Annotated in this window: 35 protein-coding genes; 17 read left to right on the top strand and 18 right to left on the bottom strand. The window is 44.6% G+C overall.

Going from position 1 to position 45,998, the window contains the following annotated elements:
• Positions 1-561: T9SS type A sorting domain-containing protein (locus tag CLV59_RS27875; protein ID WP_146616341.1), on the top strand; the 561-nt coding region annotated here is incomplete at its 5' end.
• 61 nt (positions 562-622) lie between these two features.
• On the opposite strand, the gene CLV59_RS27870 is transcribed toward CLV59_RS27875, so the two are convergent.
• Positions 623-1,330: a LytR/AlgR family response regulator transcription factor gene (locus CLV59_RS27870; protein ID WP_111595388.1), complete on the bottom strand. Its 708-nt coding sequence runs from the start codon at positions 1,328-1,330 to the stop codon at positions 623-625.
• Complete coding sequence (locus CLV59_RS27865; protein ID WP_170137947.1) at positions 1,327-2,421, bottom strand: sensor histidine kinase; 1,095 nt, start codon at positions 2,419-2,421, stop codon at positions 1,327-1,329. The genes CLV59_RS27870 and CLV59_RS27865 overlap by 4 nt, the downstream gene beginning before the upstream one ends.
• 208 nt (positions 2,422-2,629) lie before the next feature.
• Here CLV59_RS27865 and CLV59_RS27860 point away from each other — a divergent pair, with 208 nt between their 5' ends.
• Positions 2,630-5,002, top strand: coding sequence for an outer membrane beta-barrel family protein (locus tag CLV59_RS27860; protein ID WP_111595386.1), 2,373 nt, complete (start codon positions 2,630-2,632; stop codon positions 5,000-5,002).
• A gap of 36 nt (positions 5,003-5,038) precedes the next feature.
• On the opposite strand, the gene CLV59_RS27855 is transcribed toward CLV59_RS27860, so the two are convergent.
• Both CLV59_RS27855 and CLV59_RS27850 read right to left on the bottom strand, forming a co-directional pair.
• On the bottom strand, positions 5,039-7,312 hold the full coding sequence (locus CLV59_RS27855; RefSeq protein WP_111595385.1) for an ATP-binding cassette domain-containing protein: 2,274 nt from the start codon (positions 7,310-7,312) through the stop codon (positions 5,039-5,041).
• Between the two features lie 108 nt (positions 7,313-7,420).
• Entirely contained in the window at positions 7,421-8,314 is an 894-nt protein-coding gene (locus tag CLV59_RS27850) for an SH3 domain-containing protein (protein WP_111595384.1), read from the bottom strand.
• A 167-nt stretch (positions 8,315-8,481) separates the two neighbouring features.
• On the opposite strand from CLV59_RS27850, the gene CLV59_RS27845 reads away from it, so the two are divergent.
• Positions 8,482-10,848 (top strand): TonB-dependent receptor, encoded by a 2,367-nt coding sequence (locus CLV59_RS27845; RefSeq protein ID WP_211324042.1) that lies wholly within the window; start codon positions 8,482-8,484, stop codon positions 10,846-10,848.
• Positions 10,849-11,051: 203 nt separating this feature from the next.
• Here the strand turns inward: CLV59_RS27845 and CLV59_RS27840 are convergent, their stop codons facing one another.
• From CLV59_RS27840 to CLV59_RS27830, 3 genes are all read right to left on the bottom strand, one after another.
• Positions 11,052-11,267, bottom strand: a complete 216-nt coding sequence (locus tag CLV59_RS27840) for a hypothetical protein (RefSeq protein ID WP_111595383.1) — start codon at positions 11,265-11,267, stop codon at positions 11,052-11,054.
• A gap of 6 nt (positions 11,268-11,273) precedes the next feature.
• Entirely contained in the window at positions 11,274-11,996 is a 723-nt protein-coding gene (locus tag CLV59_RS27835; protein WP_111595382.1) for a hypothetical protein, read from the bottom strand.
• A 117-nt stretch (positions 11,997-12,113) separates the two neighbouring features.
• Positions 12,114-12,680 (bottom strand): hypothetical protein, encoded by a 567-nt coding sequence (locus CLV59_RS27830; RefSeq protein ID WP_111595381.1) that lies wholly within the window; start codon positions 12,678-12,680, stop codon positions 12,114-12,116.
• Positions 12,681-13,001: 321 nt separating this feature from the next.
• On the opposite strand from CLV59_RS27830, the gene CLV59_RS27825 reads away from it, so the two are divergent.
• Complete coding sequence (locus tag CLV59_RS27825) at positions 13,002-14,348, top strand: outer membrane beta-barrel protein (RefSeq protein WP_111595380.1); 1,347 nt, start codon at positions 13,002-13,004, stop codon at positions 14,346-14,348.
• A gap of 48 nt (positions 14,349-14,396) precedes the next feature.
• Here CLV59_RS27825 and CLV59_RS27820 read toward each other — a convergent pair whose 3' ends face one another.
• Both CLV59_RS27820 and CLV59_RS27815 read right to left on the bottom strand, forming a co-directional pair.
• Positions 14,397-15,746 carry a sigma-54-dependent transcriptional regulator gene (locus tag CLV59_RS27820; protein WP_111595379.1) on the bottom strand — a complete coding sequence of 450 codons (1,350 nt, stop codon included), beginning with the start codon at positions 15,744-15,746 and terminating at the stop codon, positions 14,397-14,399.
• 27 nt (positions 15,747-15,773) lie between these two features.
• Positions 15,774-16,850, bottom strand: a complete 1,077-nt coding sequence (locus CLV59_RS27815; RefSeq protein ID WP_111595378.1) for a histidine kinase dimerization/phospho-acceptor domain-containing protein — start codon at positions 16,848-16,850, stop codon at positions 15,774-15,776.
• A 330-nt stretch (positions 16,851-17,180) separates the two neighbouring features.
• On the opposite strand from CLV59_RS27815, the gene CLV59_RS27810 reads away from it, so the two are divergent.
• Positions 17,181-17,546: a DUF4180 domain-containing protein gene (locus tag CLV59_RS27810; protein WP_111595377.1), complete on the top strand. Its 366-nt coding sequence runs from the start codon at positions 17,181-17,183 to the stop codon at positions 17,544-17,546.
• A gap of 18 nt (positions 17,547-17,564) precedes the next feature.
• Positions 17,565-18,383 carry a tetratricopeptide repeat protein gene (locus CLV59_RS27805; RefSeq protein WP_111595376.1) on the top strand — a complete coding sequence of 273 codons (819 nt, stop codon included), beginning with the start codon at positions 17,565-17,567 and terminating at the stop codon, positions 18,381-18,383.
• Here the strand turns inward: CLV59_RS27805 and CLV59_RS27800 are convergent, their stop codons facing one another.
• The 3 genes from CLV59_RS27800 to CLV59_RS27790 all read right to left on the bottom strand — a co-directional run bounded on the left by CLV59_RS27800 (position 18,384) and on the right by CLV59_RS27790 (position 20,863).
• Positions 18,384-19,103, bottom strand: a complete 720-nt coding sequence (locus CLV59_RS27800; protein WP_111595375.1) for a metallophosphoesterase family protein — start codon at positions 19,101-19,103, stop codon at positions 18,384-18,386.
• Positions 19,104-19,234: 131 nt separating this feature from the next.
• Positions 19,235-20,218, bottom strand: coding sequence for a biotin synthase BioB (gene bioB, locus CLV59_RS27795; protein ID WP_111595374.1), 984 nt, complete (start codon positions 20,216-20,218; stop codon positions 19,235-19,237).
• Positions 20,219-20,251: 33 nt separating this feature from the next.
• Positions 20,252-20,863 carry a hypothetical protein gene (locus tag CLV59_RS27790; RefSeq protein ID WP_111595373.1) on the bottom strand — a complete coding sequence of 204 codons (612 nt, stop codon included), beginning with the start codon at positions 20,861-20,863 and terminating at the stop codon, positions 20,252-20,254.
• A gap of 121 nt (positions 20,864-20,984) precedes the next feature.
• Between CLV59_RS27790 and CLV59_RS27785 the strand changes: the two genes are divergently transcribed.
• From CLV59_RS27785 to CLV59_RS27770, 4 genes are all read left to right on the top strand, one after another.
• Complete coding sequence (locus CLV59_RS27785; RefSeq protein ID WP_111595372.1) at positions 20,985-22,472, top strand: aminotransferase-like domain-containing protein; 1,488 nt, start codon at positions 20,985-20,987, stop codon at positions 22,470-22,472.
• Between the two features lie 94 nt (positions 22,473-22,566).
• A complete protein-coding gene (locus CLV59_RS27780) occupies positions 22,567-23,421 on the top strand; it encodes an alpha/beta fold hydrolase (protein ID WP_111595371.1) in 855 nt (284 codons plus the stop codon).
• Between the two features lie 88 nt (positions 23,422-23,509).
• Positions 23,510-23,935 carry a hypothetical protein gene (locus CLV59_RS27775; RefSeq protein WP_146616340.1) on the top strand — a complete coding sequence of 142 codons (426 nt, stop codon included), beginning with the start codon at positions 23,510-23,512 and terminating at the stop codon, positions 23,933-23,935.
• Positions 23,936-23,978: 43 nt separating this feature from the next.
• Entirely contained in the window at positions 23,979-29,015 is a 5,037-nt protein-coding gene (locus CLV59_RS27770) for a DUF4132 domain-containing protein (RefSeq protein WP_111595369.1), read from the top strand.
• Between the two features lie 94 nt (positions 29,016-29,109).
• Here the strand turns inward: CLV59_RS27770 and CLV59_RS27765 are convergent, their stop codons facing one another.
• The 3 genes from CLV59_RS27765 to CLV59_RS27755 form a co-directional block, all read right to left on the bottom strand.
• A complete protein-coding gene (locus CLV59_RS27765) occupies positions 29,110-29,937 on the bottom strand; it encodes a glycoside hydrolase family 16 protein (RefSeq protein ID WP_245950973.1) in 828 nt (275 codons plus the stop codon).
• A 19-nt stretch (positions 29,938-29,956) separates the two neighbouring features.
• Positions 29,957-30,508, bottom strand: coding sequence for a 2OG-Fe(II) oxygenase (locus tag CLV59_RS27760; RefSeq protein WP_111595397.1), 552 nt, complete (start codon positions 30,506-30,508; stop codon positions 29,957-29,959).
• A gap of 87 nt (positions 30,509-30,595) precedes the next feature.
• Positions 30,596-31,462 (bottom strand): DMT family transporter, encoded by an 867-nt coding sequence (locus tag CLV59_RS27755; RefSeq protein WP_111595396.1) that lies wholly within the window; start codon positions 31,460-31,462, stop codon positions 30,596-30,598.
• A gap of 301 nt (positions 31,463-31,763) precedes the next feature.
• Between CLV59_RS27755 and CLV59_RS27750 the strand changes: the two genes are divergently transcribed.
• The 4 genes from CLV59_RS27750 (at position 31,764) to CLV59_RS27735 (ending at position 40,852) form a co-directional block, all read left to right on the top strand.
• Entirely contained in the window at positions 31,764-35,840 is a 4,077-nt protein-coding gene (locus CLV59_RS27750) for a DEAD/DEAH box helicase (RefSeq protein ID WP_146616339.1), read from the top strand.
• A gap of 174 nt (positions 35,841-36,014) precedes the next feature.
• Positions 36,015-38,801, top strand: coding sequence for an outer membrane beta-barrel protein (locus CLV59_RS27745; protein ID WP_111595367.1), 2,787 nt, complete (start codon positions 36,015-36,017; stop codon positions 38,799-38,801).
• An 8-nt stretch (positions 38,802-38,809) separates the two neighbouring features.
• The gene (locus CLV59_RS27740; protein ID WP_111595366.1) at positions 38,810-39,568 is read left to right on the top strand and encodes a GLPGLI family protein; all 759 of its coding nucleotides are present in this window, start codon (positions 38,810-38,812) and stop codon (positions 39,566-39,568) included.
• Between the two features lie 756 nt (positions 39,569-40,324).
• Complete coding sequence (locus CLV59_RS27735) at positions 40,325-40,852, top strand: hypothetical protein (RefSeq protein WP_146616338.1); 528 nt, start codon at positions 40,325-40,327, stop codon at positions 40,850-40,852.
• A gap of 74 nt (positions 40,853-40,926) precedes the next feature.
• Here CLV59_RS27735 and CLV59_RS27730 read toward each other — a convergent pair whose 3' ends face one another.
• Positions 40,927-41,358 carry an acyl-CoA thioesterase gene (locus CLV59_RS27730; protein ID WP_211324041.1) on the bottom strand — a complete coding sequence of 144 codons (432 nt, stop codon included), beginning with the start codon at positions 41,356-41,358 and terminating at the stop codon, positions 40,927-40,929.
• Positions 41,359-41,448: 90 nt separating this feature from the next.
• Positions 41,449-42,258 carry a helix-turn-helix domain-containing protein gene (locus tag CLV59_RS27725; RefSeq protein ID WP_111595364.1) on the bottom strand — a complete coding sequence of 270 codons (810 nt, stop codon included), beginning with the start codon at positions 42,256-42,258 and terminating at the stop codon, positions 41,449-41,451.
• Positions 42,259-42,545: 287 nt separating this feature from the next.
• Here CLV59_RS27725 and CLV59_RS27720 point away from each other — a divergent pair, with 287 nt between their 5' ends.
• The 3 genes from CLV59_RS27720 to CLV59_RS27710 all read left to right on the top strand — a co-directional run bounded on the left by CLV59_RS27720 (position 42,546) and on the right by CLV59_RS27710 (position 45,391).
• On the top strand, positions 42,546-43,997 hold the full coding sequence (locus CLV59_RS27720) for a M12 family metallopeptidase (RefSeq protein WP_111595363.1): 1,452 nt from the start codon (positions 42,546-42,548) through the stop codon (positions 43,995-43,997).
• Positions 43,998-44,052: 55 nt separating this feature from the next.
• Complete coding sequence (locus CLV59_RS27715; RefSeq protein WP_111595362.1) at positions 44,053-44,784, top strand: helix-turn-helix domain-containing protein; 732 nt, start codon at positions 44,053-44,055, stop codon at positions 44,782-44,784.
• 64 nt (positions 44,785-44,848) lie between these two features.
• The gene (locus tag CLV59_RS27710; RefSeq protein WP_111595361.1) at positions 44,849-45,391 is read left to right on the top strand and encodes a dihydrofolate reductase family protein; all 543 of its coding nucleotides are present in this window, start codon (positions 44,849-44,851) and stop codon (positions 45,389-45,391) included.
• Between the two features lie 42 nt (positions 45,392-45,433).
• Here the strand turns inward: CLV59_RS27710 and CLV59_RS27705 are convergent, their stop codons facing one another.
• The gene (locus CLV59_RS27705; protein ID WP_111595360.1) at positions 45,434-45,979 is read right to left on the bottom strand and encodes a hypothetical protein; all 546 of its coding nucleotides are present in this window, start codon (positions 45,977-45,979) and stop codon (positions 45,434-45,436) included.
• Positions 45,980-45,998: the final 19 nt, after the last annotated feature.

Genomic DNA, 45,998 nt, shown 5'->3' with positions numbered 1-45,998 from the left:
TTGAGCGTACTGAAAGCTGATTTCCTCATGTCTTCCTACAACACCCTTGGCGATACGCTGATCCTGGTGGATATCTCCAAACCTAAGCCACTGGCGCTGGAATGGACCCTGCCTGAAGGCATAAGGGAAGCTGGGGCCAGCGCCGATGGTAGCGTAAGACAACTGCTGTTCAATAAAACAGGAACCTATAATATTCAACTGTTCACGCGACTAGGAGAATGTGCGGATGCAATCACGAAAACGGTGATCGTACTGCCGGAACAAGAGCGAGGAAATGTAGACAGCCTCTTAGGATACCGTGAAAAACTGATCAGAAATATCACCGTATTCCCTAACCCAACTACGGGTCAGTTTAAAGTCAATGTGGAACTCTCCAAAGAAGCGCCTGTAACGATCCGGCTGATTTACTTTAATGACGGTAACCTTATGGAGATGCGTACTTCGCCTAATGCGAAGAATCATGAAGTGCCATTCAGTATAGGCAACTTACCGCAAGGGACTTACCTGATAGGGGTACAAGCGGATAAAGAATATGAGGTCCGGAAAATAATTAAACTATAACGAAACGAAAAAAAGGATTGTCGCAAGACAATCCTTTTTTTCGTTTATACATGGTTGTTAGCTATTTGCCCACACTAAAGCATTTTACCACCGTATCCTTGTAGTTCGGACTTAAAGGAATAATCTCTTGGTTGGCCATCACCAGCTCTGCGGCTTTAATCAGCTTGATCTTTGGAACCGATACAATATAGGATTTATGGGAGCGAACAAATAAATGTCCGGGTAACATAGATTCCAGCTTCTTCATTGTTAGATGAACCAAATGTGATTTACCAGAAAGGACCACCTTTACATAATCCCGGGAACCTTCAATGTACAACACCTCATCATAAGGGATTTTCATCAGTGCTCCTTTTTCTTTTATTATCAGGCAGGCATCATCTGGCTCGGATACATCGGTTTCCGGCTTCCTGGAGGCCAGTTGCTGGCGTACCTTCTCTACAGCCTGACTGAATCTTTCGAAGGAAAATGGTTTCAGTAAATAATCGGAGACATTCAACTCATAGCCTTGTAATGCATATTCTGCATAGGCAGTAGTAAATATGATTTTTGGCGGATGCGGTAAGCTTTTCAGAAAGGTAATACCACTTACCAGCGGCATTTCAATATCCAGGAAAATCAGGTCTATGGCGTTTTGCTCCAACTGGGCAAATGCCTGCATGGCATTCCTGCACTTGGCCACCAATACTAAATCTTCAGATTGCAGGATATACTGTTCCAGTATTTGTTGCGCAATCACTTCATCGTCTGCTATCAGGCATTTAATCATGTCAGTTGTATTTGGAGGTCAACGATATAGGCCAGATCATTGTGTGTAATGTCCAGTTGATATTTCTTTGGGTAATATAATTCCAGTCTTCTCCGCACATTCTCAATGCCCACGCCACCATAAGGCGTAGCTGGGCCGGAAGGCTTTGGCAGTACGCTATTTTCCAGGTGAAAAAATAGTTTATTGTCCTTGAATGAAATGCTTCCCTGGATAATAGACTCGTCCAAAATGCGGTGTGATCCGTGTTTGAAGCAATTCTCCATAAAAGGAATCATTAGTAGCGGCGCAATCTGCACCGGTGGAATAGTGTGTTTATCGATGTTAAACTGTATAGGGGCGGAAGGATAACGGGTCTTCTCCATCTCCAAATAATCCATTAAAAAGGTAATATCTTTTTCCAGTGGCACCTGATCATGTTTGCAATCGTACAACATATATCGCATCATGTCTGATAGTCGTAGAACGAATACGGGGGCCTCTTTGGAGCCGGTGAGGGTCATGCCGTAGATGCTGTTCAGCGTATTGAACAGGAAATGAGGATGCAGTTGCGCTTTCAGCGTTTCCAACTGAAGGGTAAGGTTGGTTTCCTCCAGGGTATGTCTTTTGCGTTCATTCTGCATGGCAAAACGCATGAACATTACTGAAAAGAATGCCAATACATCTGTTAAGAGGAATTCGCTATAAATCTGTCGGGTATGTACCAGCACCTCAAATTTTTTGTACCAGGCATCCAGATAGGGGCCTTCCGGATGGCCTGTCAGCCACTGACGGAAGCAATAAACAACCGGCCAGTTAGCATATTTAGGAATAAAGTAGAAGTAGATGACGGTGATAAAGAACATCCATCCAAACTTTTTCCTATCCAGCAACCAGGGGCCTATTACTCTGTAATAAGGAATGACATACAAAGTGATACATAATGCATATAACATCATCAGCGGAAAGGGGAAGTTCTCATGCCGGCGTGGTAGGAGCGGACTCTCCACAATGACGGCATATTTATATATAACGGCATATAACACCCATACAATTAATTCGTATGTGGAGATCAGTTGGTTGCCATAACCTCGCTGTGGTAAGGGCTTTTTCATAATTGAAGCTAATAAGATCAGTATTGCCAACAGGTCGAATTTCGACAAAACTGGCATTTTTTCGACAAAATAGGCCAACTGTTATTTTGCAGAAAGAACCCCGGCTTATGCAGAAACCAGCTTTATCCACTCGGCTGTTCCTGCTTTCTTTGCTATCACAATCAAAATCACAAACAAAATCAAAATACAAATATCTAACTGATAGTATATGAAAAAGTCAATCCTGTTTATCGCGCTGCTTTCCTTCGTTACTACCCTTTTTGCCCAGCAACAACCCATACTCCTGAAAGGACGGGTGGTAGATAGTCTTACACAGCAGCCCTTACCTTTTGCAGCTATTCAAATCAGCCAACAGTCTAAAGCTTATCCATGTGTGGCCAATGACTCCGGTATGTTCCAAATATCTCTCCCTGATACTGGTAGCTGGACTTTCGCCGCCAATTACATGGGATACAACGGATACGCACAAACGGTAAGTATCCAACAAAAAACAACCACCCTGGATCTGCTCTTATCCCGCCAGGTGAAAAAGCTGAATGGCGTGGAAGTAAAGGCATCTCAACCATATATTGCTGTACAACGGGATAAAATCGTGGTAAATATCGCTCAGAGTCCACTTGCTGCTGGCGATAACGCCTACCAGGCACTGAAACGCGCCCCTGGCGTAATGGATCAGCAGGGACTGAAACTCCGCGGTAAAACAGTGACGGTGTATATCAATGGACGTCCATCGCGACTTTCAGGGCAGGAGCTGGAAAACTATCTCTCCGCAATGCCCGCCAATACTATAGAAAGCCTGGAACTAATGCCCAATCCTTCCGCTAAATACGAGGCTGACGGGGCCGCCGTTATCAATATTGTACTGGCTAAGAATAAAAGTCTTGGTACCAACGGAACCGTGAATATTGGTGCTGGTATGGGAAACCACCTGTTGTATAATGGCGGCGTCAGTCTCAACTACAGAGATAAAGTATTAAATGTCTATGGTAGCTACGATTATATGAATCGTACCACCGATGCCACTAACACGGCTACACGCACTATCAGCAAGAATTATATCATCCAGGATCAGCAATATGCGGAGAATGACTTGCAAAGCCATACTTATAAGTTGGGCTTCGACAGAACCATTGACAAAAGAAGTAGCTTCGGCGCTTTACTCCGTGGTAATATCCGGACAAAAGACCAAACAATGGCCAATACCTCTCATCTCCCTAATGATTCTTCTTCGGTATTAGATAAAGTAAATCATACGAGCTTCCAGACTCCGGCTGTAAACGTATATTTCAAAACCTTACTGGGCAAGCAAAAGAATGAACTGATGCTGAACGGAGATTATTACAGCTATGATAAAAAGGCCAATGATAAACTAACCACCAGTTACTTTGATGCACAAGGTATGGGCTATGGCCAGCCGTCACAAGTGCGTTATCAGTCGCCAGCCAATAACCAGGTATTTTCTTTCAGTGGAGACTATAATTTTAAAGCGTTTAAAACCACTTTCGAATCAGGCGTGAAAAGCATATTCACCAAAACCGATAATAACCTGATCTGGGAAAATTTTGATGCCAGTAACTGGAAAGAAGATGCGCTGCGCAGCAACCACTTTATCTACAAAGAAAATGTCTACGGCGCTTACCTGACCGCCGCCAGAACCTTTCATAAATTCGATATGCAGGCTGGACTGCGTGTAGAGCATACTGATAACTCCGGTAATTCCCTTACGCTCCAACAGGTTCACAATAACGGATATACGAATTTGTTCCCTTCTCTCAGTATCAATTTCAATCAGAGTGAGAAACAACAATTCAGTTTTTCGTATAGCCGTAAGATTGAGCGTTTCGGACTGGATATCGTGAATCCATTTCTAGTATACCAGAGTCAATATCAGTATTCAAAAGGTAACCCTGCCATTAAACCTACTTTATCTGATAACCTGGAGCTGGGCTGGACATACAATAACTCCTGGATGGCGAGTATAGGATATGGACATTTTAGTGATGTATTAGCGGAAGTTTATCATCGGGAAGACAACAGTGCCATCACCATCGGTTCTTACGATAACGTTGCGAGCGGAGATCAGTTGATGCTGGGACTTAGCTACTATAAAGGTTTTCTGAAAGGCAAGATTTATACTGTTACCAGTGTGAACACTTTGTATGCTAAATATAATGCACCGGCCAGCAGTCAGTTAGATAAGAGCGGAATAGGCGCTATGGCCTCTAATAATACCTCTTTTAAGCTGGATGGCAACTGGAAAGCCGAGATCAATACCGCTTATACCAGCCCATTGAAATTTGGGGCATACGATTTCAGGAGTCAGTTTTCTATGGGAGTGGGTATTACCAGGAGCGTATTGCAGAAGAAAGGTAGCCTGACACTGAATGTTTCCGATATTTTCAATACAGAAAAACGTAATTATAGTATCCTGTCTTACGATGTAGCTGCTATATTCCGTAATAGTCCTGAAACCAGGTTTGTGAAATTGGTATTCAATTATCGCTTTGGTAATCAGCAGGTGAAAGCTGCCAGAGCGAGAAGAACCAATATCGACGAGGTAAAGCAGCGCATGCAGGAATAGACGATCACATAGATGATCAGTTAAACGGGTGGTCTGTTACAGATCGCCCGTTTCTTTTAATGTACCAACGTGTTGTTGTAGATAGGTAGCAGTAATAGTCTTGCCATGATTGATGAAGGCAGACACGGTTCCCTCGAATACAATACGGCCACCATATTTGCCCGCTCCAGGCCCAATGTCGATAATCCAATCTGCCTGCGCAATGATATCCATATTGTGTTCAATTACAATCAGGGTATTGCCGGCGTTCACCATCTCATTCATCATATGAAGCAGTCGTGCAGTATCCGCGGGGTGTAGTCCGGTGCTGGGCTCATCCAATACGATGATGGCGTTACGGTTATTCAGTTCCTTCGAAAGTTTTAAGCGTTGTCTTTCGCCGCCGGAGTAGGTGTCTAGTCGCTGTCCCAATGTGATGTAATCCAGTCCCAGCCGGGTAAGCAGCTGGAATTGTTGCTGTATATGCTTATCCGTGAAAAATTGTGCGGCTTCTTCAACGGTCATATTCATGATATCCACGATGTTTTTCCCTTGATAGCGATAGGGCAATACTTCCGGTGAAAATCCGCTGCCATTGCATACATCACAGGGCGTTTCGGTATCATCCATGAAGGCCATGTCTATCTTTAGTACGCCGAGTCCTTTACAGGCGGGGCAGGCGCCTTCGCTATTTCTGCTGAACAATGCGGCGCTTTTATCATTGGCTTGGGCCAGTAATGCCCGGATATGGTCGGAGATGCCCAGGTAAGTAAGGCAGCTGGAACGCACATTCCCCGGGAAGAGCGATTGATCAATTACTTTCACATCCGGATATAATAAGGGGAGTTCGTCGCTGATAAGACTGCTCTTTCCGGAGCCAGCCACACCAGTGACCACCGTCATAACGGAGAGGGGTATACGTACATGGATATGTTGCAGATTGTGAAGACTCGCATCTTTTACTTGCAGAAACTCCTTTGCTGTACGGGGTGCTGCGTTGTACGTCCGTGGATGAGAGAAGTAAAGACCTGTTTTTCCCGAAGAGTTTTTTAACCCCTGAAAATCGCCCTGGTAAACAATTTCACCGCCATGCACGCCGGAACCGGGGCCAATGTCTATCACGTGATCCGCTATACGAATAATATCGGGATCGTGTTCTACAATCATCACTGTATTTCCTTTATCCCTTATCAGACGGATGATACGGATTATTTTATCTACATCTGCAGGGTGTAATCCTACGCTGGGCTCATCAAAAATATACAGTAATTCAGTGAGACTATTGCCGAGATGCCTTACCATTTTGATACGTTGAGATTCGCCGCCAGAGAGGGTATTGGTAATTCTGTCCAGGGTCAGGTATTGGAGTCCGATAGTGACCATATTCCCGAGCTTCCGACATACCTCCTGAAGAACGGCTTCATAAGGAGCAGCATTTATCTCCCGTAAAAAATCCAGTAAATCATCCACAGGCATAGCGGTACAATCAGCAATACTATGCCCGTTAATTTTGCAGGAAAGGATTTTTTCGTTTAGCCGTTGCCCTTTACAGGAGGGGCAAGGCTTTTCTGATACAATACTGGCTACAGACTTACTACGCAGGTCTTGTTCTTTAGAATCTTTTTTCAGAAAAGCCTTTTCTATGCGGGGGATGATACCTTCGTACTGCACCGTTTTTCCCCAGTTGGGACCAGGATGTTCGGGCTTATGAGCGGGAGCGTGCAACAGCAGCTCCCATTCTTTTTTTGTATAATCCTGTAGTTTTTTATTTATGTCAAAATAGCCGGAATTTGCGTACCTGGTCCATCTCCAGCCGCCCGGTTGGAAAGTGGGGAAGCGGATAGCGCCTTCCTGCAATGATTTTGTGCGATCTATTAGTTTGTGTTCATCGATGGATTTTACAAATCCAAGTCCTTCGCAGGTAGGACACATCCCGGAAGGGTGATTCGGAGAGAAAATATTGGAGTAACCCACGAAAGGCTGTCCTATCCTGGAGAACAGCAATCGCAGCGATGCGCTGATATCTGTGGCGGTGCCAACGCTGGAGCGAATATTCCCGCCTAGCCGCTGTTGGTTAATGATGATTGGATAATTGAGATTTTCAATTTTATCTACCTCCGGAAGGCCCAGATGCAGCAGCCTGTTCCTGAGAAAGCTATGTTGCGTTTCATTGATCTGACGTTGTGCTTCTGCGCCAATGGTTTCAAATACGAGAGATGATTTTCCGGAGCCGGATACGCCGGTGAATACGGTGATACAGCCTCTGGGGATCTCCAGCGACAGGTTTTTCAGATTGTTTTGCCTGGCTCCCGTTATGGTGATTGGTTTCATTGGATGAGTATTAACCTGGTTAGTACTTCTAAGTTAAGTATTTTCATCGCGAGGTGAATGGGGTAGGTCCGAAAATAGCAACGGGCGCTAGTGGCGCCCGTTGTGAAGTTATTTCTTTTGTTTGGTGATACGTTTATTCTCTGGGTCCCAGATATAGGTCACTTTTCCTTTTTCTGTGGTTTTCAGGATATACAATCCATCTTTGCCTACCTTATCGGTGGCTTCTTCTGTCTGCATATTCCAGATCACCATATCCGGCTGTCCTCCTTTCTCATTGGGGAATGTGAATTCCTCGGAATGATAGTATGCATCGGCATCGCCGATATTGGTTTTATCCGGGAATCTAACGAGCTGGCTATCTTTCGTAAAAGCAAAATAATAATCATAGGTAGGTATACCACATGCTTCTCCGCTGAAGGTTAACACCACAATCTGTTGTACATTGGTCAGGCCCATACCGCTCATGACTTTCCCGGTGCAATAGCCGGCGCTTTCATCATCTGGTGTGATAACGCTGCTTTTAGCGATAATAGCGCCATTCTGCACCACTTTGAGTCGTATAAAGAAACGAGGGATGGTATCCTTTGCTTTGGATGCATTGATGAAGGTACTGTCGGCACGACGTTCCACGCCATAAATGAACTTGATATCGCCACGACGCATAGGTGTGCAACTGATCAGGCCTTGCCATACGTAACCGGTGCGTTGTTCCCCGTATTTATCATAACTTATTCTCAGCCAGGGGCCAGTGATACCGCGGATGGTCAACTGTTTATCGGTGACGTCCGTAACAGTGATGTTATCGCCTGCGAACAAGGTATCCACTGCCGCTTGTTTGGTACTGGGCATGGCGCGTATAAATGCGGTATCGGAAAAGATATATCGCGCGTAGCTATCTAAACTCAGGCCCCAGACACGCATATCCGGGAAGTAGGGTTCCTGCTGGGCAAAGGCTAGTTTCCCAACGGAGATAAAAAACAATAAGAATAAAAGCTTTTTCATGGCCGCAAATATCTTAAATATGTATGGAAGGACGAAGAAATCGTGTCTGGATATTATTATAAAATTTAGATATACTTTACTGATCGGGAAAAATATCGCTCTGAAAATTTTCCCGAATTGATTAAACCTTCCTTGTGGCGCCACTTACCTTTGCGCAAATTTTTTCTATGTCGGCACTTTACAGGCAACTTATCCTGACCATGATAGTTATCTGCCCTTTCCTAGCTATGGGGCAGTCGGATGAAAACAACAAGAACGAAGGTAGTATAGCAGGACAGGTTCTTTCCAATGCCGGACAACCACTGGAGCTGGTATCTGTGTCTATCCAGCAACTGGATAAAAGTACACTGACAGACAACGAAGGAAAATATCTCCTGGAACATCTTGTTCCGGGTACCTATACCGTACGTATTCAGTTATTAGGCGCTGCAGAGAAGGATTTTCAGGTAACCGTTAGTAAAGGAGCACAAACGGTACTGGATTACCGTCTTGCGAAGGAGAATATTCAATCATTGCAGGAAGTGCGTGTAGTCGGTAACGTTAATAAATATTCCAAGAAAGAAAGTAGTTATATCAGTCGTTTACCGCTGAAAAACCTGGAAAATCCGCAGGTATATAACATTGTGCCGAAAGAGCTGATCCAGGAGCAAATGGCGCTGGATTTGGGTAGTATTTCCAAGAATGTGCCTGGCGCGGGTATTCCTATGCTGGCCAACCAGGGTCGGGTTACTTTCCGTTCCCGTGGATTTGAAACAGAACCTAATGCGCGTAATGGCGTTGCAGGGCAGGCTTTCTCGTCCATTGATCCTGCCAACCTCGAAAGAGTAGAGGCCATCAAAGGACCGTCTGCCACCCTGTTTGGCACCAATGTATCCAGCAGCTATGGCGGTTTGTATAATCGCGTTACAAAGAAACCTTATAATGGCTTTGGTGGGGAAGTGGCTTATTATGGCGGCAGCTGGAATTTCAATCGTTTAACCGTAGACGTTAATACGCCTGTCAATAAAGAAAAAACAATGCTTTTCCGCCTGAATGGGGCTACTACCTATGAGAAAAGCTTCCAGGATATGGGCTATACTAAAAGCATTAGTCTGGCTCCCAGCTTCTCTTACCAGATCACGGACAAGCTTTCTCTCTTACTGGATGTAGAGTTTGGCCAGGCGAAAGGAACCTCTGTAGTGCGTTTCAACCCTTATACCGGAGGAACCAAGAATTTGTCGATTGCCACGATGGGATTCCCTTATAACAGAATGTTCCTCAGCAATGATATGGCCTATAATACCCAGATGATGAACATTTTCGTGCAGGCGAACTACAAAATCTCCGAAAACTGGACATCCCAAACCATTGTTTCCCGTGCCAGATCTACTATTGATGGTTATATCACGGCACTCAACGGTCGTACCGATTCTACGCTGCGAGGAAACGTGATGGTAGGTAATACTGCTTTCATTGCTACGGATATACAACAAAACTTCATCGGAGATTTCAAACTGGGTAAGTTCCGCAATCGCCTGGTAGTAGGGCTCGATTACTACAACAACAGTAATTCTTTTGACAGAATTGCGGTGAACGGACCAACCGTTAATTTCATTAATCCTGGTAAGAATTATAAAGTATCCCGTTATCAAATAGATTCTCTGTTGCCTACGGGTACGCCGCGTACAGAAAACAACGGGGACGATAGCTATGCAGCATATGCTTCCGATGTATTTAATATAACAGACCGCCTGATGGCTATGATGAGTCTGCGTGTGGATTTCTATAATAACAGAGGCGTGTATAATATATCCACTGGCGTTAGAACAGGTACCTACAGTCAGACGGCTCTCTCGCCAAAATTAGGACTGGTATACCAGGTGGTGAAAGATCACGTTTCCCTGTTTGGTAGCTATATGAATGGCTTTTTCAACAAGAATGGTTCTGATTTGGAAGGCAACAGCTTTAAGCCTGAAAGAGGAAACCAGTTAGAATACGGTGTGAAGGCGGATGTGCTGAATCATCGCCTGGTGGGAACGGTGAGTTATTATGATATTGAAATCAGTAATGTGTTAAGAATAGATCCTCGTGATGTCAATTATTCTATCCAGGATGGTACGCAGCGCAGCAAAGGGATTGAAGCGGAGATTACGGCCAATCCGGTACAGGGACTCAATATCGTAGCGGGTTATGCTTATAACGACAGTAAATACCTGAAGGCTGATTCTACGGTAATAGGTCTTCGTCCTGCATTATCTGGCCCTGCTAATATGCTGAATTTCTGGGTAAGCTATAATCTGACAAAAGGCAAGCTGAAAGGCTTAGGCGTTGGCTTCGGCGGAAATGCGGGCAGCTCCTCTTTCCAAACCAATACGCAGAAAGTAAAGATTACGATTCCTTCCTATGTAATGCTGGATGCATCCATTTTTTACGATCAACCTAAGTTTCGTGTAGGCGTGAAAGTGGATAATCTGACTAGCGAGAAAGCTTGGTCTGTGCGACTCACACCACAAGCGCCGGCAAGATTTACTGGTAGTTTTGCACTGAAGTTCTAATTTTAGGGAGGGGGATCAAATGTGTAGGATACCCCCTCCTGGAATGTCGTTCCTGCGCGGATCTATTCGTCAGGGGAGGCTATTGAAGGTGATGGTAATAAAATACTCTCTGGCTCTCAAATTGAGCAAAAGTATCAAACGGTAGGGCATCCACTAAATACTTGTATTTTTATAGTAGGGTGAGAATGTAGGTAGACACGTGTCTACCTACTTAAATATTTTACTATATCTATCACATTTTTCAGCCGGTCTCTATCTGCTCCATCTAAGGTGATCATATTTTTATCTACTCCCTGATACTGAAAAATTACCTGGCCTTTTTTCTTGATCATGCCAAAATAGAGCGTAATATGAAAAGCGCCCGTATCGCAGTACTTTAGATACCCGCCATGTTCTGAGGATTCCAGTTTCTTTTCCAAGTATATTTATTTCACATCCAAACATAAATTACACCTGTATCTTATCGAGGTGAATCCTACTTTGTTATATTCTCCTGGCATTTTATCATACCAGTCGAAACGAATGATGTATAATCCTTTACGTTTTGGGAAAAATTCCGCTTTACCAAGACTATCAGTCTCCAGTTGTTTTTCCCAGTTATCGGGATTGAATATACGTAACTTGATGCCAGCTGGAACAACTTTACCATTCTGATAAACCGTGACAGCGGTCATGTCGTTATGGGTGTTGTGAAGGATATCCATATCCTGCTGGGATGGGGAAAGGAGCGTAGGTTTACCTACGGTATAAGCGCCATAAAGGTATTCAATGGGGCGAATGTTTTGCTTGCCGGGGCCAGAGCGTTCAACGACAGGTAGTTTATGACTTTCGGCAAATATCCTGTAGGAGCCATTGACAGTAGGTAGGAAGACTGCCTTCCATCCGTCTGGCTCGGCGCTCACTTTTAATGGCGTGCGAACACCTTTAGGGTCAATCACAAAAATATTGAATTCATTCCCTGCAGGCGGCGTCTCAAATTTTTCCCGCTGCCGTACGCCATGACTGTCTATTTCTCCAAAAAATATATGTATGGTGACTGCTGCTCCCACTTTTCCATTTCCGCTGATATCCAGCCAGTATCCATGTGCAAAGGTCAAAACAGGAGTTACCAGCAACAGTAGTATCCAAAAAATATGTTTCCATTTCATCCCCTAAAGGTAATCAATATAATTCGCGCCTTTGCCCTTCCTTTGCGCCTTTGCGAGAAAAAAAAGCACCTGTGAAAACAGGCGCCCATCGTTTGACTCTATATAAAAAAAGCAATTTTAACGCAACAGCCATTCCAGCTTATACATATGATGATAGCTGTCGTACGTCATTAGTTCGTTATCCTGTTTGAAATTGGTATCGATTAAATCGGCCCAGTCCTGTTTTGCAGGAAAAGCCTGTTTCAGGTTCCAGCTGGTCAGCGGGCGTATAACGCCATCGGCTGTACTAAAAAAGTAACTGAAACGATCATTGCGAAATTCCCTATTGGAAGATAAGGTCCGCTTCCGGAATAACAGCAGTTGAGGGTTCTTATTCATGATCTGGTAAGTGTCGCCGCCATGAACACAGAACACATTTCCTTCCTTCGTAGTGTATCCGAATAATTGACTTGTTGGTATGCGGGAACTATGGCCATTGTAAGACAGATCTACAAAATCTTTCGGGGCCAGCAGATGTAACTTCAGTTTCCCCGGACTTTCTGTTGATGGCCCATAGCTGGTAATGCCCTTTATATAATCTTCCTGCGTACGATATATCGCGGCGGTTTTTACCTGTGCATTCCCACTTTTTGTAAACAAACATACAACCAGAAGCAGGACAAAACTGTTTAATACTATTCTCATAGATCAGGATCTTGTTATAGGAAGATAACAGCAATCGGAGTGCCTTAGTCTCTCTATAGCATTAAATTCTGATTAAAATCAACAGGAGCGCGCAATGCAACCAATATGAAGCGTCGTTTCTCTCTACTTCCGGCCATACCGTAACCTTCCCAAAATGATAAAGTTTGTCATTTTGAATAAATGGCCACTACAGGTTTATGGTAAACGCCTCCGCTTAAAACTGCGTACAATGGCGGCTTTACAAGGAAGTGGGACGGGATCGCAGGGGTTGGACATAAATTTGAACCATCAGGCCCCAAATCGCTTAAATAAGCCAATAACATGAAAAATGGAATTTTAACTGTGCTGGTGCTGGCAAGTGCTATGACGACCGGATACGCACAGCAGGACTCAACAAAACACACGACTGTAGTGCCCGATGGTAGCAATGGAAGAAGTCTGCCTTCCCCTATTTCCTCCCCGCCTTTTCCCAGCGGCGAATGGGTAGGGGCCTCTCTGATCGGTATCCCCGCCGATGCGCCAGATTACCCGCTGACAAAAGCATTAGGACTCGCAAAAAGTAAAAGTCGCGTGAAAGTATACGGTTGGGCCAGTATAGGCGCTAACTTCAGTACTTCGCACGACTCTAATTCCCCTACTTCTTATAACCTGGTGCCCAACAATATCGTGCTGGATCAGGTCATCCTCCGCGCAGAACGTCAACCGAATACCGTGCAGCAAGATCATGTAGACTGGGGCTTCCTCGTGGATAATGTTTTCGGAACCGATTACCGTTATACCATCGCCAAAGGTATTTTCAGCGATCAGCTATTGAAAAAGAATCATCTTTATGGCTACGATCCTGCGCAGGTATACGGTATGCTCTATATTCCGAAAGTGGCCCAGGGACTAATGATTCGGGTAGGTCGGTTTATCAGTCCCGCAGATATCGAAGCGCAATGGGCCCCGGATAACTACCTGTACTCTCATTCCCTGATGTTTACAGTAGACCCTTATACCTTCACGGGCGTACATGCTGCACTGCGACTAAGCCCTTACTGGGAGGTATATCTGGGCGCTCATGGCGGTAATGACATGGCGCCATGGAGTAGCTCCAGCAGTCTGAATGGTATGGCCATGGTACGTTGGGTATCCCATAATAACCGGAACTCCATCTATGGCGGTATCAATTCTTTGGGGAAAGGAGAATATAAAGATGGGCATGATAACCTGCAAATGGTGGTCTTTACCTGGGGGCATAAATTCAGCGAGAAAGTGCATATGAACACTGAGTCCTATTATATGTGGCAGCATGATGCTGCGGTAGGTGGCACTGCAATTGAAGGGCCTGGAAAAAGATGGTTTATGGGCACTGGTTTAGGACCCACTATCACAGGGGTGGCTTCTGCCGTAGGATTGGTAAACTATCTGGAGATACAATTATCTCCCAAGAAAGATTATCTCTCTGTCCGCAATGATATGCTGAATGATCCGCAAGGTAACCGTACTGGTTTTACAACCTGTTATTCCAGTCATACTATTGGATGGGTGCATCACTTTAATTCCCTCTTCAGACTTCGCCCGGAAATCCGCTATGAGAGAGCCTGGACGAACGATGTAACTCCTTACGATAACGGTACCCGCCGGGATCAGTTTACAATCGCAATGGATGCCATTGTACGATTCTAACAAGAATATATAAACGAAAAAAGCAGGGATATATCCCTGCTTTTTCGTTTATCCTATACCGTATTCTTCCATTTTTCTATAGAGGGTAGATAGCCCTATATTCATGAGGCGCGCTGCCCTGGATTTATTCCCTTTCACATATTCCATCACCCACTTGATATGCATCTTCTCCATAACGGCCAGGTCGAAATTGCTTTGCTTTTGTCGGGCGGGACTCTTATCCAGTTTGAATTCCATGGGTAGGTCGTCTGTGGTGAGGGTAGTATGATTGGTGATAATGACAGCTCGTTCCATGGTATTTTTTAATTCCCGGATATTGCCGCGCCATTGATGCGTTTTTAGTTGCTGGAGGAATTCCGGACTCATATCCAGCACCTGCTTATTTGTTTTTCCTGCGAAGTAGCGAAGAAAATGAGCCGCGAAGGTGGGGATGTCTTCTGCCCGTTCTCTTAGAGGAGGCAGGGAGATGGTGAATACATTTAGTCGGTAGTATAAATCCTCCCGAAACCGCCCCTGTTCTATTTCTTCCTGTAAATTTCGGTTGGTGGCGGCAATAATACGTATATCCACCCGCGTTACCTTGGTATCGCCAACTTTAATGAACTCTTTGGTTTCGAGTACCCGTAATAGTTTGGCTTGCAGGTCGAGGGGCATTTCCCCGATTTCATCGAGAAATAAAGTACCATGATTGGCTTCTTCGATGAGTCCTTTTTTGTTTTTGGCGGCGCCGGTAAAAGCGCCGGCTTTATATCCGAATATTTCACTTTCCAGGATATCTTTTCCGATGGCGCTGCAATTAATAGCAAGGAAGTCTTTGTCTGCTCTTTTACTGGCTTGGTGGATGGCTTGTGCAAACATTTCTTTTCCGGTGCCGGTTTCGCCTAGTAGTAATACCGGCGCATCGCTGGGAGCCGCTTTGGCCGCCAGTTCCCGGGCCGCAGTCATGGCGGGGGAATGGCCTATGAGGCCGTGAAAAGTAGCGTATTTATTTGCAATTTTTTCCTGCAAATGTTCTACTCTGTTTTGTAAATGAACGCGCTCCATAGCCCGATGTATCAGGGGGATAATCCGGGCGTTGTCATTGCCTTTGGTGATATAGTCGAACGCACCGGCCTTTATGGCTTTCACGCTGTCGGGGATATTACCGTAGGCGGTGAGCATGATGATAGCAGTGCTGGTAGGCGCTTCGTGAATATATTCTACCAGGGAGATGCCATTTCCATCGGGCAGCATGACATCACAAAGTACGACGTCGATTTGTTCTGTTTGCAGTTGTTTCCTGGCTGCTTTCAGGTTTTCGGCGGCGAGTACGCGAAAGCCTTCCAGGGAAATAATCCTGTACAGCAGCTGGCGGAGTTTTTCTTCATCCTCCACCAGCAAAATAGTTCCGCTGTTCATGTTTTGGCGTATTGATATGTGGATAGGTTATGCTGAATGGGAGGGCGGAATGGAGGTGATTTTTTCCTCCGTGATGCCCAGTAAATCGCTGCTGATTTTTAGAATCCGATCTACATCTTCCCGAATACTGTCCAGTAAATCCTGTTGATTGGGTTGTAATGTTCCGGTGCGACTATCCTGTAGCAGACTAATACTCATCTGCATAGAAGAGATCGGGGTTTTGAGTTCATGTGAGGCTGATGCAATGAATCGTGTTTTGGCCAGTGCAAAAGCTTCCAGCGCACTGATGTCTCTCAGCACAATCACATATCCCATCGGATCTCCTTCGGTGGTGATACTGACTTTCTCCTTGATGAAAATGCCATAGCCTTCTGCACCTGGTAAAGTAATGCGTTGCTGGGTAGGAAGATTCATCAACGCAATCAGCATTTCTTCCTTTGTTTTTTGTTGTGCGGCACACAGCCTTAGCATCACATCATTCATGAAAAGGATATTATTATCCATATCATATCCCACCACCGCATCTTTCATCTGGTTAATGATGGCTTCTATGCGCGTTTTGTCTGTCTTAATTTGCTGCATTAAAACCTGAATCGGCTTTTCCACCATCGGAGGATAGGCGAAAATAAAAATGATGGAAACGCCCAGCAGTATCAGCGTGATGACGGACAGCCCTAGAATCACTTTATCAGAGTTGATGGACAATCGTTCATTCTTATGTATCACTGCCTTTTGGTTGATAGCAGATAACTGAAGAATCGACTGTCTTAATTGGGTGATAAGTTGCTGATTATTGGGCTGCTGCTGTAGCGCCTTCGCCAATGCAGCTGCGTTGGCAGTAACCGTGTCTTCACCTGGTTCGGTGATATTCAGTTGTTGCAGGCGTAGGTTCTTTTCCAAATCATCCAGTCGGACCGGACTGGATTCCATGGCCAGAAGCATGTTATTGGAAAATACGATGGACTGAAGGTTTTGGTGCATGATTAATTTGGCATCTCCGTTCAGTTTGTAAATCTGGTAGACTCCTTCCATACTGATAGCTAGCGTTAGCAGGAAGAGGAATACAAGACCCAGGGTCACTTTAGTCCTTAAATTAGACAACATATCATTGCGGTGTTAATACTTGATAATTTTGGTGCGCTAAAGGAATGCCAGTCGGCCAAAAAGTTCCGTTAAATAGTGTTAAATATTGATAATTAATTAGTTATGATGTGTTCGCTAGGAGGGCGATCAACGGAACCCTTCCATTTTGGAAGGGTATTTCCCATTTTGAAAGAGTTCCTCCCAAAGCGGCAGGTTGGGCACGGTTTTCTGTCAACAGCTTGGGGAAATACTGCTACAATAATTCAGTTTTCTATTAGGATTCTAATCTGAATAATCGATTATTTAGAATGGTTATTTATAGATTTGCTTTTTAACAGCTAATCAATAGAAATGGAAGTAATTACACATATAGCAGGGGCGTATAAGATAGCAGAATTGCAGGCAGACACGGTGCTGCTGGACAACGCAGATAACGCTTTGCAAATATTCGTGGATCTTTATTACCAGGATTACGAGCGGGTGATCGTGCATGAAAAAAATATCATTCCGGCATTTTTTGATTTATCTTCTGGTATAGCCGGCGAGATTTTGCAGAAATGTTCCAACTACAAAATGCATATGTATATAGTGGGCGACTTTGAGAAGTACCCGGGGAAGAGTATACGCGATTTTATTTTTGAAAGTAACAAAGGAAAGCTGGTCAATTTTCATCCAACTGTAGCTGCTGCATTGGAAAAATTTAATCAGGTTAAGTAATCCCTGTCTGTCACCTTTATGAAAACGATTTTCTTTATAACACTTTCCTTTTTATGTATATCAGCCTATGCACAGCAGGACCCGCTGAAGGTGCTGGCCATACAGTTAAAGAAAGAAGGAGCTGCTGCCAAACCGCGTGTACAGCAGAAAATAATTTCCGGCAAAGCCACTGGCGTTGATTTTATCAAGGCCGTATTATTGTTGGATGGCAGTAATAGCGAAGTGGCGGTAAACCTGCTTACAGAGGCTATTCCCAAGCTGCCGCCAAAAGATCCGTTATACAGAGAAGCGCTGCGTTTGCGTGCAGACGCCTATATGAAACTGGTCAACATTGACAGCGCGATTGCAGACCTGGAACGATTTCGCAAACTGGCGCCGAATGATATTTCCGGGCTGATTAACTTGTCCTACCTCTATGGCTCCAATGAAAACTATCAGATGGCGAATAGCCTACTGGAAGTGGCGTTGAAAACGGATTCAACAAACCCCAATCTATACTCCAACTTAGCCTATTATCAGGCGGAAGCGGCACAATATGATAGCGCTGTTTACTATGGTACACAAGGTATGCGGTTTGCCAAAGATCCTCAGCTCGTAGGGAGTATCCTCAATAGTATCGGTTATGCAGAAGGCATGTCTGTTTCGAAAGAGAAGGGAATGGCGGTTATCAGGAAAAGCCTGGAAGTATATCCGGATAATTCCTTTGCCTGGTTTAACATTGGCAGAATTTACCTGAGTATGAATAACAAGGATGAGGCCTGCGAAGCCTTTCGCAGAGCGAAAAGTCTGGGTGGCGTGAACCTGACCGCCGAATACCTGGAGACTTTCTGTCAATAGTTATTTACCTAAGAGAAAGTGGCCATAAAAATCAGGGATTTTACTTTGATAAATGGCGTTGGCTACTTGTATGTTGTCATAGGGAAGTTTCACTATTTTGATTGTCGGGCCTTCTGCTGTAAGAGAGATAATGGAATAGGTGGCTGCTCTGTCGGCCTCTTTACTTCTGCCTACGGCGCCGCAGTTGACGGCGTGATATCCATTGCGCGTAATGCGATGATAGGAGAGATGTGTGTGACCCATTATGATCGTGTCTGCCTGGACATCTCTGAACATCTTTTCCAAATCCTCCTCTGGATGGTTTACATAAATGTATTCCTCATTGCTGCGGGTGCTGCCATGCACTAATTGCACCCTATAACCTTCATGGGTAAACGAAATTTGTTTAGGCAAGGTGGCCAGCCATTCTTTGTTGGCAGGGGTAATACATTCTTTGGAATAGGCGATGGCTGTTTGTCGGTGAGCAGTTTCTGTTTCATCATGGTGAGGCAGTGGGATTACCGGGTGGCCGAAGGCGATGCGTTCGTCATGGTTGCCCATCAGGCAGGGAATGCCGCGACTCCGGATTACCTCAATCACTTCATTTCCCCAGGGCGCAAAGTCGACCAGATCCCCCAGGCAGTATACCTCCTGAATGTTCCTTTGCGCAATATCTTCCAGTACCGCTTCTAATGCAGGCAGGTTGGCATGTACGTCGCTGAAGACGGCTATCTGCTTCATTCCTTTTTTTGAGTGCTAAGGTAACTGGTAGGTATATACTGAAATGGTATATTTTCTGGCTTTTTTTGTAAAAATCAATAAAAAAGGCTGGCACTTTAGTAAGTGCCAGCCGAATATGAAAGCATTCCTGATTAGCAGGAACTAACTGTTTTTTTATTTTCCATTGGTTTCAGACCCAGGTTCTCGAACATCTGCATATCTTCAGAAACGCCTGGATTTGGCGTTACCAGTAATGTCTGGCGTTCGCCGGTGAAGATGGAATTAGCGCCTGCCATGAAGCACCATGCTTGTTCTGCTTCGGTCATTTCAATACGGCCTGCGCTCAAACGCACTACAGATGCAGGCATCACAATACGTGCGGTGGCAATCATACGTACCATTTCCCAGATATCCACTTTTGGATTGTTCTCCAGTGGCGTACCTTTTACGCGTGCAAGTGCGTTAACAGGTACGGATTCCGGATGCTTAGGCATGGTGGCCAGTGTCAGGAGCATGGCCATGCGGTCGGCATGGGTTTCTCCCAGTCCGATGATACCGCCGGAACATACGGTGATCCCTGCTTTGCGTACGTTATTGATAGTATTGATACGGTTATCGAATTTCCGGGTGGATATGATCTCTTTGTAATAATCTTCTGAGGTATCCAGGTTGTGGTTGTAAGCGTACAAACCGGCTTCCTGCAGGCGTTGTGCTTGTTCTTCTGTCAGCATACCGAGGGTGCAGCATACTTCCATGCCCAGTTCATTTACGCCTTTTACCATATCGATTACACGGTCAAAGTCGCGGTTATCGCGTACTTCTCTCCAGGCAGCGGCCATACAGAAACGGGTGGACCCTGTTTCCTTTGCTTTTTGTGCGTGTGCAATCACGGTTTCTGTGGGCAGTAACGCCTGTACTTTAATATCGGTATGGTATCTGGCAGCCTGTCCGCAATAGGAGCAGTCTTCCGGACATCCGCCGGTTTTGATAGACAGGAGGGTACATACCTGTACTTCATCTGCTTTATGATATTCCCTGTGCACGGTGGCAGCTTTGTAAATGAGTTCCATTAACGGGAGATCATATATTTCCTGGATCTCTGTTTTGGTCCAGTCGTGTCTGATAGCTGATGTCATAACTTCCTTATAGATTTGAAATGTCGTATATGCTTATGCGTAAATTTGAATATCTGATTCGATGGCGGCCATCCAGTTGATAAACAGTTGTTGTTCCAGGGCCTGTACTTGCTGGGCATGCGTTTCCCAGTCTGGCGAGAAGGTTTTCAGTTGTGCCATCATTTCTTCGAGGTGACCTTCTTCTTCCACGATGATGGAGCGTACCATTACTTTGCTGCCCACTTTGTCGAGTGCCTGTTGGTAAACAGGATACAGCGCGTCTGCCCTTACTTCTATCGCGTAGGTAACAAACAGATAGGCAGCATATTTCAATGCTTGTCCGTTTAGTCCGAATGTTTGTTTCAGGTAGCGGCAGGTCTGCACATCTAGTTGATGCAGGTAGTGCTTAGTGGCAAATGGCGCCAGCAGGGAGCTATTCCCGTAGTCCGGGCAGGCCTGTGGATCGAGCTTTCCGATTTGCTTTTTCAGGTAATAGGCATGACGGTGTTCTTCGGCGGCATGTTTCAGTTGAATGATATCGACTTTTGTCTTGTCTTCACAGGCGGAAATTTTCCGTGCGCCGGCATTTTCCATAAAGGATAATGTGTTTAACCACCTGGTATGCAATTCATTATGTTCAACAATATGTTGCAGGAGAGGAGACATATATTTCTTATTTCGATTCAAATGTAGTGGCTGGCCGGGCTATCTAACTAGGCCGGATCGTATATTTCTGGTAGTCCGGATGAAATATGCTAAATTGCCGGACTATTTAAAATGGAGAAATATGAATAGTCCGGTAGAGGCGCCATATAAGAGTTTTGTTTCGATAGACCGCCAGTCCACGACAGCTGTTTATCTCCAGATAGCCAACCAGCTAATCAATGCTATTCAGCGCGGTTTCCTCCAGGCAGGAACCCGTCTTCCCGGTACCCGCAGCTTCAGTGAGCTGCTACAGGTACACCGGAACACCATTGTAGCGGTATACGAAGAGCTGGATGCCCAGGGATGGGTAGAAACAAGACCGAATAAAGGCACCTTTATCATCGGGAAAATAGATGCCCGCCCACAGAAAATCCGTGCCGCTACCGAAACGCAGCTGGTACAGTATCCCAAAGTGACGGGATTTTCCTTCCGTAAATCCAGTCTCCTCGATAACCCCTTCGAACATGCTGCCTGCGATTATATCTTCAATGATGGTACGCCGGATATCCGCCTGACCCAGGTGGCACAGTTATCCAGTCTGTATACCGCCAACCTGAAAAGGAAAAGCAATCATAAAAAACTGGGCTATTACAACCAGGATGGCAGTGAATTCTTCAAACGGAACCTCTCCAATTACCTCAATCTATCCCGGGGCCTGCATATCTCCAATGATAATATCCTCATTACCCGCAGCACGGAAATGAGCGTATACATCACAGCGGAAATCCTGCTTTCCAAAGATGATATTGTGCTGGTAGGCGCGCTCAGCTATTTTTCGGTGAATATGATCTTTCAGAAATCAGGAGCGCGCATTATGCCGGTGCCCATTGATGAAGAAGGTATTGATGTGGAAGCGGTACGTCGTATTTGCGAACGGCATACGATCCGTATGTTGTATATCACGCCGCATCACCATTATCCCACTACGGTTACTTTGAGCGCCCAGCGACGGCTCCAACTGCTGGAACTGGCGGCTGTTTACGGCTTCATTATCCTGGAGGATGATTATGATTACGATTTCCATTATGATAAAACGCCGGTATTACCATTGGCCAGTGCTGATAAAAACGGTATGGTGGTGTATATCGGGGCATTCGGTAAATCCCTCGCTCCGGGCTTCAGAACAGGGTTTATTGTAGCGCCGGAAGACCTTATGGGGGAAATGCGCAAGCATCTCGGCATCATCGACCGGCAGGGGGATATCCTGATGGAACAGGTACTGGGCGAGATGATTGAAGAAGGCGTTATTCATCGGTATCTTAAAAAATCGCTGAAAGTATACCAGGAAAGGAGAGACCATTTTGTAGCGCAACTGGAAGAACATCTGGGCGATTATATGACGTTCAGAAAACCGGCAGGAGGACTGGCTGTCTGGACACAATGGAAACAACCGGTAAACCTCTTGTCACTGGCGAAAGAATGCGCGAAAAACGACCTCTTCATTCCGAAAACCTTATTGTATCAGCATAAAGACCTCACGGCTATGCGACTTGGATTTGGCCATCTGACTACGAAAGAGGCACAGGAGAGTATTGCTATATTAAAACATAGTTTGCTTACCCAACTATAAATTGACTGATTTGCCCCCAAAATTGGCGTTAATACCCCCTGTCCGGAAATTTTCTATCCGTCATCTTTGTAGTGTCAAATATGTACGCATCCAAATGAAAACGATCCATCTTCTTTTTGTTACACTCTTATTAACGCTTTTATCCATGATCAGCACTGCACAGACCCCGGTACAGACTAAAACCGGATATGCTCCGGTAAACGGTTTAAAAATATATTATGAAATTCATGGGGAAGGAACCCCGCTACTGCTGCTGCATGGCAGCTTTATGAATGGAGCAATGACTTTCGGCTCCATGATCCCGGAGCTGGCCAAACATCACAAAGTGATTGTAATGGATATGCAAGGCCATGGCCATACGGCAGATGGCTCCAGGGATTTTTCTTTTCCTCATTTCGCGGAAGATGCCGCTGCACTGTTACAATACCTGCATATACAGCAAGCGGATGTGGTAGGTTATAGTTTAGGCGCCACCGTTGGACTGCAACTAGCCATCCTGTATCCCGAAAAAGTGCGTAAACTGGTGTTCATTTCTTCTGCCTACAACAATAACGGCTGGATTCCTTCGACAAAAGAAGCGTTTGCATCCCTCAGCCCGGAAATGCTTACCAATACGCCGCTGAAGGCGGCATATGATGCTGTGGCGCCGGATACGGCTCACTGGCATTCCTTTCTTGAGCGCATGATAAGTTTCGAACAAAAACCTTTCGATCTGGGCAAAGAAAATCTGAAAAAAGTGAAAGTGCCGGTACTCATTATTAAAGGCGATAATGACGGGATCGACTATACGCATATGGCAGAAATGTACACGATGCTGGGTGGTGGCGTATTTGGCGATATGGTACCTATGCCAGCTTCCCAGTTGGCAGTATTACCCGCCGCTTCCCATACCGGGATCATCATGATGCCCGATAAACTGCTGTCGCTCATCACGCCATTCCTGCAATAATTCAGTATATATCATTATCTTAGCGGTAAGAAGTCATGCAACTTCTTACCGCTTTTTTTATATTTTCGTTGTTACCCAACTTTTTGAAATGAACCTAATAGTGAATGTAAAACAGTTAGGACGGAAGCATGCACTGATTGCAAATAAGACCTTAGAGATTGATGATATCGGCGTTAACCCAACCTTGGAAACACTCATTCTCGCCGTTGTAAAACAGCAGGTCGAAGCATACAATCAACGCCCGAAAGACCGGCACGTGCTTCCATTCCTAAGTACAGACGAAATCGCCACACAGGCGGCCACCGGAAAAGTGGACTTCGGTATCAATTACAATGAAACAGTAGCCAACACAAAGGAGGCACAGGAAACCGCATTACTCGCCTTTAAAGACGGGATGTTTGCCGTATTTGCCGACGATAGGGAGATACAATCCCTCGAAGAGGAAATTACACTGGAATCCACTACTGTTATGACTTTTATCCGCCTGACCTTCTTGGCCGGCAGCTATTGGTAATGGCTTGTTTTAACCCTTTATATCATTTTAATCATACCTTAACATGGAGACAAAAGTATTATTGAAAGACTGGGAAGTTCCCGGCTTCAGAAAAACATTGGTTGACACCCTGAAAGCTGTTTATAAAGGCAGCGAATCCCACCCACTATTAAACCCGTCTTCCGCAAAAGCAGGACTGGTACTGATGAACGAAGACGAAGAATTCCAACCCGCTCCCAACCAATATCCTCCGAATAAATTTTCGTATGGGGATGATCGTTACGAATTCTTTGTTAAATACCTTGGAAATGACGACTGGGAAGGCACTGAGAAAGAAGGATTGCTGACCTTCTTCTTCGGACCGGAATGGATGCCCTACGCAAAATATGCATGGAGTCAAATCCGTTTCCGCAGTTACCAACGCAGTTACTACCGCCGATCTTTCCGCGCACCCAACAATAGGGAGCTGTACTTAGCGAATCAGTTGAATTTCCTGCAATCCGCTATCCTCCAGGCACATATCCAGGAGTATTACACACCGGAGAAAGCCACTTGTTATAAAATGACTTTAGTCGAACAAGTGAGGTATAGCTTTGCGCTGGGCGGCGATAACATGATTCTGATCTGGGCAGCCGCACTGGACGCTGGCGATGAAGCATTATTCCAGGTATTTGAAGATATCGTTTACAATAAAGACAGCCTTGGAAAAATGACCGCTCAGGTCCTGAAAGCGTTGCTGAACAGTGAAAAAGAAAAGTGCTGGCAACTGGTGGAAAAACTGCTGCTGGCGGCACAGCGACAAGAAGGCTTGCGACAAACTATCACCGAATCCCTGGATGAATGCAGTCTCGGCGCGATGAAATACATGATGAAAGTAATCATCGATGAAAAGCTGTACCGCTTCTCCGGCGTAGTGCGTGCCCTCGACGTTTGGGCCGGCCTCGGTTGGTTAGTGGAAAAAGATACTACAGTGAAAACCTTCTTCGAAAAAGGGTTTCACTATCTGACCAATCCACAGGATATTCCAGCTGCTATCGACAGTCCTAATAACGGGGACGTATATATGGCGCTTTGGGCACTGGGAATTATGGATGTACAAAATACCCTGCCTTTCCTCGCTAAACTATTGACCACCGGCAATTCAGAGAAACAATGTCTTGCAGTGAAATTCGCAAATGAATCCAGTCACTTCAACCTGGACATGCCAATTTTCGAAAAGGCATTGGCCAGTGATGATATTGCCGTACTGGGCCTTGCAGTGAGCAGTATCACCACCCTGGTACAATATAATAAATCGCATTACAGCAGACACTATCCCAACTTGTTTGATCAGTTGCATCAGGTGCTGATTCGTGTAAAAGAAAAAGCGAAAACAGTTACTGGTAAAGTGTTTTCATGGACCATCATTCAGTATGACCGTAACCATGTATTACAGGCCATGAGCTACCTTTTCAACAATGATCCTGCGAAACTGGATATTCTCCTCTCTTATTTTGAAGAGATGGATGTACAAATGAGGGAAAGACTCACCCATATTGTATTACCTGGTTACTCAGAGTATCATTGGGAAAGAGCAGAAAAGAAACCTGTGACGCCGCTGCAAAGAGATTATGCTTTCCGTATTCTGAAAGATCGTGGGGAGTTCAATGTGAAAGTGGCTTTCCGCGTTATCAATACATTGGAACTAACGTTGGAAGATCTCCAGATTTTTGTAGAGATGCTCAAGCGTAAAAGCGCCAATGTGCGTGCCAGCATCATTCCTATCATTGTAAAGCAACCAGATTCCATGGTTACAAACCTCACGGGACAGTTGCTACAAGGAGATGCAGAACAACGTACGGCAGGGCTGGATGTGGCTATGCAGTTAAAGAAAGCAGGCCGCGTACCAGAACAAATCGTAACCTGGGCAGAAGAATTCAGTAGCAGGAAAAATATCGCACAGAAAGAAGAAATCCTGCTCACACAGCTGAAAGCTGCCGACGGGGCCCTGATGTTGACAGCAGAAAATGGCTTCTCGCTGTATAATCCTGCCAATATTGTACGTACCGCATTGCCCCCCATTCGCCCTGAGAACATATATGAGCAATTGCTGGCTAAGAATGCCTTTGGCTTGTCTATGTCTGTGGAAAAGGTCAGAGCAGCCATCACTGATTTGTATAATGTTTATCTGGCCCATGGTAATCATGAATACGAAGTAGAGAGCTGGGACGGTTCCAGGAATACCATTATCCTCTCCAATTCCTTCCAGAGTAACAAACCATACAATTATAAATTTGCCACGAAGGAAGAAGAGTTCAATGCTTATCCGTTGCCGGAAGTATGGGAGGCCTGGTATAAGGCATCCGGATTAACGGACATGGACTTATATATCATTGGCGTACTGGCGCAGGATAAAAAAGATGTGGTGCCAGAGAAATGGCGTCCGCTGATTCAGAACATTCCTTCCAAGAGCGCTCTGATGCCGCAGGAAATCGTGGATAAATTCAGGTACAGAAACCCGATGCAAAGCATTATTGCTGTGCTGCTGTTCGTACATCCGCCTGCTGATAAATACGAGTGGCTGATAGGAGCTTGCACCCGCCTCTTTGCGAGTCTGCCGGAAGATTACCTGACAGCAAAAGATCCGGAAGAACCTCGTCATTTCTATAAGAATGGCATGGGCTGGCAGTCGACCCATACGATGGGAATATTCCTGGATTCCTTTAATTCAAAAGAATTAGCTGAGCATCAGGTACAGGATGTCTGGCAAATATATCGCTGGCGCCAGTACAGTGGACGCCCTGAAAATATAATGCCTTGCAATCCGCCACTGGGTCTTATCTGCCGGGCTTTTCAGGCGGGTATTATTAATGAAGACGAGTTGTACGATGGACTGATGGATACTGATTATCTGCATCAGTTATCTACCAATAAATACGGTAAACAATATAAGACCTGGTTTGAAACATATCCGTTCCTGACGTCTTATTTCAATCGTATCCGTGAAACCTTCCTGGATGCGGAATTGAAACGTGGAGATAGCGCTACCAGTATTACCATGAAGGTGCAGCAGTTTGGCCATATCTTCGGCATTAACCGTTTCTTCGAGTTATTGACAGGATTAGGGAAGACGAATCTCTACCGAGGCTATGTCTACTCCGCTGATTCCAAAGAGTATAACAAAACAGAACTCTTTAGCGTACTCATAAAAAGATGTTATCCTGCTGAAGGCGATACCCAGGATATTTTTAATAAAGCAGCGAAAGCCGCTCAGCTGCCGGAACAGCGCCTGATCGATGCAGCGGTTTACGCGCCGCACTGGCAGAAATATATCAGCAGCTTCCTCGGCTGGAAAGGCCTGGACTCCGCTATCTGGTGGATGCACGCACATACGAAATCCTCCGGTTACAATGAACAGAATGCAGAAGCAGAAAGCGAAATTGCAAAATATTCTGCGGTAGATTTACAAGACTTCAAAGACGGAGCAGTAGATAAAGACTGGTTCCAGCGCGCCTATAAAGAATTAGGAAAAGACCGCTGGCAGATGGTCTACGATGCTGCCAAATATATCAGCGATGGCAACGCGCACAGACGGGCACGCCTATACGCAGATGTGATCATCGGTGATCTCAAACTGAAAGAAGTAACTGCCAAAGTAAAAGATAAACGCGATCAGGATTATCTCCGCTTATATGGACTGGTTACGCTGGCCAAAGCCAATCCGCAGAAAGATGTACTGTCAAGATATCAGGTACTCCAGCAATTCCATAAAGAAACCAAGCAATTCGGTTCTCAGAAACAGACCAGTGAAAACCTCGCTTATCGTATTGCCATGGAAAACCTGGCCCGTAATGCCGGATACACCGATCCATTACGACTCAGCTGGGCAATGGAAACCAAGCAGGTACAGGAAATCATGGCTGCAAATACCCAGATTCAGCTGGATGATGTGGCCATTGGACTGATTATAGACGAAGAAGGCATGGCAGATGTAGTAGCCTTTAAAGGCGATAAACAACTCAAAGCCATTCCGCCTAAATATAAAAAGGATAAAAAAGTACTGGAGCTGTTAGATTACAGGAAAACCCTCCGTGAACAGTTTAGCCGTTCCCGTAAGGCGCTGGAAGATGCGATGGTAAGAGCGGACGTCTTCACCAAATCTGAGCTGGAAGCCTTATTCGGACATCCTGTTATCAGCAAACATCTGGAAAAACTGATATTCATTTCCGGCGATAAACTCGGCTTCTGGCGTAATGGGAAACTCTCCGACGCTAACGGCAAGGAACATACGCTAGAAGATAAGGCAGACCTGCGCATCGCCCATTGTACTGATTTATATGCCTCCGGCCAATGGAGCGGATATCAGCACTATTGCTTTACACAGAGTCTGCAACAACCATTCAAACAAATATTCCGGGAGCTCTACCTGCCACTGGAAGAAGAGCTGAAAGAAAATACCATTTCCCGCAGATATGCCGGTCACCAGGTACAACCATCACAAACAGTAGCGCTGTTGAAAAGTCGCGGTTGGAAAGTGGATTACCAGGAAGGTCTGCAGAAAGTCTTCCATAAGCATGCATTTGTCGCGAAACTATACGCGATGGCGGATTGGTTCTCTCCGGCAGATGTGGAAAGTCCAACCCTGGAAACTATCGAGTTCCATTATCTGAAAACAGGAAAATCCGTTCCATTTGCTGAAATCCCTTCTCATATCTTCAGTGAAGTGATGCGGGATATAGACCTGGTGGTAAGTGTGGCGCATGTAGGCGGCGTAGATCCGGAAGCAAGTCATTCTTCCATAGAGTTGCGTAAGGTACTCGTGGAAGAGTCAGCGCGACTCTTCAAACTGAGGAACGTAACGGTGAAAGGAAATCATGTCTTTATCAAAGGTCATTACGGGGAATACAGTGTGCATCTGGGTAGTGCGGTAGTGCACCAATTGCCGGGCAACTACCTGTCTATCTTACCGGTTCACTCTCAGCACAGAGGACGTATCTTCCTGCCATTTGTAGATGATGATCCAAGATCATCAGAGCTGATTTCTAAAGTACTGCTGCTGGCACGTGATAAGGAAATCCAGGATCCTACTGTATTACGGCAGTTGTCAATTGCTGCTAAATAAACCTTACCCATGATCTGTCGACCGACAGATCATGGGTATTAAAAAACGCCCGCGAAGCGGGCGTTTTTTAATACCCATGCGGGCAAACGTCTTTTTATTGATAAACTTTTACCCAGTCTACGATCATCTGTACGGGTAAATCGGCAGGATTGATTTTTCCTACCCAACTGCCTCCCAACTGCTGATCAATGAGAATATAAAAAGGCTGATCATAGGGCCACTGGGAAGGATCTACCCCTGTAACTCTTGGATACGTGAAGGTATCCTTTCCATTCAGTTGAAATACAATTTTATCCGGATACCAGCTGATGCCAAAGGTGTTAAACTCCAGCGGATTCAGTTTAGCGGTACCAAAATGTGGCGGATGTTCCGTTTGTTTAAGATCGAGGGTATAGTAGGAGTGAGTAGTTTGATAAATGATACTGTCCCGGTTCAGGTGTTCCATGATATCAATTTCTCCGTTCCTGGGATATTTACCGTATTTATTCTGTTCTGCCAGCATCCACATGGCTGGCCAGGCGCCGCCGGCACATTCCAGTTTTGCACGGATTTCTATGCGTCCATATTGAAATGCAAATTTGCCTTTGGTCCAGATGCCGCCGGTGAGATAAGGTCGTTTATCCACTGAGGTATCAGGGTTGATAATGCCACGAAGGTAAAGGAGGCCGTTGTCCAGGCGATAGCAGGCATCATTACTGCTCATGTGTGCGTCCCAGGCGGACCCTCCTGGCGGGATGCGGGTCCACTTGGAAGTGTCGAGGGATTTTTCATTGAAGTCATCCTGCCAGACAAGCTTCCATTGCTTATTTTCACGCCCTTTTTTCTGGACATAAATATAATTCTTTGTGCCGGAGCGTTCCGTCACTTTACAGGCGCTAAATGCAGTAGCTGCAGCCAGCAGCACCATCAGGATTTTTTTCATTGTTCAACTGTTTGTCTTCCTAAATATCTTTATACATAATATCTGTGCGCAAAACATATTTCACGCCACTGTGCAGCAAACTGCCTTCATGCCTCAGCGGATGATAAAATATCAAAGCGCTGCCAGCTTCCGGACGTACTACTTCTCCGCTGTGAAAAACAGTATCTCCGCCTTCATAGCCGTCATTCAGGTAAATCAGGAAGGTATACTGACTGGCTTCGGACGTATTACGAACATAGCTGCCATCCATATGCATTTTAAAGCGTTGTCCGGGAGTATAGCGATAAAAACGCAGGAGTTCATTTAAGCCGGAAGCGCGGCGATTTTGTTTCCCTTCCGGAGCGAAAGGTGCAATACGCTCCCAGAGCCATTGTACATATGCTTCGTCTGAAAACATAACCCGCTCATTATTGCGAACACCTTTGATCATACGCTGTACGCCTCCGCCTACATCCACTTTGGCCTCTTCAAAGCCGATAGACTCGCTTCTGTCAATCAATTGCTGACATTCCTCTTTGCTGAAAAAGTTGCTGATAGTAAATATTTCCGGGGAATAATAATGTACTTTCATATATCCATCTTTGGGTGTAGGAAAGGTACCACATTTTTTGAGATGATAAAACAAGCAGGTACGTTTACCTGCCTGTTCTTAATCGATTTACCCCATTTTTCTGGACAGTCGCATCTGGAGAAAAACAGAAAGCAGTATCAGTAATAAACCTATATAGAAACTGATGTTGAGCTCCCGGTTTTCATCAAAGAGGAAAATGGCTAAGATAATACTGTATACCGGTTCCAGGTTGAAAGACAGATTAACAGTAAACGCAGAGATCTTCCGCAACGATTCCGCTATCATTACATACACTGCAATGGTACAGCAAGATGCCAGCAATACAAGATAAATAAGATCCATGCCGGTAGGCTTATAATGCAATCCCGGCATAGCATGCTGATAGAAAGGGATGAGTAAACCTATGCCCAGCGTGATTCCCAGCATTTGATGATAGTTGATCATTCCCGCATCAAAACGTTTGATCAACTGCTCATTGGTGAGCATATACGCCGCGCCTAATAAGCTGGAAATTGTACCTAAAATGATTCCCAGTCGGTATCCCGAATCAAAGTGAAATACCAACGCCACTCCGGCTACCGTCAGTAAACTTAATCCCAGTTCCGTGACAGATAACCGCGCTTTTGTGATGAATGGCGCCATGAGAGCGGTAAAGAACCCGGTTGTACAAAAACAGATAACGCCCACAGAAACGTTTGCATATTTGATACTGCCGTAAAAGAATACCCATTGTAACCCAGGCAACAGGCCGGAAACCGTGATGAGTAGCTGGTCTTGAAGCGTATATCTGGTAAACCTGCCGGTGGCTTTCAGTAAGGTAAATAAAAACAGGAAGGAGAATAAAGCCCTGTACCAAACAAGACTGACTTCATTCAACGAAATTAATTTGCCGAAAATGCCAGTAAACCCCGCCAAAAATATGGCTGTATGCAACAACAGAAATGATTTTTTCATCATTGAAAAATATAACCAGTTAGGAGGTCGATTATTGAAATCAACTCCAATTGTGATGTGTAATAAATTAAGTGAGAGATATTTGGGTTAACTAAATAGCCAGCAGCTACATTAAGACAATACGATTCATTCTCCCAGTCAAAAGGGAAGTCAATTGCTGATCGCGCCGGTTATTTAGTTAGCAGGAAACTACTACAACTACTGGCGGAGGTAATACGTTGGAGAATGATGGTTTACGCATAATTTCAAATGTAGCAAAAGATATCCGCTTCCGCAAGGTGGGGAGTAAAAAATACTATTTTTGCCACATATCAGCAGCAACGCTATGTTCGAAGATGTAAGATTCCAGCAGCAATATGAACGCCTCAGCGCGGAGCTTCGTATGATGACAGATATTCTGTCTGTTTATATGTATCCGGTAGATAAACCTACCCTCAATGCCGCAGTGCAGGCCATTGTGCCCACCATGCAGGCAGTAGAGGTGGGAGAGCTGCTCTTACAGCTGGCGGATCAGGACATCCTGGCGAAGAACTTTGCCGGGAATTACTTCCTTCCGCTGGAATATTGCCTGCAATTGTTTCCGGAAAATATCAAACAGGCAAAGTACCAGCATATGCTGCAAAAAGTGCCTGCAAACGATTTCAGTTTCTATAGCGCACATGCTGCATTGCAGGAATTACAACGCTTACTGGTAGCATATTTTATCGGCGACAGAACGTTGCTGGGGCCGCCGGTGAAGAAAATGGAACAACAACTGTCGGATTACCTCCCTTATCTTTCCTGCCTGGCGGGAAGAATTCCCTACCGGCCGTTATTGCAACATTTTAGTATTATTTCGGCAGATGCCATCTTCTCACAAGCAATAAGGTTTCAAGAGCAGCAACTGCAGCCAGTTTCGCTCCTGCGCCAATTACAGGAAGAGCTGCATCGCTTTAGTGCGTCGGTTGTCTGCCCTGAAATAAATTTACTGGACGGACATATGTCCTCCATACCTGATCCTTCCTCCGCAGATGATTACTTTGCGCAAGCAGTATGGCTGTTGTATCACGATACGCCTGCAAAGGCAAAGCTGGCCTTTGAACAGGGGATGAAAAAGCAACGCAGCAGCGATAAAAAGAACATTATTCCTACTTCGCCAATATTTGCTTTTTATCACGCTATTCATCTTTGTTTGCTGCCAACAGTGGTGGCAACACCGTTGATGCAAAAGATCACTGCTCATTACGAACGAAAAACAACGCCGGCCATTGTACCGGCCGTCTCCCTGTTATATTTACATCTCGGAAAAAGAGAACGCGCGGAAAATCTGTTGGAGATCCTCTTTGAAAATGCTACCAAAGAGCCAGATAAGCGACTCATGGCCTTTCTGGGCTATTGGGCACTGAAATGGTACCATCCGGCAAATAAGTTGTTGTTATTATATCAGCCCTCTTTGCGGATGCTGTTAGCCAAAACGGTTGCCAATGGTTATCTGTTACCCGCTTTTGAATACCTGTACTATACCCGCGATGAACAGTTTGATGGTTATCAGGAATTGTATGATGCCTTTTCATCCCAAACTGGTCTGCAACCTTTGGGGGCTTCATCAGAGCAGGTGCCGGAATGGGAGCGAGTCCTGAATACGTTGTTGTCGCAGGAAGAAAAACAAAAAGAAAAAGCCGGTGCTACTGCAAGAATTGTCTATCTCATTGATATGGATCAGTACACGGTGCAACCGGTACTGCAGCATCATAAAGAAGCTGCGGGCTGGAGCCGTGGCCGGCAATTGCCATTGGGTTACCTGAAAGATGCGCAGGCAGAGGGTATGACCGATCAGGATTTTCGTATAGGCGCTACTGTTCAAAAGGTGAGCTTTTATAATGCCGGCACTGATGGATGGTCTTTTGCACCAGGCGTATGGAAGGAACTGGCAGGGCATCCGCTGTTGTTTAATATGTATGATGGAGAGACGCCAGTCGAAGTGACCACCGGCAGCCCTGAAATCAACGTTATTACTACCGCCAGAGGGTTTTCCTTTGGCAGCAATGTACATGATTTTAATTCGCCGGTCATCTTCCTGCGGGAAGGTACAAACCGGCTGAAGGTGATATATGTGAGCCAGCGACAGCAATATGTGTTGCGTACGCTCAACCAGTTGCAGTCTGTCCCTTTAACCGGCCGCGAAAAACTGAACAATGTATTGGAACATTTATCTGCTTCGCTCACGATCCATGCGGATATGCTGGATACGCCCATGGATATACGAAGTATTAAGGGAGACACGAGGATCGTTGTGCAGCTACTGCCTCTCCACACAGGATTGAAAGCGGCCTTTTTTGTAAAGCCTTTCAGTACTGATCCTCCTTATTGCAAACCCGGACTGGGAGGCAAATCTATCCTGGGTATCATGAACGGAGAACGTTGCCAGGCACGCCGCGACCAGGAACAGGAACTGGCCAATTACCAGCAATTGTTACAACTGATCCAGCAGGAGGTGGTCCAGGAGCTGGAAGAAGATCAGATTATCTTCGAAGATCCCGCTGATTGCCTACAGCTACTGGAAATAATCCGGCTGCATCCTCACCTCGCCGTGGCGGAATGGCCGGAAGGAGAAAGGTATAAAGTCCGCACCGCAATAGATCTGTCACAACTGCATATCGCCATCAAAGAAAAAGACCATTGGTTTACCTGTGAAGGGCATGTGCAGCTGGATGAATATACGGTGCTCTCCCTGAAAGAATTACTGGAGAATACCACGCAGCGGAAAAACAATCGCTTCTATACCCTTAAAAACGGCGAAATCGTTTCCCTGACAGAAGGTATCCGCAGACGTTTGCAGGAGCTGGCCGCCTTTACCATCGCCGACGATCAGGGTATCCGGATACGTCCGGTACTGGTACCGTTTGCATCCGAAGCACTGATGGACCTGGAAGCTGTACAAACAGATCTTGCCTGGCAAAAAATGTTGCAACAATGGGAGGCTGCCAGGGCCATTACAGCGCCTGTCCCCGCCACATTACAAACATCTCTGCGCGCCTATCAGGAAGAAGGTTTCCGATGGATGGTTCAACTGGCCTCCTGGGGAGCCGGCGCTTGTCTGGCAGATGACATGGGATTGGGAAAAACCGTACAGTCGTTAACGTTATTACTCCACAGAGCCGCCGCCGGCCCTGCACTGGTAGTATGCCCTGCGTCTGTATTACCCAACTGGATAAACGAAGCCGCTAAGTTCGCCCCCACACTGAACTGCATTGACCTGAGTACTGGCAATCGCGCCCATATCATCCGCGATGCTACAGCCTTTGATGTCATTATCACTACCTATGGGTTATTACAATCTGAACGACAGCTACTAACTAGTAAATCCTGGACAACGGTTGTATTAGATGAGGCACATATTATCCGTAATCCCCAAACCCGTACAGCAAAAGCGGCCTATGCACTGCAAGCCGGATTCCGACTGGCACTCACAGGTACGCCAGTGCAGAATAATCTGGGGGAAATATGGGGACTCTTCCACTTCCTCCAACCAGAACTGTTGGGGAGCCAGGAGTTCTTCAACAAACAGTATGTATTTCCTGGTTTGAGGAACCCGGAAAGTGCAGTGAAGAAGCAACTGAAGAAATTATTATCTCCGTTTATGCTTCGCCGTACCAAAACGGCCGTATTGGAAGAGCTGCCACCAAGTACAGAAATCGTTAAGCTGGTGGCGCAATCCCCGGATGAAGCGGCCTTCTATGAAGCCGTGCGCCGCAATGCTTTGGAGGCGTTACAATCGCAGGAAGGAAATAATGCACAGCGACATATCAAAGCATTAGCAGAAATTACGAAACTGCGACTGGCAGCCTGTCATCCTAAGCTGCTGGACAGCAGCCTGGAGATCAGTTCCTCCAAACTGGAAGTATTCCTGGAAGTCGTGGACGAGCTGATAGAAAATCAACACAGAGCGCTGGTGTTTAGCCAGTTTGTAATGCACCTGGACCTGATTAAAGCGGCCTTATTGCAAAAAGGTATCCGTTTCCTTTACCTGGACGGCAGTACCCCCATTGCTACCCGGGCTAAGCTGGTACAGCAATTCCAGGCAGGAGAGGCAGACCTGTTCCTGATAAGCCTCAAAGCAGGTGGATTAGGGCTCAATCTCACCGCCGCAGATTATGTGATCCACCTGGACCCATGGTGGAATCCCGCGATCGAAGAACAAGCTTCTGACCGCGCCAGACGTATCGGCCAAACCCGGCCAGTAACCGTATATCGACTGGTAACCATGCATACGATTGAAGAAAAAATCCTTACCCTGCATCATACCAAACGGGAACTGGCAGATCAACTGCTGGAAGGAACCGATAAATCATTACAACTTTCCGCTGATGAACTGATGCAGCTGTTAAAAAGTTACTGATGCCTGATTGCAGCTAAATTGTGTAATCATATTTCCTCTACATGATAAGTAGACTGTTATTTAACAGATGTTTATCAGGCATGATAATAATTAGCTCCAAATATTTATGGAATTTTGGCCCCGTTGCATCTGAAAAAGTGACTGTGCTATATTCCTAAACTCTGTGACCCGTTAATGAAAAAATTTACCGCTGTCCTGTTCATGCTGTTTGTCATACATACGGCTATGGCCCAAAATTCGATAGTAAAAGGTACTGTGACGGATACCCTAAACCACGTACAACTGGAGCATGCAGTGGTATCCGTATTACATGCTAAGGACTCCATTCTCTACAAATTTCAGCGAACAAATGAAAAAGGACATTTTGAAATCAAAGATCTAAAACCCGGCAAATACCTGGTGATGATTAACTATCCCAAGTTTGCCGATTACGTAGAGTCGATCACGTTAGCTGATTCCGTCGTTCATAATCTCGGCGCTGTTAAACTGACGCAGAAATCCAGACTCCTGCAGGAAGTGGTCATCAAGCAGCAGGTAGCTGCTATCCGCTTCAAAGGAGATACCACAGAATTTAATGCAGATAGCTTCAAAACGGCCGCCAATGCGAATGTAGAAGACCTCCTGCGGATTCTTCCGGGAATATCTGTAGATAATAAAGGACAGGTGACCGCCATGGGGCAGAAAGTAAAAAAGGTGTTGGTAGACGGAGAAGAATTTTTTGGAGACGACCCTACGCTTGTCACAAAGAACCTCCGCGCAGATATGGTGGACAAGGTACAGGTATTTGACAAGAACAGCGATCAGGCCGACTTTACAGGTGTAGACGATGGAGAGAAATCCAAAACCATTAATATAACGCTGAAAGCAGATAAGAAGAAAGGGTACTTCGGGCGAGTCAATGCCGGAGGCGGCACGGATGGGTATTTCGATACCCAGCTGATGTTTAATCTATTCAAAAACAAGCAAAAATTTGCTGTGTATGGAATAGCTGGCAATACCAATAAAGTAGGCCTTAACTGGGAAGAAAGAGAAAAATTTGGTCAGGGAGCGGCGGATAATGTGAGCTACGATGAAATGAGTGGCTACTATGAATATTCCGGCAATGGAAATGACGGCTTTGGCGGATGGGAAGGCCAGTTCGATGGACAGGGATTCCCGCTGACGCAAAATGGAGGCGTACATTATGAAGATAAATGGAATGCAGATAAACAACGCGCCAATGTGAACCTGAAAGCAATGCGATTGGGAGTAGAGCAATGGAGTAACAGTATGCGCCAGCAAGTGCTGAACAATAGCGTACAGTATTCCAATGATAGCAGTACCTCCAGGAATGTTGCGAATAAAGTGAGAGGAGATGGTATGTACGAGTGGAAAATAGATTCCTTTTCCACTGTAAAATTGAATGTTCAGGCCGGAAGAGAGAACAGTACTACTTTCTCTAATTCGCATGGAACAGTAATGAATGACCTCGGCGAACTGTTGAACGAAAGTACCAATAAAACTTCCGGTTCCGGTCAGAAGGATATGTTTGGAACTAACCTGCTCTGGAAGCAAAAGTTTAAGAAAAAAGGACGTACGATTTCCCTGAATCTGGCGCAGAACTATGATAAGAATAACCGGGACGGATTCCAGCTATCCCGTGCGGACGTATATTCCAACGGCGCTTTGGATACAACCATGTTGGTAGATCAGCATAAAATCAATAATGGAGAATCGATGAACGTATCGGGGAATGCCACCTATACGGAGCCTTTGGGTAAATATTCCCTGCTGCAATTCAGCTATGGTCTCATCGTTAATAATAATCATTCCGGTAGAAATTCGTTTAATATAGATGGCTCTGGGAAATATTCGATGCTGGATTCCCTTTACAGTAATGACTTTACCTTTAGCGTATTAACAAATACAGGCGGACTGGCCTATAATTTTAATAAGAAGAAAATCCGTTTTAATATAGGCGTTTCCGTTGGACAAAGTAATCAGACGCAAGAGAATAAATTTGCCAATACGGTATGGAAAAGAAATTTTGTCAATTGGAATCCGAGACTGCGATTTACCTATACTTTGGGGCAACAGCGCCGGATCTCCGTTTACTATAATGGTAATACCAATCAGCCTTCCATTAATCAGTTGCAGCCACTGGTTACCAATGATAACCAGATCAATGTTTACGTAGGAAATCCCAACCTGAAGCCTTCATTCTATAATTACCTAAGTGCCACTTACAGTGATTATAAAGTGTTGACCGATCGCAATATTTGGCTGAGCCTAAACTACAATACCACCTTCAATGATTTTAGTTCGAGCAGCATAACTGATGCGGGAGGCCGGACTAAAACCATGACGGTGAACACCAATGGGAATGAACGATATTCCTACTATTATGGTTTGTCGTGGAAAGTGAAGCCGCTGGGCGTATCAATAGGCGTAGATGGTAATGGAGGACTGAGTAAAAGAATGAATTTCGTAAATGGAGAAGAGAATAAATCCCGCACTTTTAATGCCTCCAATTCCCTTGCATTCTGGAAGTATAAAGAGAAGGTGATCAACAGCCGCATTTCCTTTGGCGCTGAATATAACTCCAGCGTATCCTCCATACAGACGGCCGTAAAAACAACTTACTGGACTTACAATATAAACGGAGACGTGACAGTATACCTTCCAGGAAAGTTTGAAATATGGAATGGGCTGGAATACTTTATCAGACCCAAAACAGCATTCTTCCCGGCGAACGATATGCCTATTTGGGGCGCCGCGCTTACTAAGAAATTCGGGAAGAAGGATGTCTTTTCTGTGAAAGCAGCTGTAGAGGATATTCTGGGTAAACGTGTGGGGCTCGACAGGAATATGAATGCCAATACGGTTTATCAGAATACTTATGGCATCATTGGCAGATATGCCATGTTATCGTTTATCTGGAATTTCAACAAATTTGGAGCTGGAACAGCTGCCGCTAAATAAGATAGTTTATGAAGACAAAATTTCACGTAATACTGTTCTTACTGCTATGCAACGTATTATGGGCGGCAGCACAACAGTCCATGTTTATAACGCACGGAAAGATAGAGTATGAACGTAAAAGAAATGTACACGCCATCATTGATGCCATGTCTGGCGAAGATGATGGAGACTGGAAAGAGCTGATGAAGCAATCCACACCAAAATTCACGGTGAATTATTTTGATTGCTGGTTCACAGATAGCCTTACCCTATACAAGCCAGGCAGAGAGAATCCGGAGAATGGACCCAACAGCAGAGAGTTTCCGGCAGATGATAATATCGTGTATAACTTATTAGAAGCAGGTAATACAATTACCAAGAAAAGAATTTTTGAAACTACATACAGAGTAGAAGATAGTTTGCGTACTATACAGTGGAAGATTACGGAGGAAACGAGGAATATTGCGGGTTTTGAATGCAGACGTGCCAATGCGATTATCATGGATAGTATTTATGTGGTAGCATTTTATACAGATCAGATTACCACCACTGGTGGGCCGGAGTCTTTCACGGGATTGCCAGGAATGATTTTGGGAGTGGCATTGCCGCATGAACATGTGACCTGGTTTGCCACGAAGGTGTTGGTAGAAGAGATTGCGCCTGGACAGTTAAAGCCTTTTCAGAAGGGAAAGAAAACGACTAAAAAGGGCCTGCATGATGATTTAGCCCGGGCGCTTACTGATTGGGGGAATTATGGCAAGCAATACATAAAGAATGCAGAACTATAAGGGTATCTGTATTCATGGTAAAAATGCCTCCTCAAGGAGGCATTTTTTATTTCAGGAGATTGTTTGATTGTGGATAAATATATTTATTTGGTGGATAAAAAAGAACCCATTAAATTTGGAGTCCTACGAAAATAATTAGAATAACTCCTGAGCATTTAACCGCAAGCATCATTTTAAATTCTTAATCGGAAAATTAGCCTGTATCAATGTATTTAGTTATATGTCAAATAAATAATTGATAAAAGACACTTCTTTTTCGTAACGTGGAATTATAATGAATGAATGCGGAGTGTTCCCACTCCGCAAATTTTTTCAGACACAACATTTTAATGGCAAATATGAACCTGGAATGTGATAGGTAATGACCTGTTGTTGGTATATATTGTTGATTAATAAAACGTATCCTTATGAAAATATAAATCTACTTGACAGAGATCTACAGCCGCAATGTCGTTTCAAATTCAATGTAACCGTAGTGTTTAAGGTTGTTTCCGCTTATTTGAGCAACGATACATCACAGCGTGCAGGATTTTCATCAAACAGACTGGACCGGGAGTAAGGTGTGTAACATTACATCGGCATCTGGTAATCATGTGAAGCCCTCATTTATTTTGACCCCGGAAGAACAGCAGCAAAAAGCAGTTACAACAACGGTGACATCGTAATGTATTTAAGTCAGGCCCCGTCTGGCCTGGGGTGATATGCGCCTTTTCGGCGATGGATCTCAAGTAACCGATCACCATAAAACACATCACTATGAAAAATTTGTTTTGTTTATTCTTTGTTATGTTCGCCGCTATGGGTCTGCATGCACAGACAACACCGGTAGTCATGCCAATAGAGGAAGAAGATATCATCAATGAGATCTTCGGCAAAAACAAAGATGCCCTAATGCAGGATTATTTGCGCATTTCACCCGTTGAAGTAAGAGCCTTTCGAGAAGCGTTGCTGGACTATGAAACAGAGAAACAGCCCTGGCAGGCAGAACGTATGTCCTTGTTACGAATGTACAATGAAGAATTTACTTCCCTGGACGAAAGAAAATTGAATTCTCTCACCAAACAAATCATGGCAAATGACCTGGAATATAGCCATTTGCAAATGCGTTATTTCAGAAGAATGAATAAGTTACTGGGAGCTACCCGCGCTGCAAAATTTTTCCAGCTAGACAGCTATTTTGAACAGTCCACCAAATCTTATATACAGAACAACTTACCTTTTATAAAGGAGTTGGAAGCCGACCGGCAGATATATTTCCGGGATAAGCCGGTTTCAAGCCGCTGATTGTTCCTCAACAATAGGAAAGTCCGCCCCATATGCCTTTGGGACGGACTTCCTTTTTTAAATGCATTATTACCTTATTCTTCCACGTAGTCTTCACTATAAGGAAGGGTGGTGAACTTCTCCTGCAATTCCTGCGGCAATGCCCCCAATTTTCTCTTAACAGTATCCATCCAGGCGCCGTCCACATTAACAGTAGCGGCCTTAACCCCATCCTGACGGAAGATCTCATGTCGGATAGACCAGCGGGTACCATCCTTTCTTGATTTTGAAATCCGACAGCTTACCTTCACATGATCATTAGGGCCTACTTCCCGGTGATAGATGATTTCTTCGCGGAACAAGATCGGCCCCAGGTGGAGGGAGAGCAGATCCCTGGCCTTGATACCCACGTGATCCAGCATATTCAGCCTGGCCTGGGCGGCAAAGTCGCCATAAGCAGAATGCCGCAGATGCATGTTCGCATCTAATTGCGCCCAAATGACGGGTCCTTCAAAAAATATATCCATTCTTAAATTTACGAAAACCGGTTGATATGAAAGTCATCCCCATAGCAATGCGGAGGCTTCTTACTCCATTAAATAAACCTGGATATTCTATCATGCTATAATGCTCCTGATCGGCGGATAGTGAGCAGGCGAGCTTCCTGAAAACCTTTTGAAATCCTTGATGAAATGGGCCTGGTCAAAGTAATTGTATTGTAATACCAGCTCCTGCCAATCCTTGAATTTATGGCTCTTGATATCGGCCAGCAATGAATTGAAGCGAATGATCCGACTGTATAATTTGGGAGACACGCCCACTTGTTCCTTGAATTTATACTCCAATACCCGTTTTGACAGACATACTTTCTGTGCTAACTGCTCAATGGATATACTCCCCTGGTTGGCCGTTATCAATGAGCAGGCATGGCTAATACGAGCAACATCCATCTTCTCATTTTTTGTAAGCTGGTGTTCCAGCCAATCATCTACCATTTCAATCACCCTGTAAATATTATCCCCGGCATCCTCAATCTGCTTCAACAGCGGATGGATTGTAGGACCTAACATATCAGACAAGGATGTTCCATGTTCATCAAAAGAACCATCCTGCGGAATACCTAATAATTTATAGGCGCCATAAGGCTGGAAAATAACATGCAGTACCTTCTTAGGAGAGGCTATTACCTGGTAGAAACGAGGGTGTGTAAATTGATGAATGAAATTAAACCTGGTATGTTTAATAATGCTTGTCTTACCTACTTCTGTGCATACCACCGCATTGTCCAAACTAAAACAGAGAATGGCTGCCCCAATAGGATACATACTGGTGATAGCATTCGAAAATCCATTATCGTACGTACTAACCACATATCCGGCAACATACCTGCAGAGCGATGGACTGGGCTGAATATAGGGGAGAGACATATATCCGGGAATTTTATCAAACGTGGAATGGAGAGAATTACGCTTTTTTACAATTTTAGTAGTGGCACAATGTATAACTTCGATGCTTAATCCCCAAGACGACGAATATAATAACCGATCTGTATTTGATTGTTACGCACTGAGACCCCAATATAAAACGAACTGTAAATATCTGTATACCCGCTGCTGCTACAATATCAGTTGTACCCAGTCCCCTGACATTATAGTGCAGACTGTAATGCATATTAATTTGTAATCCCCCAATCCATAAACATTTATTCCTTATTATGAAAAAGATCATCCTGCAATTATGCTTCCTCGTTCTTCTTACAATCGCTACAGTACCATTGCAAGCCCAGGTGACGCGCGCAGACAGTAGTTCAGAAATCCTGCAAAGAACCGCGACAGCGCCTGCTGCCATTAATTTGAAAAGGTTACGTACTTCCGCTGAGTATTTTCGGCCTGATTTTGAAGTGCTGCAACAAGGAGAATATTCCATTATATCTCTGCGACTTCCAGGGAACAGCGCTGCAAAAGATTATTATGTGAAAAAAATAGGAAGCAAGCTTTATTTGAATGGCGACATTATAGTACATGACTTCAATCTGATGAGTACCCTCAGCTATACTACAAATAATAATTCATATACATGGCCCGACGGAACAGTCCCTGTAATCCTTGATAATTCTGTGTTTGCATCGGATTATTATGTTATTATCAAATCCGCTTTGGACTATTTTAATTACCATACAAGTATCATCTTTAAAGAGAGGACAAACGAATCCAATTACATTATTATTTCGTGTATTGATAATGATGGTAGCGGAAAGGCAGGAGCTTCTCCAATAGGCAAGGGTGGAAGTGGTGGTAATAAAATAGAGCTAATTAAAGACGCATTTTCCAGAGGGACCGTCATACATGAATTAATGCATGCATTGGGCATATATCACGAGCAATCCAGATCCGACAGAGATAAATATGTTGAAATTAAGTTTGATAATATAAAAGCGGCTGCGAAGCATAATTTTCAAATAGAGCGTGATGGTATAGCAAGAGGCGCTTACGATTATTGTTCTATCATGCATTATCCCGCTTTTAATTCCTTTGCAATAGACGAAACAAAGCCTACCCTTGTTTGTAAAAATAATGGGGTCATTGTTGCTTGTCCGGGATGCGTCGGTAATAACGATGAACCTACCAGAATGGACCTGGATGGACTGGATGCTTTATACAGAGGGGCAGGTGTGAGCAGGGCTCCTTATAACCATCCTTTTGAGTCGGCAAATGTTCCTATCTCCGGTTGCATTGGTGTAACAGACCTTAGTATTGTGGATAAATGGAAGGCTTATAAAGGGGCATTAGGCGATTGCAGATCTGGACTCATTAATCTCGGTATTCTGGCAGCTAATCTGGTCCGCTTTGAGCATGGAGCGATATACCACTCTACACATGGTGTCAATGTGGTTTATGGCGATATTTATAAACACTTTGTAGCCAAGGGGTTTGTTAGGTTTGGTTTTCCAACTTCGGATGAAGAGGATATCCCCGTTACCTTTTCCGGCTGGAGAAGATATGGTTACACTCGTGTGAGTAAATTTGAGGTAAGGACCATTATATGGGGACCCAGGGTCGGAACTATGGACTTACTGAATGCAGATTATGTTGCAGGCCCCCTAACCAGAGAGCAACTAAAATTACTGGAACTGCAAAGAACGGAGCCTATCAGACTTCAACATTAATTATATATGAGTATAATTTCCAGTTAATTGTTACTTTTATTTTCATTCCTGAACGATGAAATATATTGAGTATACACCTTGTCTGGAACTGGGAACCTATATCCATTCTTTTTGGGAACTGAAAGGAGAGGGAAGTGACCATCAATGGGAACGGATATTTCCAGACGGATGCCCGGGCATAGTTTTGAACCTGGGAGACACGTGCAAAACAGACAGCGGCGCGTCTTCCATGGACTATGGTAAAACCTACATAGTAGGCGCCATGAATACCTTTAAGGATACTTTTATTGATAGAAACACACGTCTTCTGGGCGTGTGTTTTAAACCAGCTATGTTCTCGTCTTTTTTCAATTATGCATCCCAGCATGAATTAACCAATCAAACAGTTGAATTTGGAACTCGGTATGCATTTGATATGGGTAAGTTGCACCAGTCGCCGGCACCTTATTTGAATAGTTTTTTCCTGGACAGAAGAAAAACAATCCACCCGTTGTTACAATCAGTGCTGAAAGATATCCACGGATGTAATGGAGATGTAAATATATTCGAAGTGGCTAGAAGAAATTATATAACTGTCCGGCAACTGGAGCGACATTTTAAAGCGCATATTGGCTTAAGTCCAAAGGAATATGCGAAGATTATTCGATTCCAGTCGGCCCTCACCATGATGAACGCTAATCATCCACGGAAGTTATCTGCTATAGCATTTGACTGTGGGTTTTATGATCAGTCGCACCTGACGAATGAAATAAAAAAGTATACTGGTTATACGCCTGCTCAGCTATAATTTTGTCGTTTTTTTCCAATAGATAATTGGAGCCTTACTTTACTTTTGTTGAAAAGTTGAAAGTATGAAGAAAGTCATTTTGAATATAGCCGTAACCCTGGATGGGTTTATTGAAGGACCGAATGGAGAAGTGGATTGGTGTATCATGGACGATGATATGGATTTCGGCGGTTTTCTAGCCAGTGTTGACACCATTTTTTACGGTAGAGTGAGTTATGATGCCTGGGGGAGTTTCCAACCAGATATGAATGCGGCTCCCGTGGAAAAAGAAATGTGGGAAGGTATTCATGCAAAGGATAAGTATGTTTTTTCGCGCCAAAACCGGGAGCATGCACATGTTACCTTCGTTCACACTGATATCATCAACCAGGTGAATGCTGTCAAACAGCGGGGTGGTAAGGATATCTGGCTTTACGGTGGCGCGCGTCTCATCAAAACATTTATACAAGCTGGCCTCATCGATGTTTATCGAATATACGTACATCCGGTAGCGCTAGGCACTGGTAAACCTTTGTTTGAAGGCTTAGATGCGCGAGTAGGTTTACGCTTGACAGGAACCCGCGCATTTAGATCGGGAGTAGTGGAGCTTACTTATGAGCCGCAGTAATAAGTAGTGTTTTTATATTGTGGGAAAAGGAAATTTTTTCCACTAAAAATTAGGATTGGTACTATTGATTACATAATTATTGTAGCCTTTAAAATTTTGAAAACTATACCCATTGGCGGTTTTAAAGCCAATCGCAAATTCTCCTTGTAGATCGTCCGTCGATAGACGTAATTCCTCTGGAACCGGAAAATAACATTCAATAATTTCAGCCCCTTTTGCCGGAACACTAATCGGTGAAAGGGGTTCATCATTGGATTTATCAAAACTTCTATGGTTTCGATGTGCAGTTAAATTATATTCCTTGAAGTGTCTATTGAATAATATTCTTACTGAAAATATTACCTGTTGTACACTGGATAAATTTTGTACCACTGCTTTTACGTGTATCTCTTCTACTTTATCCTTTCCGTTAAGTACACCTTCAATAACATACGATTCCGAAATATAATCTATTAAGAATCTAACCTCTTTTTTCTCTTCTTTCCTATTCTTGTAATTCGTTAGTAAATTGGCCAGGAGTGTGCCTAATAAGCCCATTAAGCCACCTACAAGACCGCCAATAATGGCTGCCTGCATTTCTATCTTCATTTCTATCTTTTTATTTCAT

Source organism: Chitinophaga dinghuensis, from assembly GCF_003259435.1.
Taxonomy (GTDB): domain Bacteria; phylum Bacteroidota; class Bacteroidia; order Chitinophagales; family Chitinophagaceae; genus Chitinophaga; species Chitinophaga dinghuensis.
This window is presented reverse-complemented; position numbering and strand designations above follow the sequence as displayed.

Excerpts from the sequence above, each read along its gene's own strand:
- CLV59_RS27870 (WP_111595388.1), bottom strand. The coding sequence starts at position 1,330 with ATGATTAAATGCCTGATAGCAGACGATGAAGTGATTGCGCAACAAATA.
- CLV59_RS27865 (WP_170137947.1), bottom strand. The coding sequence starts at position 2,421 with ATGAAAAAGCCCTTACCACAGCGAGGTTATGGCAACCAACTGATCTCC.
- CLV59_RS27860 (WP_111595386.1), top strand. The coding sequence starts at position 2,630 with ATGAAAAAGTCAATCCTGTTTATCGCGCTGCTTTCCTTCGTTACTACC.
- CLV59_RS27855 (WP_111595385.1), bottom strand. The coding sequence starts at position 7,312 with ATGAAACCAATCACCATAACGGGAGCCAGGCAAAACAATCTGAAAAAC.
- CLV59_RS27850 (WP_111595384.1), bottom strand. The coding sequence starts at position 8,314 with ATGAAAAAGCTTTTATTCTTATTGTTTTTTATCTCCGTTGGGAAACTA.
- CLV59_RS27845 (WP_211324042.1), top strand. The coding sequence starts at position 8,482 with ATGTCGGCACTTTACAGGCAACTTATCCTGACCATGATAGTTATCTGC.
- CLV59_RS27835 (WP_111595382.1), bottom strand. The coding sequence starts at position 11,996 with ATGAAATGGAAACATATTTTTTGGATACTACTGTTGCTGGTAACTCCT.
- CLV59_RS27830 (WP_111595381.1), bottom strand. The coding sequence starts at position 12,680 with ATGAGAATAGTATTAAACAGTTTTGTCCTGCTTCTGGTTGTATGTTTG.
- CLV59_RS27825 (WP_111595380.1), top strand. The coding sequence starts at position 13,002 with ATGAAAAATGGAATTTTAACTGTGCTGGTGCTGGCAAGTGCTATGACG.
- CLV59_RS27820 (WP_111595379.1), bottom strand. The coding sequence starts at position 15,746 with ATGAACAGCGGAACTATTTTGCTGGTGGAGGATGAAGAAAAACTCCGC.
- CLV59_RS27815 (WP_111595378.1), bottom strand. The coding sequence starts at position 16,850 with ATGTTGTCTAATTTAAGGACTAAAGTGACCCTGGGTCTTGTATTCCTC.
- CLV59_RS27810 (WP_111595377.1), top strand. The coding sequence starts at position 17,181 with ATGGAAGTAATTACACATATAGCAGGGGCGTATAAGATAGCAGAATTG.
- CLV59_RS27805 (WP_111595376.1), top strand. The coding sequence starts at position 17,565 with ATGAAAACGATTTTCTTTATAACACTTTCCTTTTTATGTATATCAGCC.
- CLV59_RS27800 (WP_111595375.1), bottom strand. The coding sequence starts at position 19,103 with ATGAAGCAGATAGCCGTCTTCAGCGACGTACATGCCAACCTGCCTGCA.
- bioB (WP_111595374.1), bottom strand. The coding sequence starts at position 20,218 with ATGACATCAGCTATCAGACACGACTGGACCAAAACAGAGATCCAGGAA.
- CLV59_RS27790 (WP_111595373.1), bottom strand. The coding sequence starts at position 20,863 with ATGTCTCCTCTCCTGCAACATATTGTTGAACATAATGAATTGCATACC.
- CLV59_RS27785 (WP_111595372.1), top strand. The coding sequence starts at position 20,985 with ATGAATAGTCCGGTAGAGGCGCCATATAAGAGTTTTGTTTCGATAGAC.
- CLV59_RS27780 (WP_111595371.1), top strand. The coding sequence starts at position 22,567 with ATGAAAACGATCCATCTTCTTTTTGTTACACTCTTATTAACGCTTTTA.
- CLV59_RS27775 (WP_146616340.1), top strand. The coding sequence starts at position 23,510 with ATGAACCTAATAGTGAATGTAAAACAGTTAGGACGGAAGCATGCACTG.
- CLV59_RS27770 (WP_111595369.1), top strand. The coding sequence starts at position 23,979 with ATGGAGACAAAAGTATTATTGAAAGACTGGGAAGTTCCCGGCTTCAGA.
- CLV59_RS27765 (WP_245950973.1), bottom strand. The coding sequence starts at position 29,937 with ATGAAAAAAATCCTGATGGTGCTGCTGGCTGCAGCTACTGCATTTAGC.
- CLV59_RS27760 (WP_111595397.1), bottom strand. The coding sequence starts at position 30,508 with ATGAAAGTACATTATTATTCCCCGGAAATATTTACTATCAGCAACTTT.
- CLV59_RS27755 (WP_111595396.1), bottom strand. The coding sequence starts at position 31,462 with ATGAAAAAATCATTTCTGTTGTTGCATACAGCCATATTTTTGGCGGGG.
- CLV59_RS27745 (WP_111595367.1), top strand. The coding sequence starts at position 36,015 with ATGAAAAAATTTACCGCTGTCCTGTTCATGCTGTTTGTCATACATACG.
- CLV59_RS27740 (WP_111595366.1), top strand. The coding sequence starts at position 38,810 with ATGAAGACAAAATTTCACGTAATACTGTTCTTACTGCTATGCAACGTA.
- CLV59_RS27735 (WP_146616338.1), top strand. The coding sequence starts at position 40,325 with ATGAAAAATTTGTTTTGTTTATTCTTTGTTATGTTCGCCGCTATGGGT.
- CLV59_RS27730 (WP_211324041.1), bottom strand. The coding sequence starts at position 41,358 with ATGGATATATTTTTTGAAGGACCCGTCATTTGGGCGCAATTAGATGCG.
- CLV59_RS27725 (WP_111595364.1), bottom strand. The coding sequence starts at position 42,258 with ATGTCTCTCCCCTATATTCAGCCCAGTCCATCGCTCTGCAGGTATGTT.
- CLV59_RS27720 (WP_111595363.1), top strand. The coding sequence starts at position 42,546 with ATGAAAAAGATCATCCTGCAATTATGCTTCCTCGTTCTTCTTACAATC.
- CLV59_RS27715 (WP_111595362.1), top strand. The coding sequence starts at position 44,053 with ATGAAATATATTGAGTATACACCTTGTCTGGAACTGGGAACCTATATC.
- CLV59_RS27710 (WP_111595361.1), top strand. The coding sequence starts at position 44,849 with ATGAAGAAAGTCATTTTGAATATAGCCGTAACCCTGGATGGGTTTATT.
- CLV59_RS27705 (WP_111595360.1), bottom strand. The coding sequence starts at position 45,979 with ATGAAGATAGAAATGCAGGCAGCCATTATTGGCGGTCTTGTAGGTGGC.